The 57,671-nt window shown below is 45.1% G+C and carries 37 protein-coding genes (1 of these 37 running past the window's edge); 26 read left to right on the plus strand and 11 right to left on the minus strand.

Features of this window, described 5'->3' with window-relative positions; genetic code table 11:
- The first annotated feature begins 357 nt into the window (after positions 1–357).
- The 5 genes from QUB77_RS24705 (at position 358) to QUB77_RS24725 (ending at position 6,923) form a co-directional block, all read left to right on the plus strand.
- Complete coding sequence (locus tag QUB77_RS24705) at positions 358–3,282, plus strand: ATP-binding protein (RefSeq protein ID WP_333178088.1); 2,925 nt, start codon at positions 358–360, stop codon at positions 3,280–3,282.
- Between the two features lie 12 nt (positions 3,283–3,294).
- Entirely contained in the window at positions 3,295–3,666 is a 372-nt protein-coding gene (locus tag QUB77_RS24710; protein ID WP_333178085.1) for a response regulator, read from the plus strand.
- 152 nt (positions 3,667–3,818) lie between these two features.
- Complete coding sequence (locus QUB77_RS24715; protein WP_333178082.1) at positions 3,819–5,153, plus strand: ATP-binding protein; 1,335 nt, start codon at positions 3,819–3,821, stop codon at positions 5,151–5,153.
- 157 nt (positions 5,154–5,310) lie between these two features.
- Positions 5,311–6,702 carry an ATP-binding protein gene (locus tag QUB77_RS24720; protein ID WP_333178079.1) on the plus strand — a complete coding sequence of 464 codons (1,392 nt, stop codon included), beginning with the start codon at positions 5,311–5,313 and terminating at the stop codon, positions 6,700–6,702.
- An 11-nt stretch (positions 6,703–6,713) separates the two neighbouring features.
- Positions 6,714–6,923, plus strand: a complete 210-nt coding sequence (locus QUB77_RS24725) for a hypothetical protein (protein WP_333178077.1) — start codon at positions 6,714–6,716, stop codon at positions 6,921–6,923.
- Between the two features lie 48 nt (positions 6,924–6,971).
- Here the strand turns inward: QUB77_RS24725 and QUB77_RS24730 are convergent, their stop codons facing one another.
- The gene (locus tag QUB77_RS24730) at positions 6,972–8,339 is read right to left on the minus strand and encodes a TldD/PmbA family protein (protein WP_333178075.1); all 1,368 of its coding nucleotides are present in this window, start codon (positions 8,337–8,339) and stop codon (positions 6,972–6,974) included.
- A 525-nt stretch (positions 8,340–8,864) separates the two neighbouring features.
- Between QUB77_RS24730 and QUB77_RS24735 the strand changes: the two genes are divergently transcribed.
- From QUB77_RS24735 to QUB77_RS24750, 4 genes are all read left to right on the plus strand, one after another.
- Entirely contained in the window at positions 8,865–13,142 is a 4,278-nt protein-coding gene (locus tag QUB77_RS24735) for a PAS domain S-box protein (RefSeq protein ID WP_333178072.1), read from the plus strand.
- A gap of 266 nt (positions 13,143–13,408) precedes the next feature.
- Entirely contained in the window at positions 13,409–14,248 is an 840-nt protein-coding gene (locus tag QUB77_RS24740; protein ID WP_333178069.1) for a DUF1361 domain-containing protein, read from the plus strand.
- A 221-nt stretch (positions 14,249–14,469) separates the two neighbouring features.
- The gene (locus QUB77_RS24745; protein ID WP_333178066.1) at positions 14,470–16,437 is read left to right on the plus strand and encodes an ABC transporter ATP-binding protein/permease; all 1,968 of its coding nucleotides are present in this window, start codon (positions 14,470–14,472) and stop codon (positions 16,435–16,437) included.
- 448 nt (positions 16,438–16,885) lie between these two features.
- Positions 16,886–18,508, plus strand: a complete 1,623-nt coding sequence (locus QUB77_RS24750; RefSeq protein WP_333178064.1) for an NB-ARC domain-containing protein — start codon at positions 16,886–16,888, stop codon at positions 18,506–18,508.
- A gap of 67 nt (positions 18,509–18,575) precedes the next feature.
- On the opposite strand, the gene QUB77_RS24755 is transcribed toward QUB77_RS24750, so the two are convergent.
- The 3 genes from QUB77_RS24755 to QUB77_RS24765 form a co-directional block, all read right to left on the minus strand.
- Positions 18,576–20,306 carry an NAD(P)H-quinone oxidoreductase subunit 4 gene (locus QUB77_RS24755; protein ID WP_333178061.1) on the minus strand — a complete coding sequence of 577 codons (1,731 nt, stop codon included), beginning with the start codon at positions 20,304–20,306 and terminating at the stop codon, positions 18,576–18,578.
- A 497-nt stretch (positions 20,307–20,803) separates the two neighbouring features.
- The gene (locus tag QUB77_RS24760; RefSeq protein ID WP_333178059.1) at positions 20,804–21,625 is read right to left on the minus strand and encodes a Uma2 family endonuclease; all 822 of its coding nucleotides are present in this window, start codon (positions 21,623–21,625) and stop codon (positions 20,804–20,806) included.
- 100 nt (positions 21,626–21,725) lie between these two features.
- A complete protein-coding gene (locus QUB77_RS24765) occupies positions 21,726–22,655 on the minus strand; it encodes an ADP-ribosylglycohydrolase family protein (protein WP_333178057.1) in 930 nt (309 codons plus the stop codon).
- 426 nt (positions 22,656–23,081) lie between these two features.
- Between QUB77_RS24765 and minC the strand changes: the two genes are divergently transcribed.
- The 8 genes from minC to QUB77_RS24805 all read left to right on the plus strand — a co-directional run bounded on the left by minC (position 23,082) and on the right by QUB77_RS24805 (position 29,812).
- Entirely contained in the window at positions 23,082–23,885 is an 804-nt protein-coding gene (minC, locus tag QUB77_RS24770; RefSeq protein ID WP_333178055.1) for a septum site-determining protein MinC, read from the plus strand.
- A gap of 421 nt (positions 23,886–24,306) precedes the next feature.
- A complete protein-coding gene (gene minD / locus QUB77_RS24775; protein WP_333178052.1) occupies positions 24,307–25,113 on the plus strand; it encodes a septum site-determining protein MinD in 807 nt (268 codons plus the stop codon).
- 216 nt (positions 25,114–25,329) lie between these two features.
- Positions 25,330–25,701 (plus strand): cell division topological specificity factor MinE, encoded by a 372-nt coding sequence (minE, locus tag QUB77_RS24780; protein ID WP_333178049.1) that lies wholly within the window; start codon positions 25,330–25,332, stop codon positions 25,699–25,701.
- A 199-nt stretch (positions 25,702–25,900) separates the two neighbouring features.
- Positions 25,901–26,023: a hypothetical protein gene (locus tag QUB77_RS24785; protein ID WP_333178046.1), complete on the plus strand. Its 123-nt coding sequence runs from the start codon at positions 25,901–25,903 to the stop codon at positions 26,021–26,023.
- Between the two features lie 292 nt (positions 26,024–26,315).
- Positions 26,316–26,891, plus strand: a complete 576-nt coding sequence (locus QUB77_RS24790; protein ID WP_333083448.1) for a TerD family protein — start codon at positions 26,316–26,318, stop codon at positions 26,889–26,891.
- A gap of 12 nt (positions 26,892–26,903) precedes the next feature.
- On the plus strand, positions 26,904–27,506 hold the full coding sequence (locus QUB77_RS24795) for a TerD family protein (protein ID WP_333178043.1): 603 nt from the start codon (positions 26,904–26,906) through the stop codon (positions 27,504–27,506).
- 123 nt (positions 27,507–27,629) lie between these two features.
- Positions 27,630–28,994, plus strand: coding sequence for a VWA domain-containing protein (locus QUB77_RS24800; RefSeq protein ID WP_333178041.1), 1,365 nt, complete (start codon positions 27,630–27,632; stop codon positions 28,992–28,994).
- Between the two features lie 116 nt (positions 28,995–29,110).
- Positions 29,111–29,812, plus strand: coding sequence for a zinc-dependent metalloprotease family protein (locus QUB77_RS24805; protein WP_333178039.1), 702 nt, complete (start codon positions 29,111–29,113; stop codon positions 29,810–29,812).
- Between the two features lie 27 nt (positions 29,813–29,839).
- Here QUB77_RS24805 and QUB77_RS24810 read toward each other — a convergent pair whose 3' ends face one another.
- Together QUB77_RS24810 and QUB77_RS24815 are read right to left on the minus strand one after the other, a co-directional pair.
- On the minus strand, positions 29,840–30,295 hold the full coding sequence (locus QUB77_RS24810; protein ID WP_333178036.1) for a TerB family tellurite resistance protein: 456 nt from the start codon (positions 30,293–30,295) through the stop codon (positions 29,840–29,842).
- A gap of 218 nt (positions 30,296–30,513) precedes the next feature.
- Positions 30,514–31,683 (minus strand): DUF58 domain-containing protein, encoded by a 1,170-nt coding sequence (locus tag QUB77_RS24815; RefSeq protein WP_333178033.1) that lies wholly within the window; start codon positions 31,681–31,683, stop codon positions 30,514–30,516.
- A 282-nt stretch (positions 31,684–31,965) separates the two neighbouring features.
- On the opposite strand from QUB77_RS24815, the gene QUB77_RS24820 reads away from it, so the two are divergent.
- From QUB77_RS24820 to QUB77_RS24830, 3 genes are all read left to right on the plus strand, one after another.
- Entirely contained in the window at positions 31,966–33,249 is a 1,284-nt protein-coding gene (locus QUB77_RS24820) for a PilT/PilU family type 4a pilus ATPase (RefSeq protein WP_333178030.1), read from the plus strand.
- Positions 33,250–33,816: 567 nt separating this feature from the next.
- Positions 33,817–35,448 carry a polysaccharide biosynthesis protein gene (locus QUB77_RS24825; protein WP_333178028.1) on the plus strand — a complete coding sequence of 544 codons (1,632 nt, stop codon included), beginning with the start codon at positions 33,817–33,819 and terminating at the stop codon, positions 35,446–35,448.
- A 939-nt stretch (positions 35,449–36,387) separates the two neighbouring features.
- Positions 36,388–37,593: a glycosyltransferase gene (locus tag QUB77_RS24830; RefSeq protein WP_333178026.1), complete on the plus strand. Its 1,206-nt coding sequence runs from the start codon at positions 36,388–36,390 to the stop codon at positions 37,591–37,593.
- Positions 37,594–37,703: 110 nt separating this feature from the next.
- Here the strand turns inward: QUB77_RS24830 and QUB77_RS24835 are convergent, their stop codons facing one another.
- A complete protein-coding gene (locus QUB77_RS24835) occupies positions 37,704–43,631 on the minus strand; it encodes an AAA family ATPase (protein ID WP_333323579.1) in 5,928 nt (1,975 codons plus the stop codon).
- Between the two features lie 468 nt (positions 43,632–44,099).
- Between QUB77_RS24835 and QUB77_RS24840 the strand changes: the two genes are divergently transcribed.
- The 3 genes from QUB77_RS24840 to QUB77_RS24850 all read left to right on the plus strand — a co-directional run bounded on the left by QUB77_RS24840 (position 44,100) and on the right by QUB77_RS24850 (position 47,133).
- Complete coding sequence (locus tag QUB77_RS24840) at positions 44,100–44,843, plus strand: hypothetical protein (RefSeq protein ID WP_333178020.1); 744 nt, start codon at positions 44,100–44,102, stop codon at positions 44,841–44,843.
- A gap of 84 nt (positions 44,844–44,927) precedes the next feature.
- Positions 44,928–45,152, plus strand: a complete 225-nt coding sequence (locus tag QUB77_RS24845) for a hypothetical protein (protein ID WP_333178018.1) — start codon at positions 44,928–44,930, stop codon at positions 45,150–45,152.
- A gap of 271 nt (positions 45,153–45,423) precedes the next feature.
- Positions 45,424–47,133 (plus strand): NAD(P)/FAD-dependent oxidoreductase, encoded by a 1,710-nt coding sequence (locus QUB77_RS24850; RefSeq protein WP_333178015.1) that lies wholly within the window; start codon positions 45,424–45,426, stop codon positions 47,131–47,133.
- A 573-nt stretch (positions 47,134–47,706) separates the two neighbouring features.
- Here QUB77_RS24850 and QUB77_RS24855 read toward each other — a convergent pair.
- The 4 genes from QUB77_RS24855 to QUB77_RS24870 form a co-directional block, all read right to left on the minus strand.
- Positions 47,707–48,261 carry an NYN domain-containing protein gene (locus tag QUB77_RS24855; RefSeq protein WP_333178012.1) on the minus strand — a complete coding sequence of 185 codons (555 nt, stop codon included), beginning with the start codon at positions 48,259–48,261 and terminating at the stop codon, positions 47,707–47,709.
- Positions 48,262–48,441: 180 nt separating this feature from the next.
- The gene (gene murI, locus QUB77_RS24860) at positions 48,442–49,302 is read right to left on the minus strand and encodes a glutamate racemase (protein ID WP_333178009.1); all 861 of its coding nucleotides are present in this window, start codon (positions 49,300–49,302) and stop codon (positions 48,442–48,444) included.
- A gap of 149 nt (positions 49,303–49,451) precedes the next feature.
- Positions 49,452–51,242, minus strand: coding sequence for an N-acetylmuramoyl-L-alanine amidase (locus QUB77_RS24865; protein WP_333178006.1), 1,791 nt, complete (start codon positions 51,240–51,242; stop codon positions 49,452–49,454).
- 1,411 nt (positions 51,243–52,653) lie between these two features.
- Positions 52,654–53,676 carry an alpha/beta fold hydrolase gene (locus QUB77_RS24870; protein ID WP_333178003.1) on the minus strand — a complete coding sequence of 341 codons (1,023 nt, stop codon included), beginning with the start codon at positions 53,674–53,676 and terminating at the stop codon, positions 52,654–52,656.
- 93 nt (positions 53,677–53,769) lie between these two features.
- Between QUB77_RS24870 and QUB77_RS24875 the strand changes: the two genes are divergently transcribed.
- The 3 genes from QUB77_RS24875 to QUB77_RS24885 all read left to right on the plus strand — a co-directional run.
- Positions 53,770–54,975: a transposase gene (locus tag QUB77_RS24875; RefSeq protein WP_333178000.1), complete on the plus strand. Its 1,206-nt coding sequence runs from the start codon at positions 53,770–53,772 to the stop codon at positions 54,973–54,975.
- A gap of 447 nt (positions 54,976–55,422) precedes the next feature.
- Positions 55,423–55,959: a translation initiation factor IF-3 gene (infC, locus tag QUB77_RS24880; RefSeq protein WP_006635262.1), complete on the plus strand. Its 537-nt coding sequence runs from the start codon at positions 55,423–55,425 to the stop codon at positions 55,957–55,959.
- Positions 55,960–56,066: 107 nt separating this feature from the next.
- Positions 56,067–57,671 carry the 5' portion of a HEAT repeat domain-containing protein gene (locus QUB77_RS24885; protein WP_333177997.1) on the plus strand. The gene runs 1,437 nt beyond the window's last position, so the window shows 1,605 of its 3,042 coding nt (coding positions 1–1,605); the start codon lies at positions 56,067–56,069; the stop codon falls past the right edge of the window.

Below are 57,671 nucleotides of genomic sequence, written 5' to 3' on the forward strand. Positions count from 1 at the left end.
TCAGCTCCGAGTTAACCATTTTTCTTCATTTTACATCATCTTGCATTTGTCTCACATTTATTTGAAATGACTATAAATTAAACCAGGGCTGCTATTAAGTTATTTAATTGAGCAACTAAAACTTCTTATTCGATATTTATTGTATAATTTTTTGGTGCTAGTACACCGAGCTGTGACAGTTGCGTAAGTCCTGGTAATATTGAATATCCATTGAGATAGATTTTCATGGTGGATTGTCCAAGGCAGCTTTACCAAAATTTAAAATTAGCAAAAATGCTTAACAGAAATAAGTTAAAAGCTATAAAGCTGAACATCAGGGTCGCGACAGCAAAATCCCCAAAATAATAGGTAAAATTGATGGCGACAGACATCCGACACCAGCCGGAAAACGGCTACTACTCAGAACCAACTCAGCCTTCCCCAACAGAAAATCTTAGTAGACGATCGCCCATGCGCCTCCAGAGAAGCCTGAGTTCTATTGAAACCTGGGGCTTTGGCCTGAGCGGTCATATCGCATGGGTAACAATTGCACCACCAATGTACGCCGCTCTGGGCCCAAATGCAATTTTCGTCTGGCTGCCCGCCGTGTTGTTAGGAGTGATCCTGAACCTACAAGTGAAACGCTTAGGGGAACATTGGCCAGAAATGTCCGGGGGAACACCCAACTATATCACCAGGCTACTGAGGAACTATCCCTCTCTGGGTCGCTATGCGGCGTTCGGTTACTTTCTGAGTTGGGTAGTATATCCATCAGTGAATGCGATCGTCATTACAGACCTCATCCAAGCTAACCTGGAACCCTTGGGCATTCCCTGTCCCAGAACAATTCTCATAGTTGGATTCACACTGATCGCTTATATTGTGGCATTTAGTGGCACTCGCGCTCTAGGAATACTGCACGCATTTTTCGTGTTCCCAGCAATTGGATTTTTACTGGTGTTTGGCATCCAAGGGATGGGATGGTTAGCTTTATCTCCTGAGAGTCCCGGACTTTTTCCCAGCAGTTGGCCAACCTTAACCTTTGTAGACTGGGCTAAGTGGTCGTGCTTCGCGATCTACGCTACTTGCGCCTGCGAAACCGCTTCCTCCTTTGTCGCCGACAGCCGTCGTCCCAGTGAAACTTTGCGGTTTCTAAACTTAGCTGCGGCGCTAATTGTACCCATATTTCTAGCCAACTCCTGGGTACTAATGCGCTTAGCCACCGCTGAAGGACTGGGGGAAGACTCGTTTAAGAATTTATCAGCAGCCGCCTTACCATTTTGGGGCCCGTCAGCTTCCTTAATCGTCACACTATTGCTGGCTTCAAGCTGTTTTTTAGCTTGCGCCACTGCGGTTTCTAACTCTCCCCGAATTTTGTACCAACTCGCTTTAGATGGATATGTTGCACCCGTTTTTGCGATCGTTTCCCGCCGAGGTGTTCTGCAACCGGGCTTGATATTTTGCGTTTTAATTAATTTGATCGGTTTATTGTGGATAGATATAACTCGGCTATTGGTGATTGGTTGTGTTGCCTTCATCGTAATGTTGATGTCACTCTATCTCGGACTCTGGCTGCGGCGAGGATCTCCAGAAGTGCGATGGCCTTGGTGGGCATTAGGCTTCTTTATTTTAAATGGTGTGGTGTTGCTGGTTGGAGGCTTAGCTTGGAGTCGGGAAGATGTGGTGATTGGGTTGCTGTTTCCTGTGGTTATTTTCGTAGTGGATGTGGCTATCCGTCGCATTCCCTTTGCACCGTTTCATCCAGAATGGTGGATTCAGCGTTATCGGCACGATCGCAAGAGCTTGATACCAGATTTTGTGGCGTTTCAGGTTGTAGTCGCGATTTTACTGATTTGTAGCGCCGTTACGATCGGCTGGTTGTTTGGTATCCCCTTAGAAGCTAACTCAAGTCTTGCCTCTAATCTTTTGGTAGTCCTAGTCTTGAGTATCACCTTTGTCGGGGTAGCCGTTGCCTGTTGGACGAGCATATCCCAGGTTGTCTTAATGGACGAGGCACGAGAGGGAGCAGAACAGCTTTTTACCATTGCCCTAGATGCTATTGTGGTGCTGGATGAAAAAGGTGTAATTCGTCAGACTAATCCCGCTGCGGAAAGCATCTTCGGAATAGATATTACAAGGCTAATTGGGTCTTACCTGAACAAATTACTACCCGGATTAGCGGCTCAGCCAGAGCAGTGGCTCAGTCGCAGCGAACAAACCCTCAACTTACCAAATGGAAACTCGCGCATCCTCGAAGTTGCCATCTCAAACCGATTCTCTCAACAAGCTTCACTTTCCAATCAGGATCTGCAAGAATATGTGGCGATCGTGCGCGATATCACCGATCGCAAGCAAGCCCAAGAAGCACTGCAAAAAGCTAATGAAGAACTAGAAATCAAAGTCAAGGAGCGTACATCTGAACTCACCCATACTGTGCAGCAATTGCAAAATGAGATTGAAGAGCGCCAGCGGATAGAAGCAAATCTCAGAGCTATGCAAAATCAAATTGTTGTCCAAGAAAAACTAGCTTCTCTGGGCAGTTTAACAGCAGGCATTGCCCACGAAATCAGAAACCCCTTAAACTTTGTCAACAATTTCTCAGAACTTTCTGCTGAATTAACAGAAGAACTGTTTGAAAAAATTGAAAATCAAGCAGAACGTTTAGATCCTGAAACCAGTGAGGATATTGCCGAGCTACTAACCGATCTCACAGCTAATCTTAAAAAAATCAATCAACACGGTCAAAGAGCAGACAAAATCGTTGGCAATATGCTTTTGCATTCGAGGGGACAAAGCGGTCACTGGGAAGCTACAGATATAAATAGTTTATTAGCCGAATATATCAATCTAGCCTATCACGGGATGCGAGCGAAGGAAGCTAGTTTTAACATTACCATAGAAACCGACTACGACAATGACATAGGCGACATAGATGTCGTGCCACAAGACATCGGCAGGGTTTTTCTTAACATTATTAGCAATGCTTGCTATGCAGTCTATAAAAAGCAGCAAGAAATCGGACAAGAATTTTCACCGCTGCTTGACGTGAGGACTCGCAATCTGGGTGACGCGATTGAAATCCGCATTCGCGATAATGGCTCAGGTATAAAACCAGAGGTACTCGATAAAATTTTTAATCCCTTTTTTACTACAAAACCACCAGCCGAAGGTACGGGTCTAGGTCTTTCTATCAGTCAGGATGTTATCGTCCAGCAACATCGAGGAGAACTAAAAGTCGAAACAGAAGTAGGAAAATACACAGAGTTTATAATTAAATTGCCCCAAAAAATTACCCGAAATTAAGGAGTTTAAAAGATGAAAGTAATGGTGGTAGATGACGAGGAAGATATTCAGTCACTGTTCAAGCAGAAATTTAGGAAAGAAATCAAAGCAGGGCAAATTAACTTTCATTTTTGTCTGTCCGCAGAGGCAGCTTTGAACTACTTAGGAAACCAGGATGAAGCGTCTATTGTATTGATTTTATCGGATATTAATATGCCAGGAATGAATGGGCTAGAACTGCTCAGGATTCTCAAAGAAAAGTTTCCCGATTTAAAAGTTTTTATGATTACGGCTTATGGAGATGAGAGAAATTACCAAACCGCAATGGCTTATGGAGCTGATGACTATATTACTAAGCCTGTTAATTTTGATACACTCAAAAATAAAATACTCAATTTGGAGTAAACTCACAAGGAAACATATTGAGTAATTGGTAATGGGTAATTCCTAATTGAAAGCAGTACCTCAGTCGAGTTAAAATTGCTCGATTGCATTTTCCTTATGTGCTTCTGGAGCGCAAGTTTTTTATGAGTTTTAATAGTCACTGAAACATTAATATGTCAGCAAAAATACTGTTTGTGGATGATGAACTAGATTTAGAATCTCTAATTTCCCAGAGATTTAGAAAAAAAATACGCGCCGAAAAATGGCAGCTTTTTTTTGCCCATAATGGCGTACAAGCGCTGGAAAAATTGAAAGAACGCCTGGATATAGATATAGTAGTGACCGACCTTAATATGCCTGAAATGGATGGTCTGACTTTACTCTCTCAAATTAATCAGATAAACCTCCCCCTCAAAACAATAGTTATATCAGCCTATAGCGACATAAAAAATATAAGAAATGCGATGAACTTCGGTGCTTTTGACTTTCTAACCAAGCCGATAGATTTTCAGGATTTAGAAATTACCCTCAACAAAACGCTGCGCGAGGTGCAACAGTTAAAAGAAAATCTGCGCTTGCGGGAGTCAGAAGCTCGCGCTAGAGAAGAAGCTCAGCATTTACAGAACTGTATGCAAGACCTAAAAAATACCCAAGCTCAACTGATTCAGACTGCAAAAATGTCTTCTTTGGGTCAAGTGGTTGCGGGGATTGCCCATGAAATCAATAACCCCGTCAACTTTATCTACGGCAATATCAGCCACGTCAGTGATTATATCCAAGACCTACTCCACCTGCTGCATCTGTATCAGCAGTACACTCCTCCCAGTTCGGAGATTCAAACTGAAATCGAAGCCATAGATTTGGAATTTCTGATAGCAGATTTACCCGCTATTCTGGCTTCGATGAAAGGGGGTGTTGACCGCATTCAGAAGATTGTTTTGTCTTTGCGTAACTTCTCAAGGTTGGATGAAGCTCACATAAAGCCTGTTGACATTCACGAGGGGATAAAAAGCAGCCTGATGATTTTGCAGAATCGACTTCACACAAGGGCAGCGCGTCCTGAGATTCAAGTTATCGAGGACTACAGCGCTCTGCCTTTAGTCGAATGCTATGCTGCAGAAGTAAACCAGGTGTTTATCAACATCCTTTCTAATGCGATTGATGCTTTGAAGGAGTACAACAAACAACAGTCACTAGAGGACATCCGCGCTTGCCCGCTGGCCATTACTATTCGCACTTTTCTGAAGCAGGAAAAATCCCGTGTCGTCATTCAAATTCTGGACAATGGGCCGGGAATGACCGCCGAGGTGAAAGACCGTATTTTTGAACCATTTTTTACTACTAAGCCTGTAGGTGAGGGTACTGGTTTGGGTCTTTATATCAGCTACCAAATTGTACAGGAGAAGCATGGGGGCGCATTGAAGTGTTTTTCAGAGGTGGGGCAGGGAACAGAGTTCTGGATTGAAATTCCAATCAGACAAACGAGGGCGACACTCAACCTTAGCTAATCCATCGACTTTTACCAAACTCAGAGCCTATTCTAGCCATCCGGTTTGCCATTGCAGAAACCAGCCTTTTCATTACTCCTGAAATAATCTATAATAGGACGTAAAGTAGATAAAAATTACTCGTTGGATAAGTTAATAAACCCCAGGAGTTCAAAAAATGTCGCCTACAACGGAAATGGCTCTCAAGATGCCAGCTAAAATATTATTTGTGGATGACGAGCCAGATTTAGAAACTTTAATTTGCCAGAAATTTAGACAAAAGATCCGCACAGGAGAATACCAAGTTTTTTTTGCACACAATGGTGTAGAAGCGCTTTCAACGTTGCGAGAGCAGCCGGATATAGATATTATACTGACAGACATTAATATGCCAGTCATGGATGGCATGGCTTTGCTCGCGAAACTTAACGAGCTAGTTACTCTGGTCAAAACAGTAGTTATATCTGCCTATGGCGACTTGGGAAATATCAGAAAGGCAATGAACGGCGGGGCCTTTGACTTTTTGATTAAGCCAATAAATTTTCAGGATTTAGAAATTACAATTAACAAAACTTTATGCCATGTGCAACAGCTCAAGGACAACGAGCGCTCCCGCCAAGAAAGAGAGGAGAAATTGCGGCAATCGGAGGCGCGAGAGCGAGAAAAAGCGATCCAACTAGAACTGGCACTGCAAAATTTACAGCGCACCCAGTCTCAGCTTATTCAGACTGAGAAAATGTCGAGCTTAGGACAACTAATTGCAGGTATTGCCCACGAAATTAATAATCCTGTTAACTTCATCTATGGCAACTTAACTTATGTCGCGGATTACACTCATCAGCTATTGAGTTTAATCACGCTTTACCAACAGCACGATGCCGATAAATACCCTGAAATAGAAGCTTTAATTGAGCAAATAGAGCTGGAATTTATCAAAGAGGATATGCCTAAAATGCTGTCTTCGATGCAATTGGGGGCAGAACGTATCCGTCAGATTGTGGTGACGTTGCGGAACTTCTCGCGCCTAGACGAAGCTGAGATGAAACCCGTTAATATTCATGAGGGAATCGATAGCTCTCTAGTAATTTTGCAGAGTCAGCTCAAGGCTAAGCCGAATTCTTCGTCTATTCAAGTTATTAAAGAATACGGAGATTTGCCACAAATAGAATGTTATGCCTGTCAGTTGAATCAGGTATTTATGAATTTGTTAAGCAATGCCATTTATGCCTTGAATCACTATGATAAAAAACTCAGCCCTGAGCCAATTAAAAACGAGCCTAGGACGATTACGATTTCTACTTCTCTGCTGAATTGCGAGTCGGTAAGAATCAGTTTTAAAGATAATGGCCCGGGGATGACAAGCGATGTAATAAATCGGCTATTTAATCCTTTTTTTACAACTAAACCTCTGGGTGATGGCACGGGCTTGGGATTATCGATCAGCTATCAGATTGTGGTGGAGAAGCACGGCGGAGATTTGAAGTGTTTTTCGCAGCCCGATCGAGGTGCAGAATTTGTGATTGAGATTCCGATTAGGCAGAGCGAGCGGGTAGAGATGAAGGCGAGTTAAGGGGAATAAAATTGGCTAAAAGAACGCGAAATCCGTACAAGTCAAGCTTATTCGTTGTGCGAATTGAGGGGCGGAAATTTACACCTTTGGTAGCGGTAGGCTGCGGCATCGCACTCAGCGGGAGTGAAAGTAAATACCAGATTTTAAGTCGTTTGTCAGCTTGTCAGGGTCGCGGACTGGTTAAGGTGATGGGTGAGAGCATGAACACGCCTTCACCTTAACCAGTTGCGTAAGTCTTGAACTAATAATTAATGACTAATGACTAAGGATTATCTTCCTCCGACGACGACATTTTTAATCCGCAAATGGGGGCCGCCGACGCTTACGGCCAAACCGTTCTGGCCGCCTTTACCGCAACCGCCGTAGGCATAAACCGAGTCGTTTCCTATAGACTCAATATCCTTTAACGTCTGAAATACATTGCCGCTTAAAGTGACATCGCTGACCGGTTCGGCCAATTTGCCGTCGCGAATCATGAACCCTTGAGCCGCCGCAAAGGTAAACATTTCGCCGTTGGTTTGTCCTCCCAACATCCGCACTGCATACACTCCTTCGTCAATGTCGGCAACCATTTCGTCAAAAGAATGTTCGCCAGACTCGATCGCAGTATTAGTCATCCGCACCAAAGGCATAAAAGTAGCGCTCAGAGCCCGGGCATTTCCCGTCGGACTTTCGCCCATTTTGCCCGCAGTCTCGCGATTGTGCATCCGAGCGGCTAAAACTCCATTTTTAATTAAATGCTTGCACTGAGCCGGCACGCCTTCGTCATCGTATTTCAAAGTTCCCGGCAATCCCGGCACAGTTGCGTCGTCAATTACATTCAATTGTTCGATCGCCACAGGCTTGCCCAAAGTCAACAATTCCTGCATTTTCGGGTTTTCGTAAATGCCGTCTGCTTCCGACAAATGACCGAAAGCTTCGTGAATAAAAACCCCCGACAAATAAGGGTCTAAAATCACCGGATACTGACCGCCTTTCACCGATTTTGCCTCTAGTTGGCCCACAGCTCGAACTGCCGCACTTTTAACACGATCTTCAATATTTGTCAAGATCTCGTAATCCGATCGCGAGTGAATCGACTCAAACCCTTGGCGGACGACACCGCCCTCGCCGCGGGCGATAGCCCCGAAACGGCCGGTCACGTCCAAGCGCTCTTGAGCGATGCAAGTACCTTGAGAATTCACAAAATAAGTAATCCCAAATCTGTCGCTGTAACCTGCCATTGTCGTCTGAATTCGCGGGTCATAATCTAACAGCAACTGATTGTAATATTCGAGCAATTTCCGCTTTTCGGCTAGAGTAATAGAGCGCGGGTCGCGGCCCAATTCCACCGCTACATAATCTTGAATCGGGGTGACATCTGCTAGTAGAGTTTTTTCGCTGCCAACCAAACGAGACTGCACTACAGCTTCTTCAATGCGGTCTTTTAACTCAGCTAAACCGTTAAAAGTTACAAAACTCCAGCCACCTTTGTGACAGGCGCGGATGCCGCCGGCGAGACTAAAACTGCGGTTGACAGCATCTAACCCAGGGCCGCGAAAACTAATCGCAGTTGACTCGCTTTGTTCAAGGCGAACTTCTAGATAATCTACGCGATCGCGGTAAGGTGCGATCGCTTCCATCAACTGTTCTTGCATCAAATTGCCCCTATGAATGATTAGCCGTAGCGCTGAAAAAAATTATTGCTAACTTTATTTTAGCTAATAACTTCCGTCTTGCGGGGGGCGCGCTCCCCCACGACAGCGGTGGGGGAGGATGGCGCACCCTACCCGATAAATGACGAGTCAACAAATTTTAGATTTTAGATTTTAGATTTTAGATCGATCCCATCCCGTCCTGAGCCTGCGAAGGAATGAATCCAGGGGCTTTTTAGGAAGGATGCAAAGTTTTTTAAAGTCTCCGTCCTGAGTCTGCGAAAAAATGAATCCGGGGGCTTATGACCACATTACTTTCGGTCAGTCGATTTGAGATTTAAAACTTTGTCCGCAGAATAGATGATTAGAGGCAAGCCGATGCCCGCGTTCGGCGGGCGTCCTAGAAGACCCAAAACTCGTGCTAGCTTGCGAAAAGTCCGGTATCCCCGAAATCTTGGATTTGCTTAAAGAAATCGAACTAAACTAAATCTATCTAAAGACGTAAAAAAATACCTTAACCCCCGGCAGATGGAATACTTTAAGGTTAAAAAATTCCAAATTTCACCGTATTTAGCAGCTATTTCGGCATCAATAGCAATTTTGGTCGGAGTTGGCATTTTAGATCGATCGGAACAGCGGCGATTTTTTCACTACAACCGCGCTAGCACCCTTGAGCGCCTCAGCACAGTCCGTTCTAAGCTCGAAGGCGCTTTGAATTCCCGCGTATTTTTGACGCGGGGTTTGGGGGCTTACCTTTCCAACAACCCAAACATCACTGAAGCCGAGTTTACAGCGACGGCGAGAATTCTGGTGGCACAGCAACCGGGCATCCGCGCCATAACTTTAGTTAAAGGCACGACGATCGCTTACATTTATCCACGGGAGGGAAATGAAGCGCTGATCGGGGTTGACTTGACGGCGCTACCCGAACAGCGGCAAATGGTCAAAGAGGTCATCCGAAACAGAAAAACTTTGCTTGCCGGGCCCGTGAAATTATTGGAGGGGGACGAGACGTTTATCAGCCGATCGCCGATTTTTCTCACACCATCCGGCGTCGAACCCGAAACAGGAGTTTACTGGGGCTTGACAGGTCTGATCATCGACAAAAATTCCCTGATTGAGGAAGCAGGACTCCACGACTCCTCAGCGAACCTGCAATACGCTCTGCGAGGCAAAGACGGGACTGGAGCATCCGGCCTTGTGTTTTTCGGTGACGGGTCAATTTTTCAGCACAATCCGGTGCTGCTGGAAGTGACTTTACCCAACGGTTCCTGGCAGTTGGCAGCAATTCCGGCGGGAGGATGGCCTGCGAATTCGCCGTTTCGGGGGTGGCTGCTTTTTGGAGGTGGTTTGCTGGCACTTTTGAGCGGCGCGGCGGTTTTTAGCTGGGTGTACGGTCGTGCGAAACTGCGATCGAGCGAAGTTAAGTATCGGCAACTCGTTGAGAATGCTAACAGCATGATTGTGCAGTTAGACAGTGAAGGCAAGATTACTTTTTTTAACGAGTTTGCTGAAGCTTTTTTCGGGTATTCAGAAGCAGAAATCATCGGCAAAAGTGCGATCGGCACAATTATACCGAAAACAGAGTTATTTGAAAGTGACCTGGCGACAAAGATTCGAGACTGTTTGGCACAGCCAGAAAAATACTTCCAAAACGAAAATGAAAATATCCGCAGCAATGGGGAAAGAGTGTGGATAGCGTGGACCAATAAACCTTTACTAGATGCGAAGGGAAATTTGGCAGGACTGCTTTGTATCGGGACGGATATTAGCGATCGCAAACAAGCTGAAATCGCTCTGCAAGCTTCGGAATCGGAACTTCGAGCTTTGTTCGCTGCCATGAACGACGTAATTTTCGAGGTCGATATTGAGGGACGATGCCTGAAAATTGCCCCGACCAATCCCCAATTATTGTACAAGCCATCGGCGGAGTTGGCCGGTAAAAAAATCAGCGAATTATTCAACCCAGAAATGGCTGAATTTTTTCTGGAGCAAATTCGCACCGCCCTCGCTACAAATCAAACCTGTACTTTTGAATATAACCTGGAAATTGCCAGCGTACAAAAGTGGTTTGCCGCTACCATTTCGCCACTGAAAGAAAAAACAGCTCTGTGGGTAGCCCGCGACATTACAGAGCGCAAGCAAGCTGAAAGTTGGTTGACCGGTCAAAAACAAATTTTAGAAATGATTGCTAAGGGCGCTCCTCTTGGCGATACTTTAAATACTTTAGTTGAAATTATCGAACAGCAATCTAGAGATGTCATCGGTTCGATATTGCTTCTAGCTCCCGATGGCAAACATTTACTGCACGGAGCCGCGCCCAGTTTACCCGACAGTTACAATGCTGCTATTCATGGCAAAGCCATCGGCCCAGATGTCGGTTCCTGCGGCACTGCTGCCTTTAGCCGCCAACAGGTGATCGTTACAGATATTGCCACCGATCCTTTGTGGAAAAATTATCGAGATTTAGCCTTGAGTTTTGGACTGAGAGCTTGCTTGTCTATTCCTATTTTCTCATCTCAGGGTCAAGTTTTGGGAACTTTTGGAATGTATTATTCCCAACCGTGCCACCACCCAATTGTTAATCTGCAATTGATAGAAGCGGCGATGAATTTAGCAGGAATTGCGATCGAACGTAACCAGGCAGAAGAAAGTCTCAAACAGCTCAATCAAGAACTAGAAAATAGAGTCAAAGATAGAACGGCTCAATTGATGCAAACTGAAGAACGCTGGCAGTTAGCACTCAAAGGCAACAATGACGGCATTTGGGACTGGAACTTGCAAACAGGGAAACTTTTTGTGTCCGAGCGGTTTAAGGAAATCACTGGTTACGAAGATAGTGAAATTATTGATTACAATAACAAATGGAAGACGAGTTTGCATCCCGATGATTTAGCTATTTCTCAGCAACTTCTTCAAGAACACTTGGAGAGAAAAACGCCGCATTACATCACCGAATACCGCTTGTGGTGCTACAACAGCGCTTACAAATGGATATTGAGTCGGGGACAAGCTTTGTGGGACGCATCTGGAAAAGCAGTCCGCATGGTTGGTTCAATTACTGACATTACGGAGCGCAAACAAGCAGAGGAAGCATTGCGGGAAAGCGAGGCAAAATTCCAAAAGCTGTCTGCTAATTTGCCGGGAATGATTTATCAATTTTTGTTGTCTCCAGATGGCTCTTTCTGTTTTCCTTACATAAGTGCTGCTTGCCGAGAACTTTTTGAGTTAGAACCAGAAGATGTTCTGCAAAATGCGGCTTTGGTAACAGATTTGATTCATCCCGAAGACCGCCAAAATTATGAGGAATCGGGTGCTATTTCTGCCCAGACTTTGCAACCTTGGCAGTGGCAAGGACGGATAGTGCTACCTTCAGGCAAGATTCTCTGGTTACAGATAATGTCGCGTCCTGAAGCTAAAGAAAATGGCGATATTCTTTGGGACGGCATCGCCGTTGATGTTACGGATCGCAAGCAAGCTGAGTTAGCTTTGCAAGAAAGTCAGCAGTTCATTCAAAAAGTAGCATCGGCTACTCCCGGTATTTTGTATCTCTACGACTTGGAAGAACAGCGAAATATCTACACTAATACTTCAATGCTCGCGCTTTTGGGCTATACCAGCGACGAAATTACAGCGATGGATTCGTCACTGATGTCTCAGTTAATACAGCCAGAAGATTTGCCTAAAATTGTGAAACATCACGCCAGCTTTGCAGGAATTGAAGATGGCGAAATTAGGGAAATTGAGTACCGGGTACGGGCAGCAGATGGCCAATTTTTGTGGATGCAAAGCCGAGATACCATTTTTAGCAGGAATGTTGACGGTCAGGCTAAGGTAATAATTGGATTTTGCCAGGATACTACGACTCGCAAGCAAGCAGAGGAAGCACTGCGACAAAGCGAGGCGCGAGAAAGAGAAAAAGCTCGAGATTTAGAGTCAGCGCTCCTAGAATTGCGCTCTACTCAAACTCAGCTCATTCAAACTGAAAAAATGTCTTCTTTGGGGCAATTAGTTGCCGGGATTGCTCACGAAATTAATAATCCCGTTAACTTCATTTACGCTAATATTGATTATCTCAACCAGTATACAAAACAGTTGCTCGATCTGGTGAGTCTTTACGAACAGGAGTATCCCGAACCTAATTCCAAAATTGTCGATCGCATTCAAGAGATAGATTTGGATTTCATGGCTGAGGATTTAAGAAAACTTGTGGGTTCTATGCAGGTAGGAACCGAGCGCATCCGGCAAATTGTGTTGTCTCTCAGAAATTTCTCCAGGCTGGACGAATCGGCAATGAAGCCGGTCGATATCCACGCGGGAATTGAAAGCACTTTGTTAATTTTGCAGCACCGCTTGAAGAGTCGGGACAGCCGCCCGGAAATTGAAGTAGTTAAGGAGTTTGGAAAACTGCCACTGGTGGAGTGCTATGCCAGCCAACTGAATCAGGTGTTTATGAATATTATTGCTAATGGAATTGATGCTATTGAAGAACGATGTCACCAGTTATCGGTTCCACAATCAGAGACAAAGAGTGGACGGATTGCTATTTCCACCCGTGTAACTCCCCAGAACACTGTTAGGGTAGAAATTTCGGACAACGGTACGGGCATTCCCGAGGGGATAGTCGATCGCATTTTTAACCCGTTTTTTACTACAAAAGCTGTGGGGAAAGGTACGGGGTTGGGAATGTCTATCGCGCACTCGATTGTGGTGGAAAAGCACCAGGGTAAGATTGACTGTATTTCGTCCATAGGATGCGGAACAACTTTTAAGATTGAGATTCCGATCGACAAAGTGGATAAATAGTAGGGTGCGTCAGTCGATTTTAGATTTTAGATTTTAGATTTTAGATTTCACTCGACAGTGGTAGAGTGCGTCTGTCGATTTTAGATTTTCAGGCGCAGGCGTGGAGTCATAAGCTGACGTACCCTACAAGTATTAGCAGTTCCTGATTTTCAGGCGCAGGCGTTTGGAGTCATAAGCTGACGCACCCTACAAGTTAACGACTAAAATAGATTGAAGCTGCTAAGGAAGCGGTGCTGCATCAAACCTTTAATTGTATAAAAATTGACATGATGGGATTAATCCTGGAAGCGCTGCAAGCAATGGGACACAATGTCCGCTGGATGTCTTGGAATTTGTTTTTGGCTTTAGTACCGCTGGGCCTGAGTTTTTGGCTGTTCCGCAAACCTCGATCGCGCTGGCTGCTGTGGGGTACGGCCTTCCTCCTGGGCGCTACTTTTTTGCCCAGTACGCGCCATGTTTTGGCTTATCTGAAGCACATTGTGCAAGATGTGGGCAAAACTTACGTTTTGGGGGCGATCGCCATTACACTCGCATTGATGGCTTTAGACATCTGGGTACTGCGGCAGCGCGGAGTTCGCTCTCTCCGCTGGTGGGCCTGTTTTTTCTGGTTTATCGCATTTTTACCCAATGCGCCCTACGTTTTAACTGATATCATTCACCTGATCCGCCAGATTAAAGAGGGGAACTCGGTGTGGACTGTGGCTCTAGCTTTGATTCCGCAGTATCTAGCGTTTATGCTAGCCGGGTTTGGGGCTTACGTGCTGTCGGTGATGAATTTGGGTTACTATTTGAAGCAACAGGGTTTGAGTAGATTTATCCTGGCAACGGAGATAACTATACACGCACTTTCGGCGATCGGAATTTATTTAGGGCGATTTATCCGCTTCAACACTTGGGACATTCTTACTAACCCCGATGCGCTAGTTAACACAGTAATGAACGATTTGATTGGCAAGCGTCCGGTTTTAGTAATGGCTGTAACTTTTGTAGTAATTGCTGTTTTGTATTGGGTAATGAAACAAGTAGTTTTAGGAATTAGCCACCGATTTTACAGCAGTAGATTGCAGTCAGACTTGACCGGCGATAGCGCCACTTCTTCCAGCTAGAGCGATTGGAGATTTGAGATTAAATAATTGATTCAACAGATGAGTCTAAGAGCTTGAACTAAGTTACTAAATTTTTTCTGTCCACCAGTTAACTCGGAAAACAAGTTTCCGTCTGTGGGTGAGACAAATTTTTTCGCGAAACTCCCAAATAAATTACTGCTGCATTTTGTCACAAGACTTGATATGTTAGAACAGTCAAAGTAGTTTTGTAAACAGCAAAGATGAATCGATTTGACCGTCAGTTGTGGCAGAGATTTATTGCGATCGCCCAACCTTACTTTTATCCTTTAGAGCCTGGAGGCGGCAGAATTTTTTTAGGATTAGTGGCGCTGTTGTTGATATTTCTCTTCGCTGCGATGTTTGTGGCTGTCAGTGTTGTCAGTTTGGGTGCTCAAGTCTTTTTTCCAGAGGCTTTTAACGGGGTTGCGGCTGGCTTAGCTACTTTGATTAAAGGGATTATCTACTCACCTAAAATTGCGATCGTTGGTTTAATGATAATCCTCCCGGTGGCTGCTTTTGTCTTTTTTAGAAGCAAGTTGATACCGCGCTGGAAGCAGTGGAGCATGTTAGCTCTGCTGCTATTTTTGTCGCTGTCAGTTAGCGGAATTAACGTAGTCATTAGCTACATTGGTAACTTTTTTACGACATCACTTGCTGAAAAAGATCAGACCACTTTTTGGCGCTTTATGTGGGTCTATGCTGGAGTTTTCATCATCAGTACTCCGATAGTGGTGATTTACCGCTATACAGAAGAAAAACTAGGACTGTATTGGCGAGAGTGGATGACTGATAGTTTTCTGGATAGATATTTTCAAAACCGCGCTTATTACGAAGTAAATTCTCAGAGAGAAATCGACAATCCCGACCAGCGAATAGCTGAAGATATCAAATCATTTACGAGTACGAGTTTATATTTTTTGCTGCTGATGATGGGATCAATTATTGATGTTATTTCATTTACGGGTATTCTTTGGTCTATTTCTAAAAATCTTTCGATCGGATTAATCATTTATGCTGTCTTTGGGACGACAGTAATGGTAATTATTGGCAAAAGGTTGATAATTTTTAACTTCAATCAGCTCCGCAAAGAAGCAGACTTTCGCTATGGCTTAGTACACATTCGGGACAATGCAGAATCAATTGCATTTTATCGGGGAGAAGCACAGGAATCTGTTCAGGTAAAACAGCGATTTTTAGAAGCAGTTCGGAACTTTAATTTGCTAATTGGCTGGCAGCGGAATCTGGAATATTTTACACTCAGCTATAAATATGCAACTTATATTATTCCCTCTTTGTTTCTGGCTTCTATCTACTTTGCAGGTAAGATCAGATACGGCGATATTACTCAAGCTGAATTTGCTTTTCGTCAGGTTTTAGTGGCATTTTCTTTAGTTGTATATAATATTGAAGACTTGAGTGCTTTTGCGGCGGGGATTAATCGTATAGCTACGTTTAATGAGTATTTAAAGTATGAAAAAAATGCTGTTAAATTAGACGGAATTCAAACAATCGATACAGTTATAAATTCGCAGTTGATATTGGAACACGTTACTTTAGATACTCCGAAGCAGCAAAAGAATTTGATTAGGGATTTGTCGGTAGCGGTGTCGCCAGGGGAAGGACTGTTAATTGTCGGTCAAAGCGGTGCTGGGAAGAGTTCTTTGCTGCGGGCAATTGCGGGTTTGTGGGACGCGGGAACGGGTCGTTTGACGCGGCCGGAATTGGGGGAAATGCTATTTTTGCCGCAGCGTCCTTATATGATTTTGGGTAGTTTGCGATCGCAACTTCTGTATCCCAACACCAGCAGCGAGGTTGATGAGAAAAAATTGCGTCGCGTTTTAGCATTAGTAAACTTAGCAGATTTGCCGGACAGATTGGGCGGTTTTGATGCGGATTTAGATTGGTCTGAAATTTTGTCGCTGGGAGAACAGCAGCGTTTAGCTTTTGCTAGATTGTTATTGACGGAACCGAGATACGCTATTTTGGATGAGGCAACAAGTGCTTTGGATTTGAAAAACGAGCAACATTTATACGACCAATTAAAAGCCACTAAAACTACTTTTGTGAGTGTAGGCCACAGAATGAGTTTGTTGCAATATCACCAGCAGGTTTTGGAACTTTTGGGCGATGGGGGTTGGCGGCTGGTTTCGACGGAAGATTACCGCGCTAGTATGAAGGTTTTTAGCTGATACAGCACTGCTTTCAGGAATTGTGAATTTACCCGGTTGTTGGTTCGCGGTGGGTTGTGGTGCGGTTGGAGATTTATGGTTGGGTCCTATAAATTAATCGCCGTGTCTCTACCTATCGTACAATAGGTTATACGAGTAGGGAAACAGCAACAATTTATGGCGATAAACTCCCCGTTCCTCATACCATTTTAGATTAAATAATTAAATTATTAAATAATAGAATAATTGAATAATTGGGAAGGACTGATGGTGTATGGGTTTGGATCACTGGCTGAGAGTTGCATTTTTTCAAACTGATATCACAATCGATAATTGGGTATAAATATCTAAAAATGCCCAAACAACAAAAAGCAAGCTGAACGTTGGCAGATTCGATTCAATTGCTCACCCGCGAGAACTCACACAATATAATAGAAGATAGATTTTTAGTATAGGCGAGATTCCTACCTTGACTACTCCGATTCCTCAAAACTTTGTGCAAACGATCGCCAAACAGCGCGGTGTCACAGATGCCGAATTAGAAACTGTGTTTATGGCTCTCGACGGCCAATCTACAGCGACGATCGCCACAAAGCTGGGCATTAGCGACATCGCCGTTCGCAAAAGACTCGGCGAAGTTTACAAAAAGTTTCAGATCGGGGGGAACGGCCCTGGAAAGCTTTCGGAATTGAGGCATCAGTTGCTGTTTTCATACCACACCGATCGGGGAACGAGCGATTTTAGTCGAGGTAAAGGCTCTCTATTGAAGATGGCAATTGGACACCGACAGGAAGATTGGGGCCAAGCACCAGATGTTTCGGTTTTTTATGGACGGACTGAAGAATTAACTACTTTAAAGCAGTGGATTGCATCCGATAATTGTCGCCTGGTAGCGCTGCTGGGTTTGGCTGGTAGCGGCAAAACAACTCTGTCGGTGCAGTTGGCAAAACAGATACAGAATGAGTTTGATTTTGTGATTTGGCGATCGCTGCGATCGACACCAGCACCATCCGACTTCCTAGGAAGCTTAATTCAACTTTTTTCTAACCAACAAAAACCCGATGTGCCCATCGACCTCAACAGCAAAATTTCGCGCTTGGTAGAGTATCTGCGGAAACACCGCTGTCTGGTAATTTTAGACGATTTTGAAGCGGTTCTCAGACCAGAAGAATTAGCGGGACACTACCGGGAAGGCTACGAAGGATATCGAGATTTAATTGTGCGGCTGTGTGAGGTCAATCACAATAGCTGTTTACTGCTAGTTAGTTCGGAAGAACCTACGGAACTGGCTTTGCTGGCGGGAGAAAAAGTGCGGTCTTTAAAACCTGCTATTTCCGAGGAAATAGCGCGGGAAATTTTCCAAGAAAAAGGTTTGTCGCCTCAAGATAAAGAGTTGGAAATCTTGTTATCCCGGTACGGAGGCAATCTGTTAGCATTAAAGATTGTAGCGACAACAATTAACGAGTTTTTCGAGGGAAATGTTTTAAAGCTTTTGGAAGCAACGGCGTTATTTATTGAAGAACATATCAGCAATTTGCTGGCGCAGCAGTTCGATCGAATGTCGAGTTCCGAACAAGATATTGCCTACTGGATTGCTATTGCTCAAAGCCAGATTTCCCTAGCAACTTTACGAGAGCAGATGTTGGTCAATTCATCGCTTTCAGATTTGCTGAAAAATCTCGATTCTCTAGGTCGTCGCTCGCTGATTGAAAAAATTAGTGAGGGCGGGGAAACTGTTTTTATGCTTCAGCCTTTGATCGTGCAATATGTGAGCGACAGATTAGTCGATCAGATTCGAGCGGAGGTTTTGGAGACAGTTAAGACCCAAGGAATAGAAAGAATGCGGCTGTTGAAAACTCACAAATTGAGCATCAACATTGCTAAACGGAAAGGGGATAAAGGCGAACCAAGTAGCTCTATTTTAGTATTAGTAAAAAATCGGTTGCAAGTGTTGTTTGTGAAGACGACAGGCTCTGAAGAACCTCTAAATATCTTGAAGAAAGTGGCCTCTGATCTGGAGGATAAATCGATTCTTGAGGTGGGATATGCTAGGGAGAATCTGGTGCAGATTATTTCAGAAATTCAGCGATAAGAAAAAAGCGATCGCCCTTTGACAAAAGCGATCGCCCAATTTTCAACACAAACAGAGTTCGATAAAATTATTTGACAATGCCAAAAACCGATGCAGATTCAGACCGTGTAATTTTGTCCAAAGCAGGCGATTTTTGAGCTTGGGCAATCTTGGGAACCAAAAGTTGATTCGCATAAATCCGAGGATTTTGTTGAGCGATTTGGATGTAAGATTGGCGGACTTCTGCGTTGACTGCGACAGTCTTGGCATCGTAGACTTGCATCGCCATGTTGGGATAAAAACCAATGCCGACAATCGGTATCAAAAAGCAAAATGCGATCGCCACTTCCCGAGGTTTAGCATCAATAAACGGTGCATCACCCGGCAAAACGCAACTATTACCAAAACAAACCGCTTCATCCAGATTGTTTCTCTGATTCTGCAAATTGAGATCCTCAAGGTCGCAAGCCGCTAGTGTCCCACAGTTGTAAAATAACTGTCGCAGCATTGAGAGCAAATAAATCGGCGTCAAAATCAGTCCTACAGCAGCCAGGAAAACTGTCACCGCGCGGAAAGAACCGCTGTACATATCGCTAGTTGCGACGCCCACAAACACGGACAATTCGCTAGCAAAACCGCTCATTCCGGGGAGTGCCAAGGATGCCATCGCGCCTGCGGTAAACAAGGCAAACACTTTCGGCATGACTTTCCCAATCTCGCCCATCTCGTCCATGATCATTGTATGGGTGCGATCGTAAGTAACGCCAGCCAGGAAAAACAATACTGAGGCGATTAAACCGTGGGAAATCATTTGCAACAGCGCCCCGTTGATTCCCAAATCCGTGAAGGAAGCAATACCCAACAACACGAATCCCATGTGAGAAATCGACGAATTCGCTAGGCGGCGCTTCATGTTCGATTGACCGAAGGAATTCAGCGCGCCGTAGATAATGTTGACCACGCCGAGCACCGCCATAATCGGTGCAAAGTAAACGTGTGCTTGGGGAAGAAGTTCCAAATTCAGCCGAATCAGTCCGTATCCGCCCATTTTCAGCAATACGCCTGCCAGAATCATGGACACGGGAGAAGATGCTTCACCGTGGGCATCAGGTAGCCAAGTGTGGAAGGGGAAAATCGCCAGTTTCACACCGAAGGCAATCAGCAATCCCGCATAAAGCAGTAATTCTAAACCCAGTGGGTAGTCCTTCAACCCAAGTTCTACCATGTCGAAGGTGGGGGTGCCTCCGCCGTAGAATGCCATTGCTAAGGCAGCTATCAAAATAAAGATGGAAGCGCCTGCGGTATAAATCAAGAATTTGGTAGCTGCGTAGCGACGGTTTTGTCCGCCCCAAATCGAGATTAGCAGGTACACCGGAATTAGTTCTAGTTCCCAGACAATGAACAGCAGCATGATGTCTTGGGCGACGAACACTCCTATTTGTGCGGAGTACATCACCAGCATCAGGAAGTAAAAGAGTCGTGGCTTGCGATCGACTTCCCAGGCTGCAAAGATTGATAGCGTCGTCACCAATCCCGCCAACAGTACCAACGGAACAGACAGCCCGTCAACGGAAACAGACCAGTTGAGGCCTAAAGAAGGTATCCAGGAATATTGCTCTACGATTTGGAAAGTAGAGATGCTTGGATCGTAATGAGTCCAAAACACCCAGCACATTAATACAAAATCTGCAATACCTACGCCTAGGGCATACCAGCGCACGGTTTTGCCGTCTGTATCGGGCAGAAAAGGGATGGCGAGGGAAGCTACCAGGGGTAGGATGACAATTGCGGTCAGCCAAGGAAATTGATCCGCTATCATAGTGAGAATAAATACTTAGTTGGAAGTTACCAAAATTATAATACTAAATTTAATTAAAACTTAAGATTTATTCATAAATATTTTTTATATCTTAGGGCGTGTCATTAATTAGGTAGGTTGACAAAACAGAATTAACGTGTATTGAGTAGCGCTCATAGGGTTAAGCCAGCCAAATGACTGATGCTGCCAGTAGCGCCGTGTCATGGGGTTTTCCTGAAGCTTGAGTGAGCGATCCGATCCCTACCCACATTCGTCAGCTTTTGTCAACTCTTTTAATTGATGACACACCCTAGATAAAAGCAAAATAAAATATCACGAATTGCTACACACGTCAATTGATTTTCGATTTTTGATTTTTGATTTTCGATTCAGGACTTACAAACAACAAAATATAGCGTTTTGTAGGCGCAATCTGCCTGGGGTGGCGCCTATTCTGGTAGATGGTTGGGTAAGTTTTGTGTATTAAGGGCGATCGCAAATTAGCTTTCAATCAGCGTTCAATCTGGATCAACTCCCAATTCGCGCAACTTAGCCGCCAATCGTTGTGCCCTTTGGCTTTCCTGGTCAGCCCTTTGCCTTTCTTGCTCAGCCCTTTGGCTTTCTTGCTCAGCCCTTTGCCTTTCCTGGTCAGCCCTTTGTCTTTCTTGCTCAGCCCTTTGCCTTTCTTGCTCAGCTTGTTCTGAACTCCACAGCAACAAATTACCTCCATCATCCCACCAGCGCAGCCAGTTCATCGTTTGTCCCAACCTTTCCCCCGACCAAATCCCCAGATATAGTTCCAGTTGTGGAATCCACACCCGCCCCTGCTCATTGGCTGAATATAAAACATACCGCCCATCTTGCAAATAGCGCACTTCTAAAATACCTTCGTAGGGGTCATAAGTGACATAAGTAGGTACTTGAAGAATCTGTTCGTAAAAGTGGAGTTTGCCATAGGGCGGAGTTGCTCTGACCGATAATTCTCCTCCCTCTGCTTCCGAGAGAAACTCCATCACGATCGCCACATTAGCACCATCAGTGTGAGGAGTATAAGTACGGCGAATTACCCCATCTGCTAGAGGATGCACTTGTGGCACATAAAACCAGTCTGGAGCTTTGACAACAATCTTTTTATTGACTGTAGCGACTAACCCCAAATTAGAGGCAATCAGCATTTCTGGCTGGATACATCCTGCGGCTCCCAGTGCATCGGTGAGACCAGCGGCGAGAGAAGGTTGTTGAGTATTTTCTACCGGATCGTCCGGTAATATGAAGTTAGTTGGTAGGGGTTCCCAGGTGACGGTTGGTTTGGCTTTGATAGACGAGGCTTCGAGTACCATTGTATTAACCCTCAACCAGAAATGTTTGTAAATTTATTTATATTAACTCAAGTTGCGAGTTATTCTAAAAACAAAGAAGGTTGAAAACTGATAGAAGTATTCAGAGCGATCTAGATACAGTCAAGAGTTGTTCGCCAAAAGATGCAATTAAAGAGCGATCGACCAATTGCGATATCCATTGTTCCGGTATACCAGATTCTCCGTAAAAAGCCCCCGCCAACTGTCCGTAAACCGCACCAGTTGTATCCGCGTCGTCGCCCAAATTCACAGCCAACAAACAGCCTTCAGCAAAAGAAGAACTGTTGTAAAACGCCCAAAGCGCCGCCTCCAAAGACTTGACAACATAACCCGTACCTTTAATTTCAGGAGGTTGTCGCAATTTAAAAGAACCCGCCGCAATCTCATCAATCTCTCCTACCAGCGGATTTGCTGCCCAATATCCAGAAATCGGACAAAATCTTTCCGACAGCAACACATCTTTAGCAACTCCATTCACAGCCCCCGCAATTAAAGCACCAAAATAGCGGCAAGCATCCACACAAGTAGCAGCACCGTGAGTAGTTCTCGAACTTTCTGCAGATTTTTCTATGACTTCCAAAGGATTTTTAGCATAAAACAAAGGCACGGGAGCCAAACGCATAATCGAACCATTTCCAGCAGTCCCAGCATCGGTAGAACCACAGAAAGGTTTTCCTGTATTTTTAAACTGCCAAAGTGCTTGCCGCACCGTATTGCCAATATCAAAACATGCACCAGTGCTGCTCAAATGTCCCTCTCGCCACCACCGCACATAAGTTTCTAACTGATGGACAGGATCGAAACCTTGTTTCTCAATCAAACTTTCGGCCAAACAAAGCGCCATCGAAGTATCATCCGTCCACTCGCCCGGTTGCAGTCGAAACGGGCCGCCGCCAACCATATCGTTAATAGGCGCAAACGTTCCGGGGCGATGGAACTCTAAAGTTGTTCCGAGAGCATCGCCCACTGCTAAACCGAGAAGACTGCCGCGATAACGTTCTATTTGTTGCATAACCTAATTGAAAATTAATAATTAGTAAGCGCTAGTGAATTCAAAACCATTTCTCTCAGCATCTGATCTGCCTGTATAACAATCGATGCCAAACTTGTCAAATTCTCTCATTCTCTCCTCTGTTAAATCTCTTTCTCTGTGTTCTCTGCGCCCTCTACGGTTCATTAAAACAAAATCTCGTCCACAATCGAAATAAAATTGTGAACTTCTCTCATTCTCTCTTCTAAATCTCTTAATTCTCTTTCTCTGTGCCAAGAGCGCCCTCTGCGGTTCATTAAAACAAAAACTCGTCCACAATCGAAATAGAATTGCCCTGGCTGCCGTTAAAAATAAAAAAACAAGACTTTCCCCCCCAAATGCTGAGGCAAAAGACGACTCAGGCTAATATTGATGTTAACCTGTCCCTACCCGAGATCAAACTGTCCCATGACACCCGATGCCTCCGCCGCAGCCGCTGCTGCCGCCCCTCAATCAACACCCGAAGTCAGCTTAGAGTTGCAAGTCCGACTCAAGACAGAAGATGGACAGCTACTATTGCTACTCCCCCCAGAAACCAATAGCGAACCCGCAACAGCTTCCGCCTCGACTTGGACTGAACTTTGGCAACAGCTAAAAGTTAGGCTGAATGCGGGAGAACGCTTTTGGCAGCCAAACGCAGAAGTACAATTGATGGGGAACGATCGACTTTTAGATATCCGCCAACTGCAAGAAATCGCTGATGCACTAGCCGAAGTGGAACTGCAACTCAAACGAGTCCACACCAGTCGCCGCCAAACCGCTGTTGCCGCAGCTACGGCAGGCTATTGTGTAGAACAGCAGCCTCCGGTTTCTTCCCTGAATAAAACCACTGCCGAAAAACCGCAATCACTGGCGGAACCTTTATATTTGCAGATGACAGTGCGATCGGGCGTAGAAATTCGCCATCCGGGCACCGTCGTACTTTTGGGAGACGTAAATCCTGGCGGATCAGTAATCGCCGGAGGCGATATTCTAGTTTGGGGCCGTTTGCGGGGAGTCGTACACGCCGGTGCTGGTGGCAACACCAAAAGCGTGATTATGACCTTGCAGATGGAACCGATGGTGATTAGGATTGCTAAGTATGTTGCCAGAGGCCCAGAAACCTCACCCGCTCAGTTTTTCCCGGAAGTCGCCTATGTGACGCCCCAAGGGATTCGGATCGGTAGAGCCTCTGATTTTGACAAATCGCAGTTAGTGGGGGGTAATGAGTAATCGATAATTGATAATTGGTCATTAGTAATGGGTAATTGGGAATTGGTAAGGGGTAATTGGTAATACTATTTCTCTTTAACCCTGCACTTGATAATTGTTGCCTAGGCTAAATCAGTCACTAAAGGACGATTTAAAAATTAAGTGCAAATTTATAGAGGATTAGTATTACAAGGAGAGTTGTGGGTTTATGAAGTAGGGACAAAGGCTTTCGCAGTGTCCCTACGGCGGGGATAGATCGCTCGCGCGGTGTCGTTCATAAACGTGGTATCTGCTGTAATTGACTGAATAACAGATTGCTGCCAAATTACCCAAGAATAATTGCTAATTATCAATTAACAATAAGACCAATTACCAGTTACAAATTACAAATTACCCATTACCAATCACCAATTCCCAGTTACCAATAAATCTAAAATCGCTTATGGCTCGCATTATTGTTGTTACATCAGGGAAAGGCGGGGTAGGAAAAACGACCTCCACAGCCAATCTCGGCATGGCTTTAGCTAAGCGGGGGCGGAACGTTGCCGTAATTGATGCCGATTTCGGTCTCAGAAATTTAGACTTGCTGCTGGGCTTAGAAAATCGGATTGTTTACACGGCATTAGAAGTTCTCGCTGGAGAGTGCAGATTAGAGCAAGCTTTGGTGAAAGATAAGCGGCAGCCACGCTTGGTGCTGTTGCCGGCTGCCCAAACTCGGATGAAAGATGCCATCAGCGCTGAGCAAATGAAGCAGCTTGTGGGGATGTTGGGAGCAAAATACGACTATATTTTGATCGACTCTCCTGCTGGAATTGAACAAGGTTTTCAAAATGCGATCGCCCCGGCTCAAGAAGGGATAATTGTCACAACTCCCGAAATCGCTGCTGTCCGAGATGCCGATCGAGTCATCGGTCTGCTGGAAGCCAACAACGTCAAGAAAATCAACCTGATCGTCAACCGGATCAGACCCGCAATGGTGCTGGCAAATGATATGATGTCGGTACAAGACGTGCGGGAAATCCTCGCCATTTCGCTCTTAGGCGTCGTTCCCGACGACGAGCGCGTCATCGTTTCCACCAACCGAGGCGAACCATTAGTATTGTCGGAAACAGCATCTTTAGCTGGAACTGCCTTCGACAATATTGCCCGCCGCTTAGAAGGCGAAAAAGTTGATTTTCTCGATCTAAATCCCCGTCCCGAAAACTTCTTTACTCGCCTCCGCAAGTTCTTAAATACTAAAATTATGTGATGTGCTTATTGGCGATCGATCTTTAACAGCAGCGACCGCATCACAAAAACTAGCCCAAATTTTCCCCCAGTGACACCAGTTCCCAAAAAGAATGAAACTGTAGACCAACTCCAAACCAGACGGGAATCAGTAATTCCCCAATCGAAAATCGAAAATCGAAAATCGAAAATCGTATGACGTTTTCTATGCCTAACCCTTGACAAATCAGCCTGACCCATGATACATACACTTCTCGAACGACTTTTCCCGCGCACCCCTGACAACAGCCGCGACGAGGTAAAACGGCGCCTCAAACTGGTTCTAGCCCACGACCGCTCAGAACTCAGCCCAGAAATGGTTGAGTCGATGCGCCGAGAAATTCTAGAGGTGGTGTCTCGCTACGTGGAAATCGATACCACCGGGTCTGAGTTCTCGCTAGAGAGCGACCAGCGGGCCACAGCACTGATTGCAAATCTTCCAATCCGGCGAGTCAGGCTCGAACATCCACCGGAGAATTTGCCCCAGAATTTGCCCCAGAATCCGCCCCAGAATCGACCCGAATATGTACCGGAGTATGTAGTCGAAACTCTGCCCGACACGAGAGAGTGATAGGGATTGACATTTTATTGTCAGGCAAAGAGTTCGATTCGAGCCTATCGCCATTTAAATTAAACTCTAGCAACCGCTTTCCTCGGTTAGAAAATAGACTACAATTAGTCGCCAGTTTTGCAGATCCATCGCGCCGACTTTTGGGCCCAAACTGTACATTTATACCTCCTTCATCAGGTCATCCCAGCGATCGAATGGCATGAAGAAAATCGAAGCCTCTCAAGAGTTGGGAATTCGTCGCAACACCATAGACGCCCCAAGTCGATGGTATTGCAACACAGGAGACTTCCAAACGGAGGGCATTGTGGAAACAGCCTGGTAATGGTCACTTGCATCACAAAACACGGTCAAGTTCCGAGAGTTTGTCAAAATACACAAGCACGATAACCCAAGCTGAGATTACACAACTGTGGGAGGCAGGGCATGATTGCTTTGTACTCACACCCAAAAAATAATTAAGAGTTGTAATCCCTATTGACATCGGCACAGTTAGCTAATATTCTTTTATTTAAGATTTAAAATTCTCCAACTATTTCCAGCAAAAACTTAAAAAAGTTTTCAAGTCGGCGGCTCCCTCCATAACCACTTCTAATAAAAAAGAGGAAGATTGAATCATGGCAGTATCTCTGACCAAAGGACAACGGGTATCGCTTGAGAAAGTTTCACCCGGTCTCTCAGAAGTATTCATAGGACTGGGATGGGACGTTAAAGCTACAGACACGGGTTCAGACTTTGACCTAGACTCATCATTGTTCCTGTTAGGTGCTAACGAAAAATTAATTTCTGACAATCACTTCATTTTTTATAACAATCTCACAAGTCCAGATCCCGACAAATCAGTGCAGCACATGGGAGATAATCTCACGGGGGCCGGCGAGGGGGATGATGAAGTTATCAAAATCAACCTCAAAAAAGTGCCTAATGATGTCCAAAAAATTCTTGTAACTGTAACCATCCATGAAGCACAGCAACGCCGTCAAAATTTTGGTCAGGTGCAAAATGCCTTCGTGCGAATCGTTAATGCCCAAACACAACAGGAAGCTGTTCGCTATGACCTGGTAGAAGATTATTCCATAGAGACAGCACTGATCATGGCTGAACTTTACCGGAAAGACGGTGAGTGGCGTCTCAATGCAGTGGGAGCCGGCTATCAAGGTGGTTTACAAGCATTACTCGATCGCTATAGCTAAAAGGTAAAACACATGGGAATTAACCTACAAAAAGGACAGCGCATCTCGCTTTCCAAAGAAGCGCCAGGGCTAACAAAACTGATCTGCGGATTAGGCTGGGATGTGGCGAAACGCTCAGGTGGAGGTTTGTTTGGGGCTTTTAGTAGTGTTCCAGATTATGACTTGGATGCCTCAGTGATTTGTTTAGATCGAAATGACAAAGTGAATGATATGACCAATATCGTTTATTTTGGCAATCTCTCCCACCGTTCAGGAGCTATTACGCATCTAGGTGATAATCTCACAGGGGCGGGAGAGGGAGATGACGAGCAAATTCTCGTCGATTTATCTCGAATTCCCTCGCAAATTGTCAAACTGGTTTTTACAGTTAACATTTACGATTGCATGGCACGCAAGCAAGACTTCGGACAAGTTCAAAATGCGTTTGTGCGTTTGGTTAATACGTCTAATAATCAAGAACTCGCAAAATATAACCTATCAGGTTCTGAATACAAAGGCATGACGGGGATGCTCATGGCAGAAATCTACAAGCATAATGATGAGTGGAAAATGGCGGCGATCGGTAACGGTGTTAAGGTTAATGGGTTACAGGAACTTGTGAAAACCTATGCTTAACAACTCGCTCAATACCTAGATGCTTTCTACTTGCTGGAATCCGAAGTGGGCTACAACGATCGAAACCTTTTTTTGTTGAGAATAGCTAATCAGCCGAATTTACATTGAAGGAAAACCAATAGAATGGGAATCCAATTAACCAAAGGTGAAAGATTAAGTCTTTCTAAAGCTGCTCCCGATTTAAAACAGGTGGCGATTGGCTTAGGTTGGGAGGTGAGCCAGGTTGGTCAGAGCTATGATATTGATGCTTCTGTGTTTATGTTAGGCGCTGCCGGCAAAATAATTCATGAAAAATACTTTGTATTCTATAATAATCTGAAGTCACTGGATGGTTCTTTAAGATATTCAGGAGATAACAGAACTGGGCAAGGCGAAGATGATGATGAGACGATCTACGTAGATTTGACAAAAGTCAAGATTGCTATTGAGCAAATAGTTTTTGTTGTCACTATTCACGAAGGGCTGGAAAAAAATCAAAATTTCAGCCAAGTTAAAAATGCGTTTATCAGGCTTTACAACCAGGAAACAGGAGTCGAGTTAGCTCGGTACGATTTAAAAGAAGCTTTTTCTCAAGAGACAGCTTTGGAGTTTGGCAGATTGTATAGAAAAGATTTGGCATGGAGATTTCAAGCAGTAGGAGAAGGCTATAATGCCGGCTTGCAAAGTTTTGTAGATCGGTATTTTGTTGATACTAAACAGGAAGAGAAGAAAGTAGACAAGCCTGTCTTAACTCCTGAACCTGAAAAAGAGACCAAACAGCAACCTATTGATATTACAAAAAAAGCAGATATAATCCTTTTAAAAGCAAAAGTAGATATTTGTCTTAAAAAGAAAGGGATTGAGGGTATCCTAGCAAGAGTCGCTTTGGTTTTGGATATTTCTGGCTCTATGAGCCATCAATATAGTTCTGGTGCAGTGCAAGCGTTCCTTGAAAGAATAGTTCCAGTAGCTAGCAGACTAGATGATGATGCTACATTAGATGTTTGGTTTTTTGGTTCAACATTCAAAAGAACAAGCTCGGTGACGGAGACAAATGTTGATGGCTATATCACAAAAGAAGCCGGCGAAATGAAGAGAGCTTTACTTGTTTTTAAAATGCCTTCTCTGATGCTGGAATTAGGCGGGGGAAACAATGAAAGTTTGGTAATACAAGATGTCATAAAGAAGTATACTCAGGAAAAGGCTAGTAAACTGCCTACATTTATTGTTTTCCTCAGTGATGGAGGCGTTACTAATGAGCAAGAAATTAAAAAATCTATAGTTGAAGCTGCAAAATATCCGATTTTTTGGCAATTTGTGGGATTGGCTGGTTTTAACTATGGAATTCTGGAAAGACTAGACAGTATGGGTGGCCGGCTGGTTGATAACGCTAACTTTTTTCATTTAGACGATTTGGGAAAAATCACTGATGAACAATTGTATGAAAGACTGCTGAATGAATTTCCCGCTTGGATTAAGCAGGCAAGATTGAAAGGGATCTTAAAATAGGGAAATCCGAGCATTTTGTTGCAGACTGTGGCAACTATCAACTCAACCCATAGCCCTAGCTGAAATTAGCTCAAATTAACAAGAATATTACGATAAAAAATTCCTACAATCAGTCAATGTCTCTGTACGATCGCCTAGACCTAACCAAACACAATCGCAAGCTAAAACTCCCCCTTTCTCAACGGCTAAACCTGACTAAACCCCCCAAACTCCGCTGTCAGGGCTGTCGTTCCCGTATCCAGCCTGAGTGGGAGTTTTGCCCTTCCTGTGGAAGAGTTCTAATTGATAATGATAGCGATTGTCGCCGTTGTATTTGGGTAGATGTATCAGGAATGGATGTCGCACCCGAAAATAGAGAAGCGATCTTTTCCCTACTGATGGACGCTTTCTCCAAACTCTACGGTGCATTTAGAAGCATCAAAGTATTTTTGACATCTGATACCCCCGATCGCCAAGAGTGGGGCGAAGATTTTACCCATGTTTATATATTCGCGGATAGCCAGCCGGTTGACTATCTCGGCGTGGCTAGCTTCAAGTCGGGAATGGTTACAGATCGGGCGATTATTCGGATTGATCAAGTATTCTATGCTTCTTACAATGCCAGCCTTAGTGTCAATCAACTATCTAACTTAATTGCAAATACCATTGCCCATGAAATAGGACACACACTAGGACTCGATCACTCAGCACTTCCGACCGATGTCATGCACGATGGACTCGTTCATACTGTTCATAGCTTAATGCCTCCCTCATTTCATGCAGAGCAAATAAACTCAATGAACAATGCTATTCGCAGATATAAAGCCTTGAATAATTGATTGGCTAGAACCATAAAATAGCTGAATTTAGAGATCGAATTCCCCAGGATTAATGCCCACAGCATGGCAAGCTTCTTTGACAACCTTCTTTTCATCTTTGTCAAAATTACCATCGGCACCACCGATAATAATGCCAATTTGGATGACGGCACGACCTTGATCTAGTTTTTTATTAAGTTTCCCTATCGCTTGGATAGCCTCAACTTTACCAAAATCGAAGTCTTGTGATAGCTTCTCACAATAAAAATCAAATTTTTGCTTTAACTCCGACGCCGGAAAAATTTTGAGTGTTTCATTTGAAACTATTAGAGCCGCCGTTTTTTGTCTTTCCTCGGTATTGATAGTGCCATCAGCAGCAGCAATCAATGCACATATTGCCATTGAGGCATCAGCAAAATCATTATTTTTAAACTTGGAAATATTGGTTTGCAGAGAATCATTGATTTGTGATACGTTCTGCTTTAATTTCTCCCAGAAAGTCATTTTTTCTCCTGTTTGGTGAATGAGATATGATGTTTATGACCGGAGTCACAGTAATCTAAGCTGCTCTTAACTTGCCAAGCAATTGCCAGACCCTGTAAGACCCTTAACTTTATCAATTACACTCCTGTAGTGTATCATGGTTCTTGAGATTTTAAATTAATCACGTCAATCTTCATAACTAATCGCTCTTTCACCGGTTTTTTCGTGGTCTATCTTACTTAATAACTAACCGCTCTTTCCAGAGTATCTTGTAACTGAAGTTCTAACGGTCGGTCAGAGCGAATTGTCAAACCGGGTAACTCATGTTTGACTAACATTTTTTCGCCTGTTTCAGCAGTTGCCAACGGCCAGAGTACCCAGCGGCTTCCTATGGAAAGAGTGCTCAAAGTTGCAGAGTTTTGAGTCAGCCAAATTATCGGCAGTTTCGGCCGATTCTCAACCGCATCTTCCCCAGCATTAACCGCCGCTAAAGTTTCCAAAACTACGCGGTTGCCCGAAACGAGTCCAGTCCCGGCAGTCCAAAGTTTGACGTTTAACAGGCGCTTGCTAGCATAGAAGTAAAGAGACGCTGCAACTGTCACGGCTCGTTCAAATTCTTCTGGCTGCCACGCTGCAGCGCTGTCGAGAGCAATAATAATTTCTTGACCGCCGGCTGCAACTTCTAACTCTCTCACCCGCAGTTCTCCGTAGCGGGCGCTGGTGCGCCAGTGAATTAGGCGGGTGGGGTCTCCGTGGCGGTAAGGTCTCAGGTTGCGGGTGAGGCCTTCGGTGGCAGTTTGCGATCGACTGCGATTATAAAATTGCGGGCTGTCTTCTTGACCGATGCGATCGATCAAAGGACAAGTGCTCAACGGCAAAACTTGTGGATACACAACCGCCACCGCTTTGACTGCGCGACTGCGCCGGCACCAAAACAACCCTAAAGGTGCCGCCGTCCTCAAGTTTACCTCTTGCCAACGATAGACGCCGCGCTGCCGGACTTCCAGATAGTATGTATCCCTGTATATACTGTTCGGCTCTATGACTTCGATCGGGCGGACGATCGGTTCTCCCAATACAAACGGCAAGATGTCTACGACTTGCAATAGAGTCTTAGGTTGGCGGGCGCTATTTTCGATTTCTAGTTCAACGGTGATTTGATCCCCCGCACTCACTGGTTCGATCGTCCGGCGACGGACTTCCAGCGAACGGAGCGATTTTCCAGGCAAAACCGCCGCTACTCCCAACAGCGCCAAACCCCCACCGCTGAGCACGTACAGCCACCCAGACATTGTATTAGTCGCCGACCCAAAAAAGAAAACCGTCATCCCCAAGAGCAGCCAACCCGCGTAGGCAGGGGTAACAGCACGATTTTCGAGCCAGTCGGCGATTTTGTGACCGATGTTCATAGGAGTTTAAATTGTTAATTACTCGATCGCCCTATCAAGCCTAATTGTAAAATAGTCTCAGCATTTAACACCGAATTAGCTGCGATCGATTAGATTAGAAATCTGGCATTTTTTCGCAATAAATCTACATTGACCCCGCCCAAAAACGGATACAAGCCCCCGACACTCAGTCAGGGTCGAGCCCAAAATTTTAGACTCTAGTTCCTGCTCCCAGATTAATCTGTGGAGTAAATCTAAAATCTAAAATCTAAAATCTAAAATAGACTGACTGGAGACCAAAAAATGAACCCATTAAACAATCCTACACCCGTTCAACCAGAGGCTCAAGCCCGCCGACGAACACCGCCGCCGCCCCCGCCCTTGGCTGCAACTCCCGCGCCACCTCCTGCACCAGCGCCGAGTGCGCCCCCCGCAGCCCAGAAGCGGTCTGTTGAGACACCCGTCAGTACGATCGAACAAATGGTCAGAGATGCCCATGCAGCGAGCGCTTCCGACATTCACATTCGAGTCGGTCAAGTACCTCGATTTCGGATTCGTGGCGCGATGCAAGTAGCAACCGCCCACCCCAAAGTAACGCCAGAAATTTTTGAACAGTACCTAGCCGAAATTCTCACCCCCGAACAGCGAAAACAGTTTGCAACTACCAAGGAATTAGATTCAGCAATTTTTTACCCTGGCTTCGTGCGGTGTCGGCTAAACTGTTTTGATTCCCTCAGCGGCGGTGCGATGGTATTGCGGTTGATTAGTTTGGAAATACCTACTATCGATTCCTTGAGGTTGCCAGAAGTTTTCAAAAGTATCATTTTGCGATCGCAGGGATTAATATTGGTTACAGGGCCTACCGGTTCGGGGAAATCGACAACCGTAGCTGCGATGATCGACCACCTCAACCAGATGGAGCAAAAGCACGTAGTTACAATTGAAGACCCGATCGAATTTATTCACCCCTCTAAAAAATGCCTGGTAAGCCAGCGGGAAGTCGGCTTGCATACCCACGAGTTTCAGCAGGCTTTGCGGGCTGTTTTGCGGGAAGATCCAGATGTAATTCTGATCGGGGAAATGCGCGATCGCGTTACCATTAATACAGCGTTGCAAGCAGCTCAAACTGGTCACTTAGTATTGGGCACTCTCCACACTCGCAGCGCCATTAACGCTATTAATCGGTTGTTGAACCTCTACCCCCCCGAAGAACAACAGGCGATGCGGATTCAAATTTGCGATTCTTTAGTAGCGGTAATTGCTCAACTTTTGCTGCCAACAGTTGACAACCGTCGGGTAGCAGTTCACGATATTTTGGTGAATACACCTGCCATGCACGATTACTTGATGAAAGGTGCTGATGATGAAGCTGTCCGATTAATGGAACATGATACTTACGAAGGAATGCAGATTATCAACCAGGGTCTTTACAAACTGGTGCTTGAAGGTAGAGTGACGATCGAAGAAGCAGCAAAAATTTCTCCCGAAGCCAGCGATTTAGACCGCCGTTTGCGGACAGGAGGCTACGATGTTGCCGACGCTCGTGGCTTTGAAGGCAGCAAAAAAGAACGCAGCGTTCGCGCCTAGTAGCAGCACACATACAGGGGTAGGCACTGCAGGACTACCCCACCCATCAAGTAACAAGATTTTTAGCAGACGGAAATATTTGATTAAGGCTTTTGTGCGTATTATTACTTAAAATTAAACTAAATTTAGTAACCAAAAATACATTTTAATTAAAAACTAAAATGTGAGAATCAATGTCGAGTATATTGTTAAGTTTTTTAAACGTAGACCCTACTTTACATAAACTTTAAAATTACGTGGAAACTCGTAGGTTATTGCAAAGAAATAGTAAAGATATGTTCCGAGTATTGCCAACACTCAGCCATTTAAGTATATAGTTGTAGTGACAAATTTTGGACAGAGAACATTCCGACTTTGCCGATATTTGCCGATCGCACAAGCAAGCAGGTTACCAAAGCGCTTAATAAAACTACAAGCAGAGCCGATGGCGTGTCTTTCCCATTAAGTAGCTTTTAGTCTAAAAAATCCTAAAACCAAGCAGACTTTTAAAGATTCTGTCCCTCGAAAATTTGCTTAACAAGTCGCTTATCAGCAACGGTATTTCTAGAATTTAAAGGAGCAAAAAAAGTGAAGAGTGCATTTAACCAAAGAGAAGTGTTTGAAGGTGCCAGCAAAGCGGAAATAATTGAGCGCATCCAGCAGCTAGTTCCCCCCGGTTCCCCGGAACCGCAAGATCCAGAAATCATCCAGGCTCTCCAAACTCTGACCGCACAGCTAATCGCAGCCTATCAAGCCGACGGACAATTAGAAAGCGAACCTTTTAGCGACGTGCGGGGTCGCACCATTCACCTATACGCATCCGCAGTCAGTCGCAAAATCAAAGGAAAAAGCATCCTCATCACAGGTGGAGAAGGATGTGTCGGTCGTTTCTTAATCGAAAAACTCCTCGAATTAGGCGCAACTAAAATCATTTCCACAGACAACGCCCGATGTCAAAACCCCGAAGAAAATCTCCCGCTTTTTACCAAAGAAGGTGCTGTAACTTTCTATGCCGTTGACATTCGCAACCTCAACGCGCTCAGACACATATTTGAGGTAGAAAAACCAGCAATTGTTTTTCACCTAGCAGCGCAACGCCAACCCGGACTAGCTGAAATCAAAATCCGAGAAACAGTTACAACCAGCCTGTTAGGATGTAAACACGTCATCCAACTCTGCGAAGAATACGGCGTAGAACACTGCGTCTTCTCTTCCACAGGCAAAACATCTCGATATTTTACAACCGAAGTTTACGCCGCCTCGAAGAAGTTTGCCGAATGGCAATTTGCTAAAGCAGCTCAAGAAGGAAATGTCACTTACGGGATGGTTCGCTTTACTCATATGTTGGAAAATAGCTTGTTCTGCGAGCAAATGTCCAAAAAAGTAGAGCAAGGTAAAACAGTCAACGTTCACGCTCCCCACCGCTACGTAACTGCTCAAAATCTTTTTGAAGCCGTACATTTATTGCTGAATTCTCTGATTGTGTCCGTTCCCGGAAAACTGAAATTTGTTGCTGTAAGTAATCTCGGTTGGCCAACAGAAACCTTGGAAGTAGCTCTTTATAAAATTCTTGAATCAGGCAAAAATCTGCCGATTTATTTTCAAGGACTTTTGCCGGGATATGAAGAACCATTTTTCCTTGGACAGTTTGACTGGAAAAAACCTACAGACATTCACCTCCTAATTAATGTGTTGGAAGATCCTTTTAGAAGTGTTAACGATACTGGCGACATGGTGAGCGTAGAATTAGCTCCTTTTTCTTTGCCTGTGTTAGATAAACAAGTGTCGAAGCTGGAAAGCTTAATCATCGATCCAGATTTCCCCGAAGTGCAAATCAAGCACGCTCTTGTGGCAGCGGAAAAAGAAGTGATTGCTTCCTCTTTTGCGTGGAGTGCCCCTGAAGACTTGTTGAAGATTTTGCAGTGGGGAATCAATCCCAAAAAATTGCAAGGTTACGGAACCGAAATCGCTGACTATAGCGAGATTATCGAACTCCTCCTGCAAGGAATCTGCGGGCGGCTTAACCAAGAAGTCTTGAACTGTGCTGGAGTTACTGCTGATGAATTTGATGATTTAGTTGAGAGTCTTTCTACGCTGGATTCAATTCAAGCAGAAGTGGGCTATTTGCGATCGCTTTCGAGATACCTCAGAGAATTTGCACCCCCGGCACAGTTCACCACCATAAAATCTGAACCTGTTGCTATGCCTGATGCAGCGTAGCTTGAACATAGTTTTGAGTTGGGAGATTGCTTCCTGAGTGCTCACCCCCTCGGGGTGAATGAGCTAAACATCGACTAAGTTTTTAGTTGATTAATCAGTCCTGGACGCAGAACCTAATTATGTAGGGTGCGCAGTGCGCACCTTACTTAGCTGATTAAGCAGTCCTGGACGCAGAACCTAATTATGTAGGGTGCGCAGTGCGTACCTTACTTAGTTGATTAATCAGTCCTGGACGCAGAACCTAATTATGTAGGGTGCGCAGTGCGCACCTTACTTAGCTGATTAAGCAGTCCTGGACGCAGAACCTAATTATGTAGGGTGCGCAGTGCGCACCTTACGGCTATAAGTACCTATGTAGGGTGCGCAGTGCGCTACGGCTATAAGTACCTATGTAGGGTGCGCAGTGCGCACCTTACGGCTATAAGTACCTATGTAGGGTGCGCAGTGCGCACCTTACGGCTATAAGTACCGGGTTAAACCATTTTTGCGTAATACCAATTTTCTGTGAAGCTGCATAGAATAGATCCTTGACCAGAAAAGATTTCAGGCTTCCCATTCTATGCAGCTTCATACATAATTGGTATAAGTCATGTTAAAAACAGAATTAAGAAACCTGGTTTCTAAAAGAAACCGGGTTTCTCCAGTCTGGGCTTGTTTGAGGTTTAATTAAATGGAGTGACTTAAGATTGTCATAATTGACATAATATGATATGATTTGCAATCGCACAACTGCCATCAAATTAATTTGTAGTGATGACGATCGTCCTAGTAGTTTTAGGAGGACTTAAGCCCTCACAACAAAGGTGATAAGGGTGATTTTTTGCAGGGATGATAGGATGATACTTTAGATAGAGGGGCGCTGTGAGTTAACAAAGGTGCAATTAGATTAAATAAACTCAAGGAACGCAACCAATAAAATTAAATTAAGGTACTAGAATTGTGGAAATTAATCAGCTACTCTTCCTATTGATTGATGTTGTGCTATTGGCGATCGCCCTTATCCTTCTAATTCCCGTTGCAGTTCTATTTCTAGAATGCAGTGCAGCTTTATTGTCGGGCCAGGGCGAGACAGCGGAAACTAAAGCGCCCCGCCCCAAAGTAGCAGTTTTAATTCCCGCTTACAACGAAGCAGCAGGAATTGCCGCGACAATCTCCACCATATTGCCGCAGCTAACACCTCAAGACCGCCTGTTAGTGATTGCTGACAACTGCACCGACGCCACAGCAGAAATCGCCCGTAAGTGCGGTGCAAGTGCGATCGAGCGACAAGACACAGAACGCAAGGGCAAAGGATACGCACTGGATTTTGGCTTGCAGTCCATCGAATCAGACCCCCCCGAAGTAGTCATCATGGTTGACGCAGACTGCATCTGTCAGCCAGACTCTATAGAAAAATTAGCCAGGGTTGCAGTTGCTGAACAAAGACCAGTGCAAGCAACTTATCTCATGGAACAGCCACCCAATCCTACTCCGAAAGATTCCATTTCTGCTTTAGCATTTCTTGTGAAAAACTTAGTCCGTCCCAGCGGATTAAAAAAGTTAGGCTTCCCATCATTACTAACAGGTACTGGCATGGCTTTTCCCTGGTCGATAATTCGCTCGGTTTCCCTCGCTAGCAGCAATATTGTTGAAGATATGCAGATGAGTTTGGATTTGGCGATCGCCGGACATCCAACAGTATTCTGCCCCGATGCCAACGTCACCGGGTGTTTGCCACAGCAGCAGCAAGCAGCTAAAAGTCAAAGAACCAGGTGGGAACACGGTCACATACAGACATTGTTAACTCAAACTCCCCGGCTGACAGCAGCTTCAGTCGAGCAAAAACGTTTTGACTTATTGGCGATCGCCCTAGACTTATCCGTCCCTCCCCTGTCGCTGTTAGTCGCTATTTGGCTAGCTGCTTTTGCCGCCTCTTTACTAGCAGCAATTTTGGGAACATCCTCAATTCCCGCCGTCTTGTTAGCAGTACAAGGATTGCTGATTTTAATTTCAATTGTCAGCGCTTGGGCAAAATTCGGGCGTGCCGATATTTCTGGATCAACTCTTTTATCTGTACCTTTTTACATCCTTTGGAAAATCCCTTTGTATCTAGGTTTTCTCCTGAAACGGCAAACCAAATGGGTACGAACAGAACGCGATGTTTAATATTTAGATTGAGAAGTTTTAACCACCGATATCAGCAGAGAAACACAGATGAAGGCAGATAGAATTGTATCTACGTTCATCTGCGGTTAAAAAAATCTTATAAAAAAACTTCACTGCTTCACGGGAATTTCAATCACAAACTCAGCCCCCTCACCGGGCTCGGAAAAGCACATTAACTTCCCGCCGTGTTTCTCTACTACAATCTGATAACTGATACTCAACCCTAAACCGGTACCTTGACCCACAGATTTTGTAGTAAAGAAAGGGTCAAATATTCGCGATCGTACTTCCTCCGTCATTCCCCGACCATTATCAGCAATATAAATTCTCACCAAGTTTTTGTCGCCTAACTCAGTCCGAATCTTAATCTTTCGATCAAAGATTGGAGATAAAGGATTTTCTAGTTTGGCACTTGTCTCCGGTCGCCCAACTCCTAACTCCACTGCATCAATTGCATTGCTCAAAATATTCATAAACACCTGATTTAACCCAGAAGCATAACAATTTACCTCCGGCAGTTGACCGTACTCTTTAACTACCTCAATGCCATGTCCGACTGCATCCTTTTTCAACCTGTGCTGCAAAATGAGCAGAGTCGAATCAATCCCGGAGTGAATATCCACTGGTTTCATCTCGGCTTCATCCAGGCGTGAGAAATTCCGCAGCGACAGCACAATATTGCGAACGCGATCGACTCCAACCTGCATTGATTTTAGAATTTTGGGCAAATCTTCTTGAATAAAAGCGAGGTCAATATCTTCTGTTTTAGCAACAATCTGAGGATTAGCATTCGGGTAAGACTCCTGGTAAAGCTCAATCAATCCCAGCAAATCCGAGCTATAATCGTTAGCATGGAGAACATTGCCATAAATGAAATTAATTGGATTATTGATTTCGTGAGCAACCCCCGCCACCAACTGCCCCAAAGAAGACATTTTTTCCGTTTGAATTAGTTGAGTCTGCGTCGAGCGTAATTCGGACAAAGTAACTTCTAATTGTTTCGCTTTTTCTCTCAATTGCCCCTCAGACAGTCGCAAAGCATCCTCCGCTAACTTGCGATCCGTAATGTCCTGTATCGTCCCAAATAACTTAATCACCTTACCGCCATCAAAAATAGCTTGCGCCTTAACATAAATATATCTGACAGCTCCATCAGGGCGCAAAATTTTCATCTCATACTCGCAAGGATTTCCTAACCGACTAATCTGCTCTACTTCCTCTAACCACAACTTTAGGTCATCTGGATGAATTTGCTTCTTGTGTTCCAAAATAGTGGGTTCTGGTAGTTTAGGGTCAAGGCCAAAAATTCGGAATACTTCCTCAGACCAAGTTAATTTATCCCCCTCCAAATCAAATTCCCAGTTGCCGAGGTGCGCCAGTTTTTGAGCTTCTTGCAGCTTAGCTTCTTTAGTCTTTAATTCCTGCGTGCGCTCTTCTACTCTCACCTCCAGGGTTCGCGAATAATCCTCCAACTGTTCCTTAGCCTCCGACAAATTAGCAACAAGTACCGCATTTTCTAAAGAGATAGCAGCTTGGGAAGAAAGAATTTTCAAAACCTCCAACCTAGTTGGAGAAAACGCTTCAGTAGCTAAATTATTTTCCAGATAAAGGACACCTACGAGTTTGCTTTGATTCAGAATAGGAGTACAAAGCGCCGATTTCACTTGCTGCCTTTTAATATAGGGGTCGTCGGTAAATAGACCTTCCTTAGAGGCATCGTTTAAAACAACATCAGAGCGCGTCCTTTCAACATAATTAATCACCGTTATTGGCAAAACCTCTGCAGGAGATACTCTAGGGCATTGTTCAACTGCAACGTCCGAATACTCCACCGATGCCACTGCTTCAATCCGCAATTTTCCGTCCTTGGGCATCAGGAGAAAACCTTTTTGTGCCCCAGCATTCTCGATCGCCATTTTCATTAACTTTTCTAACAACTTGTCCAACACAATTTCGCTAGCTAGCGCTTGACATGCTTTAACAACAGTTGTCAAATCCAATAAACTGCTGTGACTGCTGCTCGTGCTATAATTAGTGCTAGTAATAGTTCGATCGGCGCTGGCTTTTCCCACCGATGCAGGGGGTAAAGAGATCGGATACTGTGACTCCAAATGTTTTACCTTGGCGGTTGCTCCCCAGTGAATATAGCCGTAGTAAGCATCTATCAGATAAGTCTGAGCGACTTTATTTCGACCGTTAGCTAGATAAAATTCGGCCGCTAGTTCATTGGCTAGAGCTTCTTCGTGGATATATTGATTCTTCGATGCTCCTTTCACGGCTCGATCGTAATACAGAGCCGCTTTTTCATATTGTCCCAATACTCGCGCTTTCTCGGCCTCTACTAAGTCATATTTGTGCTGATAATTTCCCGGAGAGTTTAAAGCCCAATGGTTCATTTTTTTCTGAAGCGAAGCAACTTTTTTCAAATGTTTTTTCTGCTCGCTTTTTGAAGCTGCGGGATACAAGGCTAAGAGTGCTAGGGACTCGTAAAAATTGTGGAGGGGAACATACATCAGACCCATCACACCCTCAGAATAATTTGATGCTGCTATGGCATTTTCAGCAGATTTAGTATAATCTTTAAATATATAATTTAGCCATGATTTAGACAAATATAATAAAAATATTACCAGTTTATTTTGACTTTCCCTTAAAGCTGGCAGCATCGTTTCTTCATTAAACTGTTCGCCAGTCACTAGGCAAGGATTGGCTGTTTTACCTTGCAAATTTAAGACAACTTGTGCCCCTAGTCGGGTATGGTTCATCATAAATTCGTTCTTATAACTCACCAACATTTGAATATATTGATTCTGCTTAGTCTCCACGGACTCCAGAGGTTCGCCGCTCAACAATATATAATTGCTGTAAAAACTAGCACAATAACAAGCATTGTTGACATCTCCCGTTTCTAGTCCACTCTGAATACCCTCAAGTAAACCGATAAGACTTTCCCTGACCTGATCAGACCAGTGACGGATAAAACCATTAAAAATTAGCGAGATTTGAGATTTGTGCAAGTTGGTGTGGAATCGTTCTAACAGTGCCTGAGCTAGTTGACCGTATCGGTATCCCGAATCCATATCACCTAATACTGCACAGTGAATCAGCCCGTAACTTCCATACCCTTGACTAGACAGTGGCGCATTCCCATACTTAAGAGAAAGAATAACTATTTTAAAGCAGATCAGTGGGAACATATCGGGTGCTGTTACACTAGCAGCAGGACACATATTCGTTAAAATCCGTATAGCCGCAATTTTATGAGGGTCAGTCATTGGTGGCAGTTCCAATAAATCCTCAATCTGCTTATTTCTTAAAGCTAGTTTGGTCAAAAATAGCTCGCTGAAAATATTCAGTTTGTGTGGGGTTCGAGGGATGTACACACCCAGCATTTTCAAAGCTTCTAGAGCTATATCTATCGAAGTTTGGGGTTGATTTTGATTGAAGTAGAAAACAACTTTGAGCTCATAAACCTTGAGTTTTTCGAGCAAATTTTTAGCGCGGAATATAATAAGTTCTGATAGCTGGAACGCTAGTTCAAAATTGGTATTTATATAGGACGATTCCAGCGCTTCGGTATTGAGTTCCATTATTAAATCGTAGTGACTCTGCCAAGCTTGCTCTGGTAGAAGTTCTAGACCTACATTAAAATATTTGAGTGCTGCTTCATAGGCGGCAGAACTCTTAGCTTTTTTGCCTGCTATGAGATTAAAGTTAGCTAGTTCATATCGCTGTTCCTCATTTGTGATGAATTCCACCCCGATATTGAGTTGGTTGACAATATCAAAGATATTTTCTGCTATTTCCGATGGCGGGGTTGAATTCAGCAGCAGGGAGCCGATTTTTAAGTGGGTTTGTTTTTTCTGAGAGTCAGGGATGAGAGAATAGGCGGCTTGCTGTACGCGATCGTGCAAAAACCTGTAAGATATTGCGTATTGAGCGCGACTCCCAACTCCATCCCCATGCCCTGGCAGCCCGGAGTCAATGTCCTCAACCAGGGGGATTTTATAAGCATCGCTCATTGGCAGAATTAAACCAGCTTGAAGCGCATCCCATAAATCTGCTGCCGTTTGCAAGCCGGATTTTTCCGTAACAATTGCCAAATTCTCTAAATTAAAATGGTTGCCCATACAAGCAGCTAATTTTAATACTTGCTGCGTCTGCTCCGGCAATTGTTGAAGATTCCGAGCAACTAATTCAACGACACTGTAATCTGCAATGCCAGCGACTTCTATTTCCGTGATGTCCCACTGCCAGGCACCAACAGTGAAGTCAAAAACTAACAGTTGTTCTGAGTGAATAGTGGAAAGAAGTTGAGTTATAAAAAATGGATTTCCACCAGTTTTATTAAAAATTAACTCTGTCAAAGACTTTAAGTTTTTCGTTTGATTACCCAAAGTATCCCCTACTAGCTCAGTGACGCTGATCAAATCTAAACAGGGGAGGGTCATGTGATGCACCTGAGCACCAGTCTGTTGAATTTTTTCTACAGTTTGAACTAAAGGATGAGTCGAATGGACTTCGTTATCTCGATAGGCCCCTATCAGTAAAAAATATCGGCTCTCCTGGTCAGTAACTAATTCCTGAATCAATTTTAAGGAAGCTAAATCTGCCCACTGCAAATCATCCAGAAATAGAACTAAGGGGTGTTCTGCTTGGGCAAACACCTTCAAGAATTCTTTGAACAATCGATTAAAGCGATTTTGAGATTCTGTCGGCCCCAATTGTGGAACAGCAGGCGGCGAACCAATTATTAGTTGGAGAGAAGGGACAACATCAATAATAATTTGACCGTTTTGACCTAGCCGCGGCCAGAGCTTTTCTTTCCAAATTGCCAACTCTTCTGAGCTTTTTGTTAATAACTGCTGAATTAATGATTCAAACGCTTGAGTTATTGCAGCATAAGGAATATCCCGCTTAAATTGGTCAAACTTGCCAGCAATAAAATAACCCCGCTGCCTGACAATTGGTTTGTGGATTTCACTGACAACTGAGGTTTTACCGATGCCTGAGTAACCGCTTACCAACACCATCTCTGTTTTCCCAAAGCTGACTCGCTCGAATGATGCCCTCAAATCAGCGACTTCTTGTGTGCGACCGTAGAGTTTTTGGGGAATCAAAAATTGACCTGATTTGTCAAGTGTCCCGGGAATAAAATTTACTATTTTGTCAGTCGTTTGTAGCTGGGTTAGACAATTTTCCAGGTCTGCTTTTACTCCCAAGGCACTTTGATATCTGTCTTCGGCATTTTTAGCTAATAGTTTCATGACAAGAGCTGAAATTATCTGCGGGACTTCATTGTTTAGTTGATGGGGAGGAACTGGCGTCACCGCAATGTGGCTGTGAATTAATTCTAAGGGGTCGGTGGAATTAAATGGCAGCTCTCCTGTCAGCATTTCATAAAACGTAATTCCTAGAGAGTAGAAGTCAGTTCGATAGTCGAGGTCGCGGTTCATTCGACCAGTTTGCTCTGGGGATATATAGGCTAGAGTGCCTTCTAGCGCGGTGGTATTACTATTTTGGTGAATCTCTCTAGAGAGGCGCGTTGCCATGCTAAAATCAGTGATTTTTACTTGTTTAAAATCTGGAGTGATGATAATATTGGAGGGTTTTATATCTTTATGAATAATCTGTTGTTGATGCACTTCTCCGAGAGTTTGTGCCACTTGAATAGCCAGCGGCAAAAACTTCAGAAGTTTAAAGCTTTTACCTGCTTGATAATGGTTGAGAGATTGACCACCACAATCTTCTAAGATCAGAGCGAAACTGTTGTTATATTTTTCTAAGCTATGGGGTTTAACAATCCCTTCTATTTGGAGATTCGAGCTAATTTTGTATTCATGTCTCAAACGGGTAATTTCTTCTATTGTGGGGTAGTCAGTATTGAGTGTTTTAATAATGACTGACGCTCGATCGGATTCCCTGACTCCGCGATAAATGATCGACTTCACACCAAGTTGAACAACTTCTGTGATTTTGTAACCGGGAATTGCCTTCATGGGTTTTATTCTATCTATGACTAAATTTTGGGTAAACATTTTGCTTGATGTTGAGTGACTATCGGGCGGACGGTACTTAAGTATTTTTATATACGGGGTATTTTTATATACTAAAAAGTTTTTAAAATACCAGTAATTACTCAGGGATTTTTTAGATAGGGAGATGCCTAAACTTTGAAATGGCATGGAGGGGCGGACAGCCAAACATCTGGTTTGAACTCCGATTTAATCATGTACGGTCTGACACCTCACCGAGTTGATTGCCATATTGTAACAAATTCTGTGATGCCGATCGCACACATGACAGACAAATTTTTATATACTCAACGTTTTGCTCAATGTTTGAGCCTAGTCACCAAGTAAAGAAGAGGACGCCTGGGTCTTGAAAACGCAGGTTTAGGCGATCGCACAATTATAGGTGATGTCAAACACACAACTTATTGATTCAAATCACAGTTAGTTCGTGATTAATTCACTAGCTTATTGATCGAAATCAGGTGCATCACGATGAAAGAAGTATTAGCTTTAATTGAAAAGAAGAAGCAAGAATTTGCTAAATCAGGGCTATTTGAGTTTATGCGAGACCAAAGTATAGACCCAAGACAACGCCTAGCTTTCGCTCCCTGCATTGCTCCTTTCGTAATGAGTTTTGGTGAATTTAACAAGTATGTCTTCCGAGAAGAACCAACCAACGATCCTCTTCAGATAATAGTTAACAATCATACTTATGAAGACGAGCATCACTGGTTGTGGTTTCTGGAAGATTTGGAAACACTGGGTATTGATAGATCGCTAAAGTTCAGTGATGCTTTGAATTTTCTTTGGAATGAAGACACAAAGGCATCACGTTGGGTATCACATCAAATTTTTCGCTCCGCTTTTGGGGCCAGTCCGATCGCTAAGTTAGCAATCATGGAAGTGATAGAAGCAACGGGTAATGTGTTCTTGTCAACGGCGGCACCTATTGCTCAAGAATTACAAACAATTACCCAAAAAGAGTTTCTTTATTTTGGCAGGTTTCATTGGGAAGTGGACATAGCCCATACTATATGGACGCCAGAAGTGCAGCAATTGATTCAAAACATACAACTGACAGAGGAGACTTATCAACAGACTTGTGAGGTAGTTGAGAACTTGTTTAAAGTTTTCACCGATCTGACGGCTGAGCTTCTGGTTTATGCAAAAACCCATAGCTTTGAGCAACCTTTCGCCAAACCCCGCGAGATTTTGCAACCTGTAAAAGCTGCGTAGTTTACGAGATGTAAAGTTTTCAACTTTTAGAACCAAATCAATCTTAGAATCAGACAAAATTTCTTACTTAGAAGGAGAGGCATCATGTCAGCAGTTAATAGCAATTCTTCAACTGTAATCAATGAGCTAGAACCGACTATTATTCACACTTGGACTGAGAATCTGGATATTGCTCACACTTGGACTGAGAATCTGGATATTGCTCATACTTGGACTGAGAATCTGGATATTGCTCATACTTGGACTGAGAATTTGGATATTTCCCACAGTTCTCACATACCGGAAGAGGATAAGCTAACAGTCGGATAAAACGTTTGACAGTCGAAATTCCGCCTCGCTCATTCCGAGGCTGAATAATTACTCGATCGCGGGAGAGTTCCCTTCATCGGATATTGCTTCATCTTGTGATTGGGCCTTCGGGATTAAGCTTTGACTATCCATCTTTAATTTAGGTTAGGTACATTCCAAGTCTTTCTACGGGAAGAGTAGCGATCGCACTTTCGGGAAATATGGTTTGCTGCGATCGCGCGATGTTTCGTCAGTGTCCAAATTCAGCATCTATTACCTTTATTTGATTGATATGAGCCATTACGACGTTGTTATTGTCGGCGGCGGCCCCGCTGGGAGCACTGCTGGTAGTCTGATCAAGAAATACAATCCCAATCTGAGCGTGCTAATCGTAGAGAAAGAAAAATTCCCTCGCGATCACGTTGGGGAAAGTCAATTGCCTCAAATTAGTGATGTGCTTCAGGAAATGGGATGCTGGGACAAAGTAGAAGCAGCCGACTTCCCAATTAAGATTGGTGGAATCTATCGCTGGGGAACCGATCCAAATCCTTGGGATTTTAATTTCATTAAGCCGGAATTGTTTAAAGATGAACAGCGTCCTGCTAAATTTGAGGGACAGAGACGGCAAACAGCTTTCCAGGTCGATCGAGCAAAATATGACGAAATTTTGCTGCGCCACGCGGAAGAAATGGGATGCTTAGTCAGAGAAGAAACGCCGGTTGTTAAGGTAGATGTAGCGGGCGATCGCATTACCGCCCTGCACCTGCGGCAAGAACAAATAACCGCCCGCTACTACATCGACGCATCCGGCCACATTGGCGTGCTACGGCGAGCTTTGGGCGTCAAGACAAACAGCCCGACGCGGCTGCAAAATATCGCTATCTGGGACTACTGGACAAACGCTGAGTGGGGCGATAAAATCGGCGTTGGCGGCACACGGATACAGGTAATGAGTTTGAGTCACGGGTGGCTTTGGTTCATTCCCTTGGGCCCAACTCGCACCAGTATCGGCTTCGTTTGCCCTGCAGAACATTATAAGTCACTGAAAAAGCGACCAGAGGATATCTATACCGAAGCCCTCAATAGCGAACCTCGCATCAACAAGTTAATCGCTAATGCTACCAGTACGGGAAAGATTGAAACTACAAAAGATTGGTCATTTTTGGCTGATAAAACAGTAGGAGAGAATTGGTTTTTGGTAGGTGAAACTGCTGGTTTTGCTGACCCAATTTTATCGGCGGGCATGACTTTAGCTCATACCGGTGCCCGTGAATTGGCTTACACGATTTTGGAATTAGAGCAAGAGCAGCAGAAATACGACGGCAACTGGCTTAAATCTCAATACGACCACAATCAACGGAGCCGAGTTGAACAGCATATTCGCTTCGCTGATTATTGGTACGCTGCTAACGGTCAATTCACTGATTTACAAGAACATTCAAGGGAAATTGCGCGGGATGCTGGGTTGAATTTAAGCCCGGAAAAAGCATTTCGGTGGTTAGCTCAAGGTGGATTTACCAATGATATTTTGGGTCAAGCGGTGATTGCTGGATTTGATTTGGGTTGTATGAAACAGGTGATGCAGCGCTTTTCAAAGGAGGAGGTTCCTTGGCTACTTTCGGCGTACAATGTGTTTCAGTTAGACATAGTGGAGGCTGATGTTGAGTTTGTAGCGGTTTATAATGCTGGTGAAATTAACAGGATTAAGTGTTATGTTAAGAACGGTCAGCGGTTGCCTGTTACAGGTTTCTATGGTTTGCTGATTGACATTTTGAGCCGCACTCAGTACATTGAACAAATTTATCGGCAGTTGGTGCTGGTGTTTAGGGAGCGTTTCTCTGTGCAACACGCTCAGGTAGCACTTCATCAAGCCCTTGGCTGTTTAGAGGTGATGGTGAGTTCTGGTATTGTCAAGGCGATGTTGAACCCGGAGTTGTCTAAGTTGAATATTTCCATACCGATGGAAGGTGAGTTAATTCACACTCACAGCGATGTGAATTAAGGCGCTACCAGAAAGCTTGACCCCAAACTATCTCAAGTCTTAAAAAACAAAAAGTCTGAAGCTGGAAAATTCCAACTTCAGACTTTTACTAACTCCCCGGGTAGGATTTGAACCTACGACCAATCGGTTACACTTATCCCAACGTTTCCGAAGGGGGCGGACTATTTCATCATCCCTACAAATCATGTTTGTGATCTGTCGTCGGATGTCGGGCGCTATGAGATTTATTGGTTAGGCTCCTCATCTCTAGTCTCTGCACCTTTCCGGCTACTTGCGATCGTAACCGCTGCCTTTCGCCAGACTTGGCTCAAGATTGCCGCCACCCGAAGTGCTGCGGTTTCCTTGAATTCACCCGATTTTTCAGTACCCGTTACCGGATAGAGCTGCTATGTCACTAGGGCTTTTGGTTGATGCCAAAGGCTTGCATTCATTACAGCCGACCGCTCTGCCACTGAGCTACCGAGGATTGGGGGTTTTTGTTACCCACAATTACTAACAATAGCTGAACTTACTCGATTTGGCAAGGCCTTTGACAAACTTTTTTTTTGTCATACAGCAAGAGGGTTTCAGCAGCTAATGCAGCCCCATTCTCATTCGGGCGAGGCGCTGCTGGGATTCTGGATCGAGGGAACTGGCGAGAAAGCGACTGGAATTTTGTTTGCGGGATTTGTGCCGGCGCTCGCTGCGGCGGGCGGTGGATTCTACGTCAGCCGCTAGTTGTTCGGCGGACATCCATTCGGCACCGTAGCCGACTACGGTCAATTGCTGCGCTCGGTCTGAGGTGGCGACAATCATGCGGCCTTTGCCTTTGACCGATCGCAACTCGTAGCGCAAACTAGCACAACATTTTTCAATATAAGTATCTGCCGTCTGACCGAAGTCAGTGTAGTGCACTGATAAATTTTTAGTAATAATTTCTTTAACGCCGGGAGTATCTCGATAGTGCGCGTCAAACACCAGCCTGGCCTCAAAATCTTGAACGGCGCTGTAGTTAACTAAAACCTCAATCAACTCGCGGCGAGCTGTTTCGAGTTCGTCGCGATCGCGCTTCTCTCGGAGTCGAGGCCAAAGTCCAATTATGTTATAGCCGTCTACAAGTAAAACTGCTTGTGATACATAGGGTGACATGGTTCAAGGCTGAAGAGCTCCAGCACGTATAGGACATTATTTGCATTGTTCATCAAAGCTTTTGTTCAATAATATTACCTATTGATGTGTAATTGCTAGGTTACATCGCAATAATTAAACCCCCCAGAGTCAGCTTTACCTGAGTTTTGGGGGGTTAGATTAACCTATAAATTTTCCGGCTTATTCGCCAGATTCCAGCGATACGGGCGATGGCTTACGCCCCGCTTCGCTACGTACAACTGTCGGCAGGGATATTTTCTCAACAGCCGGAGTACAACCGAGCCACTGTACTGACACCTCGGCAAACTGCTGCGGAGGGCCGCTCACGCAAAAACGAGTCGGTAGCGCAGTACCAGGATTCCGCAGCCCTAAAAGCTCCAATTCTCTGGCAGCAGCAGCCACCACCCGTACCGCAGGATCGATCAATGTCACCCCAGCAGGCAAAAGCGAGCGAAGCACAGGAGCCAACAGCGGATAATGAGTGCAGCCGTAAATCAGCGTATCGATGCGCTGCTGAATCAAAGGAGCCAAATATTCCCGAGCCACCTCACAAGTATAAGGGTCATGAATCCGGTTTTGCTCCACCAGCGGCACAAAAGCCGGACAGCTAACCTGCCACACCAGGCAAGAATCGTCCATCTCCAAAATCGCATTTCGATAAGCATTGCTAGCAGCCGTCGCAGGAGTTGCGATGACCCCGATCCGCTTGCCTTGCTGCACCGCAGCCTGCGCCCCCGGCAGAATTACTCCCAGCACCGGGATATCAAATTCAGCCTGCACCATCTCCATCGCCAAAGCAGAACTGGTGTTGCAGGCCATAATTACCATTTTCACATCCTGTTCCACCAACCAGGCCATAATTTCGCGGACAAACTCCACAATTTCTGACGGCGTGCGAGTGCCGTAAGGCAGCCGCGCCGTATCTCCAAAATAAAGTATCGATTCGTTGGGCAATTGTCGGTACAACTGGGTCAACACAGTCAAACCGCCCACGCCGCTGTCAAAAATACCGATTCTTGGTTGTCCAGAGTCTGTTGTCATTTGTTAATAGTTAGTTATCTGTTGGCAGTTGGCAGTTGGCAGTTGGCAGTTGTCTGTTGTTAATCGTTTGCTGTGGCTAATAACCAATAACCAATAACATTAATCAACGGTCAACAGTCAACAGTCAACAGTCAACAGTCAACTGCCCATTATCTTTGTTGAAGATAAAGCAAAATGCCGCGAGCGATCGAAGCCGCCATTTGACTGCGGTAAGCTGGGTCAGAAAGCCTAGCAGCATCTTCAGCACCCGTGACAAAACCCACCTCCAGCAAAACAGAAGGCATAGAAGTCTTCCTCAAAACGTAAAATCTCGCCTGCCGCACTCGGCGGTCAGTCGCCCCCGTGCCCTCCAAAATACTGGCGTGAATCACCCTCGCCAAATCTTGGCCGTTATTGAAATAATAAGTCTCAATCCCGCTAATATCCGGCCGACTCATATTAATCGCATTAGCGTGAATGCTGACAAACAAAGTAGCATTCACCCGTTCCGCCAAAGAAACTCTCGGTTCCAGGTCGATTTCGCTGTCGTCAGTGCGAGTCATCACCGCCTGCACGCCCTGCTGTTCCAGCAACCTCGCCACCTGAAACGAGATATCCAAAACAATTTCCTTCTCCTGAATGCCCTGAATCCCGACTGCCCCCGGATCGCGGCCACCGTGGCCCGGATCGATCGCTACTACGGCCCGGCGGTTAGAAGCTTGGGGCAAATCATCGTTTCCCAAAGTCCTTCTCGGCAAAGGCGACAAATTGGGAGTGCGAGTGAAAGGCTGCTGCGCGCTAGCATTCGATCGCAACTGCAAAGACAGCAATTGCGGGCTCGGTCTCGTCACCCTGCCTACCTCTACCCCCGATCGTGGCTGTACCCAAATCACCACAGTCTCCGAGTCTTCTTGGCTGGCTGTAAACGATACAGGACTGTTGGCATCGAGCTGAGGAATTTCCCCCGTTAGGACAGCAGAGGCGATCCTGATCCAGTAAGCTCTCGACCCCTGGTCCCAGCCGCTGGTATAGGAGACTTGGCGGTCAGTTCTCACCACCAGTTGCGTGCCGTTACTGGCTAAATCAATTGACTGAACTCTGGCTAAATTTCCTTGAGATTGTCTCGCCGGAGGAGCTACAGTCAGGCTGCGGGGAACCGAGGGCTGTCTTACACTTCCAGGCAATAGCACAACCCCGCCCAAATTGCTCACAGAAGCCCGCCACTGAGTATTAGAATTCTTCATCCGCAAAGTCACGCGGGTAACGGGCGGGTCTGTTGGTAGTTGCCGGACTTCAATCTTGTCAACCCCGTGCTGACCGTTGGTTTGAGGCTGTTGGCTGCTTAGGCCAGGAGCTACACTAGCTCCTTCAATATCGAGGGTGGCGATGTCCCCAGCCCGACTTTGTTGAAAATTAATTTGGGGCCTGCCGCCGGCAGTGCGGATTAAAAAACCGTCCGCCGTCGCCTGAACGTTCTGAACTACAGTCGCCTCTGCCGACTCGGCTTGGGGTGCTGAAGATTCAACCGATAACCTTTCTCCCCCCGGCTCTGAAATCGGATTTTGAGTTTCTGCCCGCACCGGCGTTGGCAAATCCACTGTCCACTCGCTCGGAGAAATCCCCCGGAATTTTACTTGCTGAGGGTCTATAGTAAACCCGTCTCTGATCTCGACCACAATTCTGGTCGTATCGTTGTCAAACTGCCCTACCCGCACCGATTCGATCGCCCCTGAGAGCGGTTTGCTGACCGAGGGACGACCCAGACTCGTCCCCGGCAAGTCGATTACCAACCGCATCGGGTTGAAAATCAGTTGAGCCTTGGGTTGTACTCCCCCGTCTGTTGTAATGTAAAGCCGGTTCTCTGAAGCATCAAACCGCCAAGATTGCAGTCTAGCTGCTTCGGCGGCTCCGGCGAGCAAAAATACACTTAAGAAACTCGGTAGTAGCCAGTGGAATTTCACGACAGTTTTTTCCTCGTTTGCGTTACTGCCAAAAGCTGGAAGGGCGCTGCTTGCCCTCAGAGGCTTTCAGCAGTTAGCCGCCAGCAGACCGGGGGCACGGGGGCCGTCAGTTGTTGGCTAAATTGACCTTTTTATGCGTTAACAGGCTCCAAAATGCCAGATACCGGCATTTTTGAACTTTCCCCTATACTTGGGGGCGATCGGTTATAAGCAGACTGAAAGATTGTTGGCACAAGGGAAGGTATTTATTTTTAGGAGCAAGAAACAAGGTGTTTCTTAAAGTTAGAAGGTACAAGTTAGAAGGTAGAATTTTACCGTTTTTCCAGGGAGGGGTTTCATAGCTCTTTAATGTTGGCGAAGCTCGTTACGGCAAGGGTTATAATCGGCTTTACACTTGCGTTTTGTTCTAACTTTTCCTAAACTACCTCAATAACTTAACAACTTACCTCGCGAACAATCCGGATTTTCAAGATTTAGGTAACTTTTCCAGGTGACCAAATGTTACTCCCAGACAAACTGACATATTCTTTGGAAAAAGCTTTTTTGCTAACACATTGACCGTTAAATACAACTACATATCGCCCCTGCTCTCTTTTTTTCTGAATTTTTTAATCAGGGATTTTCGTTGCTGCTTGAAACTTAGTGGGGCAATCTGGATAGCGCCCCCCAATTTGAGACTATGATAGCTAGTCCATGTTTTCAGCAGTAACGGGAGAGTTTTGTGTGTTACTTGGGCGGGAAATGCTTTGTCCTTTAGACTCTTTTTGAGTGAACGATCGACAGGCAGAGCATTGGTTGGTTGACCTGAGAAAAAGTTTTGACCGTAGATATAGTTATCGCAGTTGTAAAGTTTGTTGGACAGCAAGGACAATCGATCGGCTTCTGGGTAAAACCTGTGATTGGGTTTAATGACTTGCCTTTCGACTAACTGCATAACTTGGATGTGTACTACCAGTTAGAGAAGATACACTATCTTGGTGATTGTGTCAATCTCTGAGCCTCTAAAAAAGGGGCCATCAATAACAGTAGATACATGACATCACAGAAAGACGAAGACTTACTTTCCAGCAGGAGTCGTTCACAGCAAACAAGTGGTTTAGGTTAGTTCAAGCCTCTAGATAGCGGCTGGGGAGTCAATCTTGAACCTCAAATCGACTGACTCTCAAGATAGGGAAGTTTTGTAAGATAGCAACCGCCCTGACGGTAAGAACGTTCTTAATTTTTGCAATTTAAGCGGTTGATTTCGCCTTCTTGCAGGACTTCTTTTTACCAGATCCGCTTCGTCGCTATCGCCTTCAACATCTGCTATACGATACCACCAGGGGGATCTAGTTCTAGCAAATTTATTTTTGAGCGGGATCGATACCTGGAAGTTATTTTTTTACCTTAGTAATCCACAACCCCTGTCTAATCAACAGTGCTGCAATTCGCTCTCGCCCATAGGTACAAAATTCCGGCTTATCCAGTTCAAAATCGCTTGATTTACTTGTTCCGGGCATTCATCCTGGGGACAGTGGCCCGCATTCTCTAATTCAACTAGCTCTACATATTGGGGATTGCATTCGACAAATTGGTGGGGTCGGGCGAACCGAGGGGGAATCATCCGGTCTTGTTTGCCCCAAATTAACAGCATGGGGATTGTTAAATTTCGCATCACCATCTTGACACTGGGGCAAAATTGTGAACTGCCTACAGCTTTGAATAAAGCGCAGAAGGCGCGGGCTGCTCCCCGATCGCCTGCTGGCCCTGCTAGAATTTCCACTAATTCGTCGGTAACAGCTTCGGGGTTGGAGTAGGCAAAGCCAACCCAGCGGCGGACAAAGGAAGGCTTGCGAGCCAAATAAAACAGAGGCCTCAGTACGATGGGAGAAACAAACAAACTTTCAACAGCTTCGATCGCCGGTAGCAGCCATCCGGGCACCGCCTCGGCTCGCACAGAGGGGTCTGGGAGGCTAATCATCACTGTGCCTGCCACCATTTCCGGGTGAGCCGCAGCCACAGCCAGACAAATCAACGAGCCGATCGAGTTTCCTGCCAAAACTACCGGCTCTCTGATAAAATTCACCCAAAAATCATAAACTTGATCGACCCACAAAGACACAGAGTAGTCGATCGGAGCTTTTTGGGAAGCGCCAAACCCTAACAAATCCAAGGCGTAAACCGTTTGGTTTTCGGCGAGTTGGGCAAGATTTTGTCGCCAGTGACCGATCGAAGCTCCAAACCCGTGCAGTAAAATAATCGGCGTTCCCGATGTGCGCGGGGCCATTGGTTCGGCCGCAGAATCTTGAAATTCCAGCGCCCCTTGATTTCGTACCCCGTCGGGCCGCAAATAAGTGTAGCGAGTTTGCCAGCCCCGCCACATCCAGTCTCGTTGAGTTCCCACCCGTTGGTGCCACAGCAGAGAATTTGTCAATTTTGCATCAGCTCGCAACATAAATTTACCAAAAATAATGGGTTTAAAGCCCCGTCCTTCTAGGACGGCTTTCTTTAATGGTGGTATACTTACGCTCGTTATGTCAGCGTAAGTATGCTTGTTTTTGAGGCAAAACTAGAGGGAGTTGCACAGCAGTACGAGCGGCTCGATGAAGCCATTCGTACTGCTCGCTTTGTCCGCAATAGCTGCCTTAGATACTGGTTGGACAACTTGGGGATTGGCAAGTACGAGTTGAGCGCCTATTGCGCTGTTCTCGCCGCATTGTTCCCGTTCGCCGGCAAACTTAACTCCCAAGCTCGACAAGCTTCGGCTTCGCGGGCTTGGAGTTCTATCGCTCGGTTTTATGACAACTGCAAAAAAAACAAGCCTGGGAAGAAAGGCTTCCCACGCTTTAAGAAGCATCAAACACATGGCTCTGTTGAATATAAAACAACGGGCTGGAAGTTGTCGTTCGATAGACGAACTATCACCTTCACTGATGGGTTTGAAGCAGGAAGCTTCAAGATGTGGGGAACTCGTGACCTTCACTTCTACCAGTTGAAGCAGATTAAGCGAGTGCGTGTTGTTCGTAGAGCTGATGGGTACTACGTTCAGTTTTGCCTTGACCAAGAACGGGTAGAGAAGAGAAAGCCAACGGGTAAGACTGTTGGACTGGATGTTGGATTGACTCACTTCTACACCGATTCGGACGGTCAGACAATCGAGAACCCCCGTCATCTGAGAAAGTCCGAGAAAGCGATAAAGCGTCTTAGTCGTAAACTTTCTCGCACGACCAAAGGGTCGAAAAACAGAGTCAAAGCGAGAAATCGCCTGAGTCGAAAGCACCTCAAGGTAAGTAGGCAGCGTAAAGATTTTGCCGTGAAGTTAGCAAGATGCGTCATCCAGTCTAACGACTTGGTTGCCTATGAGGACTTGCAGGTGCGTAACATGTTTAGAAACAGACAACTGTCAAAGTCTATATCTGATGCTGCGTGGTCGGCTTTCCGTCAATGGTTAGAATATTTTGGCAAGGTGTTTGGTGTGGTAACGGTTGCCGTACCACCGCACTACACTTCTCAAAACTGTTCCAACTGTGGGGAAGTCATCAAGAAGTCTTTGAGTCAAAGAACACATCGCTGTCACCATTGTGGTTTTGTAATAGACCGAGACTGGAATGCAGCAATTAACATACTTGAGTTAGCACTCCGTACCGTGGGGCACACGGGAACGTTAAACGCCTCTGAAGACATCGACCTCTGCATTGGTGAGGCAACTCCTCAATGTAAGCCGAGTCGTGGAAAGAGGAAGCCCAAGAAGTGATTCTTGGAATCCTGCGGTACGGCCGGGGAGGATGTCAAACTTGCTTATACCTATTCTACAAGGCAAATCAGGCGACTTGGGGGACTTGCCAGACCGGGGGAGATGGGGTGAGAAAATCCGTTTTACCTCATCCTTAAGCTTTTACCCGGAATTTTTGACGGTTTTGTCATCACTTTGACCTTCGGGCAGGCAATCGTGTGTGAAGTTAAAATAAAACTAGGCAGAAACTCAGCCAGACTGAGTAGAATAGCAAGTATTGTAAGAATTCATTTACGATCGTCCAAATATTCCCCAAGGCTTTAGCGGAGGGGAGACAGGGCGCGGTAGTACGTCCGGTGAGGGTAACACCTTACAAAACAGTTCGATCGTCAATCGTGAAATATTGACCGATCAAACCTGTAACTATCAAGAAGCTTCGCTATTAAACTACTGCTTGTAAAACAATTCATGCCTGTGATTGAAAGAAGACAAAATCGCAACCTACCCCAGATCAACGAAAATATTCGATACCCCAAAATCCGGGTAATCGATACCGACGGCGCGCAACTAGGGATATTGACGCCTGCAGAAGCGCTGCGCCTGGCAGAAGAAAAAGAACTCGATCTCGTACTTGTCAGCGACAAAGCTGACCCGCCCGTATGCCGGGTAATGGACTATGGGAAGTACAAATTTGAGCAGGAAAAGAAAGCGCGAGAAGCAAAGCGGAAGCAGCACACTGCCGATGTTAAAGAAGTGAAGATGCGCTACAAAATTGAAGAACACGACTACCAAGTGCGCCTCAAACTAGCAGACCGCTTTATCAAATCTGGGGACAAAGTAAAAGCCACGATCATGTTCAGAGGTCGGGAAATCCAACACAGCAACCTAGCAGAGGACTTGCTTAAGCGCATGGCCACAGATTTGCAGGAAATCGCAGAAGTGCAGCAAGCCCCCAAAAAAGAAGGACGCAGTATGATGATGCTGCTGTCGCCGAAGAAAGTATAAATAGATAGTCATTAGTAAGCAGTCATCAGTCATAAACTGGTGACTGAGAGCTGATGACTTCCGAAGTTAGTCAGGAATAAGCTACCACACAGGGAAATCAACGCTGCATGGAAAATTTTCAAATCAGCGGTTCGGCGGGAGTAAGACAGGGAGTGCTGCGATCGCTCAACCTGCGATCGGAAGAAGTAGAGCGAACCGTACTGATGTTCCTCGTCTACACTCTAACCTCTGTCGGACTGATCTGGCTGGAACTCAGCACAGTAGGTCTGTTTTTAGACGAGTACGGTGCCGACAAAATGCCCTTTATCTACATAGCCAGCGCCTTTATCGGTTCGGGCTTGGGATTTGTCTACTCGTGGCTGCAAAAAATCCTGCCGCTGAGGCGCACCGTCGTAGTGGTTCTGGGCATGATGTCGGTACCGCTATTTTTGTTTCGATTCGGAATTGGCTACGAAAATACTAAGATAGCTGGCATCAGCATCGCTTTTATTACTATTTTTTTGATGTGGCTGTGGGTGGAAGCTTGCTATGTCCTCAACGACCTTAATACTTCTATCACTTCCAACCAACTGTTTAATATTAGAGAAATCAAGCGCACCTATCCGCTAGTCAGCAGCGGCTATCTAGTAGCTGGAGTAGTCAGCGGATTTTCTCTGCCTGTTTTGCTGTACGTAGTCGGACTCAAAAACGTTACCCTCATATCGGGGCTGATGGTGGCGACAGGCTCGGTGTTGCTCTACTACCTCACGGAAAAATACAGCCAAGCATTCCCGGAAACGGCTCACTGGACGGATGACGACGAAGACGACGACCAAGAAGAATTTACCGCCCGCAAAGTTACAGGCCCGCTGCAAAAATACGCCGTACCTCTAGTCAGTTTCTTCATCCTCGCAGAAGTCGTCTACGTGCTGGTAGATTTCCAATTCTACAGCCAGTTAGAATACCAAAACCCGGAAGACGGAGCTAGCTGGATCGCTAGCTTCCTGGGCATTTATGAAGGCATACAAGGCCTGTTTCAAGTGGCGACTCAGTGGTTCGCTTCGAGCCGGTTGGTGGAAAGAATCGGTGTATTCGTGACGGCGATGATTTTGCCTGCGGGCATCGCTATACTCGGCGTGCTGACCATAGGAGCATCTCTGGGCCAGCTAGTATCTGTGTTTATCGGGCTGATATTGCTGAGATTTTTAGACGAACTGCTTCACTACACGCTTTTGGAAACCGTTAGCCCGGTTTTATTTCAACCGATTCCCGACAATATTCGATCGGGAATTCAAACTTTGGTCAACGGTGTGGGCGAACCTTTGTCCTGCGGAGCAACAGGAGTAGGCATCCTGATTATGTTGTGGGTGACAGGCAAGATACTCCCCCAGCAAGACGAAAATGTATTTCACGACCAGCAAAGCTTGATATTTATTGGCGCGATCGTAATATTGGCGCTGGTGTGGGTGTTTGTGGTCTGGCTGATCCGCTCTCAATACGTGGGTTTGTTAGTCAAAAGTGCGGAACGGGGACGCTTGGGCGTCACAGACGTTGACCTCAAAGCTCTCAAGCGCGCAGTGGTGGAAACTCTACAAAAGCCGGGGGGCGAAGATGAAAAGCGCTCTTGCATAGAACTCCTGACGCAAATTGACCCCAAAAATGTCGGAGAAGTTCTGGCTCCCCTCCTCGATTCGCTGTCCCCAGGTTTGCAGCGCCAGAGCTTGGAAACGATG

The organism is Microcoleus sp. AT9b-C3, assembly GCF_036705485.1.
Classification (GTDB): domain Bacteria; phylum Cyanobacteriota; class Cyanobacteriia; order Cyanobacteriales; family Microcoleaceae; genus Microcoleus.

Excerpts from the sequence above, each read along its gene's own strand:
- QUB77_RS24705 (WP_333178088.1), top strand. The coding sequence starts at position 358 with ATGGCGACAGACATCCGACACCAGCCGGAAAACGGCTACTACTCAGAA.
- QUB77_RS24710 (WP_333178085.1), top strand. The coding sequence starts at position 3,295 with ATGAAAGTAATGGTGGTAGATGACGAGGAAGATATTCAGTCACTGTTC.
- QUB77_RS24715 (WP_333178082.1), top strand. The coding sequence starts at position 3,819 with ATGTCAGCAAAAATACTGTTTGTGGATGATGAACTAGATTTAGAATCT.
- QUB77_RS24720 (WP_333178079.1), top strand. The coding sequence starts at position 5,311 with ATGTCGCCTACAACGGAAATGGCTCTCAAGATGCCAGCTAAAATATTA.
- QUB77_RS24730 (WP_333178075.1), bottom strand. The coding sequence starts at position 8,339 with ATGCAAGAACAGTTGATGGAAGCGATCGCACCTTACCGCGATCGCGTA.
- QUB77_RS24735 (WP_333178072.1), top strand. The coding sequence starts at position 8,865 with ATGGAATACTTTAAGGTTAAAAAATTCCAAATTTCACCGTATTTAGCA.
- QUB77_RS24740 (WP_333178069.1), top strand. The coding sequence starts at position 13,409 with ATGATGGGATTAATCCTGGAAGCGCTGCAAGCAATGGGACACAATGTC.
- QUB77_RS24745 (WP_333178066.1), top strand. The coding sequence starts at position 14,470 with ATGAATCGATTTGACCGTCAGTTGTGGCAGAGATTTATTGCGATCGCC.
- QUB77_RS24755 (WP_333178061.1), bottom strand. The coding sequence starts at position 20,306 with ATGATAGCGGATCAATTTCCTTGGCTGACCGCAATTGTCATCCTACCC.
- QUB77_RS24760 (WP_333178059.1), bottom strand. The coding sequence starts at position 21,625 with ATGGTACTCGAAGCCTCGTCTATCAAAGCCAAACCAACCGTCACCTGG.
- QUB77_RS24765 (WP_333178057.1), bottom strand. The coding sequence starts at position 22,655 with ATGCAACAAATAGAACGTTATCGCGGCAGTCTTCTCGGTTTAGCAGTG.
- minC (WP_333178055.1), top strand. The coding sequence starts at position 23,082 with ATGACACCCGATGCCTCCGCCGCAGCCGCTGCTGCCGCCCCTCAATCA.
- minD (WP_333178052.1), top strand. The coding sequence starts at position 24,307 with ATGGCTCGCATTATTGTTGTTACATCAGGGAAAGGCGGGGTAGGAAAA.
- minE (WP_333178049.1), top strand. The coding sequence starts at position 25,330 with ATGATACATACACTTCTCGAACGACTTTTCCCGCGCACCCCTGACAAC.
- QUB77_RS24785 (WP_333178046.1), top strand. The coding sequence starts at position 25,901 with ATGAAGAAAATCGAAGCCTCTCAAGAGTTGGGAATTCGTCGCAACACC.
- QUB77_RS24790 (WP_333083448.1), top strand. The coding sequence starts at position 26,316 with ATGGCAGTATCTCTGACCAAAGGACAACGGGTATCGCTTGAGAAAGTT.
- QUB77_RS24795 (WP_333178043.1), top strand. The coding sequence starts at position 26,904 with ATGGGAATTAACCTACAAAAAGGACAGCGCATCTCGCTTTCCAAAGAA.
- QUB77_RS24800 (WP_333178041.1), top strand. The coding sequence starts at position 27,630 with ATGGGAATCCAATTAACCAAAGGTGAAAGATTAAGTCTTTCTAAAGCT.
- QUB77_RS24805 (WP_333178039.1), top strand. The coding sequence starts at position 29,111 with ATGTCTCTGTACGATCGCCTAGACCTAACCAAACACAATCGCAAGCTA.
- QUB77_RS24810 (WP_333178036.1), bottom strand. The coding sequence starts at position 30,295 with ATGACTTTCTGGGAGAAATTAAAGCAGAACGTATCACAAATCAATGAT.
- QUB77_RS24815 (WP_333178033.1), bottom strand. The coding sequence starts at position 31,683 with ATGAACATCGGTCACAAAATCGCCGACTGGCTCGAAAATCGTGCTGTT.
- QUB77_RS24820 (WP_333178030.1), top strand. The coding sequence starts at position 31,966 with ATGAACCCATTAAACAATCCTACACCCGTTCAACCAGAGGCTCAAGCC.
- QUB77_RS24835 (WP_333323579.1), bottom strand. The coding sequence starts at position 43,631 with ATGTTTACCCAAAATTTAGTCATAGATAGAATAAAACCCATGAAGGCA.
- QUB77_RS24840 (WP_333178020.1), top strand. The coding sequence starts at position 44,100 with ATGAAAGAAGTATTAGCTTTAATTGAAAAGAAGAAGCAAGAATTTGCT.
- QUB77_RS24845 (WP_333178018.1), top strand. The coding sequence starts at position 44,928 with ATGTCAGCAGTTAATAGCAATTCTTCAACTGTAATCAATGAGCTAGAA.
- QUB77_RS24850 (WP_333178015.1), top strand. The coding sequence starts at position 45,424 with ATGAGCCATTACGACGTTGTTATTGTCGGCGGCGGCCCCGCTGGGAGC.
- QUB77_RS24855 (WP_333178012.1), bottom strand. The coding sequence starts at position 48,261 with ATGTCACCCTATGTATCACAAGCAGTTTTACTTGTAGACGGCTATAAC.
- murI (WP_333178009.1), bottom strand. The coding sequence starts at position 49,302 with ATGACAACAGACTCTGGACAACCAAGAATCGGTATTTTTGACAGCGGC.
- QUB77_RS24870 (WP_333178003.1), bottom strand. The coding sequence starts at position 53,676 with ATGTTGCGAGCTGATGCAAAATTGACAAATTCTCTGCTGTGGCACCAA.
- QUB77_RS24875 (WP_333178000.1), top strand. The coding sequence starts at position 53,770 with ATGCTTGTTTTTGAGGCAAAACTAGAGGGAGTTGCACAGCAGTACGAG.
- infC (WP_006635262.1), top strand. The coding sequence starts at position 55,423 with ATGCCTGTGATTGAAAGAAGACAAAATCGCAACCTACCCCAGATCAAC.